Origin of the sequence: Eubacterium sp. AB3007, from assembly GCF_000688015.1 — a bacterium.
Classification (GTDB): domain Bacteria; phylum Bacillota; class Clostridia; order Peptostreptococcales; family Anaerovoracaceae; genus Aminicella.
Genome location: NZ_JIAD01000001.1, coordinates 863,896 through 921,566, shown reverse-complemented (window position 1 = coordinate 921,566; position 57,671 = coordinate 863,896). Strand labels below are relative to the sequence as shown.

The window sequence follows — 57,671 nt, the reverse complement described above, 5'->3', positions numbered from 1 at the left end:
TATCTCGGATCTGATCTCCGATTTCGCTCTGATCAACGTAGACTTTGCGGATGTCAGATCGGTCATGACTGACAGAGGCATCGCGCATATGGGTGTCGGACACGGAACCGGTGACGACAGAGCCAAGGAAGCGGTTCTGGCTGCTGTAGACAGCCCGCTTCTTGAGACTGAGATCAACGGCGCCAAGGCCATCCTGCTTTATATTGCAGGCGGTTACAATCTGGGCATGATGGAGGTCAACGAGATCGCCAGCCTGGTGGAAGAGAAGGCAGACGATGAAGCGATCCTGATCTTTGGTGCTGCGGTCAGCGAGGATATGGAGGATGAGATTTCCATCACCGTCATCGCGACAGGTTTTGAGGATGAGGAGAAAGACGACAAGGTCGGCTTTCAGCAGGTAGAGCAGATGCAAGGCAAGAAGAAAGTCGTCACTCCTGAGGGCCTGGAAGGCACAGAGGTGACCATCGGCGACCTGTTCGGGGATAGAGATGAGGATCCGAAGGATTCCAAGTTCGACATTCCCAGCTTTCTCAACGAAGAATAATTAACAAGTTGGTTTCGTAAAAGCCGGCCACACGCCGGCTTTTTCATACTTATGTTATGGATTACCATATTTCATCACCGGAAAACAGGATCTACAAGGACTGTGTCAGACTTGCAAGAAGGAAATACCGGGAACGGGAAGGCCGCTACCTGATCGAGGGGCGCAACATTGTCCAGGAGGCCATTGCCTCCCAGGCAGAAGTAGAGACTGTTCTCCTGCGGGAGGATGTCAGCCCGGAGCAGGAGTACGCGTGTCGTGTCTGTACCATGGATGGTAAGTTATTCGACCGTATTTCTCAGACCGAGACCAGTCAGGGTGTGATCGCCATAGTCAGGAAGAACCGCGATGCAGAGGATGGATTTCAGAAGGCCATCCCTGATGGCGGGAATTTGCTTGTCCTGGATAAGGTGCAGGATCCGGGGAATATCGGAACCATGATCCGGACAGCAGAAGGCGCAGGATATGCCGGTGTCCTGTGTGTCAAGGGGACAGGCGATCCCTACAGTCCCAAGGCAGCACGGGCCGCAGCGGGATCCCTCTTCCGCATGCGGATCTGTACGGGTGTCGAGGAGCATGCGCTGGCAGCTATGCTTTGTGCCATGGGCAAGCGAATGGTAGTCACTGCCATGGAAGGCGAGGATTACCGGGAGGCGTCGCTGCATAGAGATATCGCACTGATCATCGGCAATGAGGGGAACGGTGTGAGCCGGGAGATCATGGAGCAGGCGGATCTGCGTGTCCGTATTCCCATGGCCGGGAAACTGGAATCACTGAACGCATCTGTGGCCGCGGGCATATTGATGTACGAGGCTGCGAGATAATATATAGAATAATGAGGTATAGTGACAATGCAGGAAAATCTACAGAAAGTATTAGAAGAAGCGAGGAAACAGCTTGAGAATGCGAAGACCCTGGCAGACGCGGAAGACGTCAGAGTCAAGGTCATGGGTAAGAAAGGATCCCTGACACAGATCCTCCGCGGTATGGGCAAGCTGTCCAAGGAAGAAAAGAAAGCGATGGGACAGTCTGCCAACGAAGCGAAGGGCATCTTTGCGCAGTTGCTGGAACAGAAGAAGGCAGAGATCAAGAAAGCGGCCAGAGAGGCGCGATTCCTGGCGGAGACCATCGATGTGACAGAGCCGGCGGCCAAGGTGACCATCGGTGTGCAGCATCCGGTTACTCAGGTCATCAACGAGATCGTGGATATCTTCCGCTCTATGGGATATTCCGTTTATGAGAGCCCGGAGGTAGACACCGTATATAACACTTTTGATGGTCTGAATTCTCCGGAGTTCCACCCTGCCAGAGATATGACAGATACCTTCTATATTGACAAGGACATCGTGCTCCGCCCACACACCTCCTCCGGTGAGGTGAGAGCGGAGAAGGAACTGCCCCTGCCTTATAAGATCGTCATCCCAGGGCGTTGTTTCCGCTGCGACACGCCTGATGCCACCCATTCGCCCACCTTCCATCAGGTGGAGATGATGGTCATCGGTGAGGGCATTACCATGGCAGACCTGAAGGGCAGCCTGGATCACATGGCAAAGAAACTCTTTGGGCCGGAGACCAGAACCAAGTTCCGTCCTCATCACTTTCCCTTTACGGAGCCCAGCGCGGAGATGGATGTATCCTGCTTCAAGTGCGGCGGCAAGGGCTGCAATGTGTGCAAGGGCAGCGGATGGATCGAGATCCTGGGCTGCGGAATGACGCACCCGCACGTACATAAGGCCGGCGGTATCGACACCGAGAAATACACGGGATTCGCAGTCGGTATGGGAGTAGAGAGAATTGCAATGCTGAAATATGGAATCGATGATATCAGACTTCTCTATGAGAACGATATGAGATTCATCAATCAGTTCAAATAGGAGGTCTGCAGCTATGATAGTATCAGTAAACTGGTTAAAAGATTATGTCGATATAGATGTGCCTGTCAAGGAGTTCTGCGACAGGATGATCATGTCCGGTTCTAACCTGGAAACCTGTACTGAGATCGGCACAGGAATCGAAGGTGTCAAGGTAGGCCGCATCGAAAAGATCGAGCCACACCCGGATGCGGACAAGTTGGTGATTTGCCGGGTAAACATCGGACAGCCGGAGCTTTTGCAGCTGGTTACCGGTGCAGACAACATCTACGAAGGGGCCTATGTGCCCGTTTGCGTGGATGGGAGCAGGATCCCCGGACCGCTCCACGGACAGCCGAAGGTAGAGGGTGGCGTGGAAATCCACAGCGGGCAGCTGCGGGGCGTTGACAGTTACGGCATGCTCTGCGGTCCGCAGGAACTGGGTTTCGATGACAAAGTCGCCCCCTATATTTCCAAGGACGGTATCTGGCTGCTGCCGGGTGACTGGTCGGACAAGCTGGGCGCGGACTTTGCGGAGGCACTGGAACTTGAGGACAGTGTGGTCGATTTTGAGATCACCCCTAATCGCCCTGACTGTCTGTCCATGCTGGGCATGGCGAGAGAGGCAGCGGCCACCTTCGGGACAACTATGAAGTATCCCGACACTGAGTGTGCCAGAACCGATGAAGAGTCCGGCGATTACATCAAAGTCACCGTCAAGTCGGATCTGTGCAGAAGGTTTACCGCCAGAGTCATCAAAGACGTCAAGATCGAGCAGTCCCCCTGGTGGCTGCAGAAGAGATTGATGGCGGCAGGGATGCGTCCTATCAACAATATGGTGGACATTACCAATTTCGTTATGATGGAATACGGGCAGCCTATGCATGCTTACGACATCCGAAGCCTTGCCGGCGGCGAGATCATCGTAGATACCGCCGAGGCAGGCAGCAAGTTCACCACCTTGGATGGGGAGGAACGGACGCTGGAAGAAGATATGCTCATGATCAATGATGCCGAGAAGCCGGTAGGTGTGGCCGGTGTCATGGGTGGGCTGAACTCGGAGATCGAGAAGGATACCAATACGGTGGTGCTGGAGTGTGCCAACTTTGTGGGATCCAGCGTACGGCTCACCGCCAAGAAACTCGGTATGCGTACAGAGGCGTCCAGCCGGTACGAGAAGGGGATCGACCCCAACCTTTGTGAGGCTGCGGCAGACAGAGTCTGTAAACTCGTGGAGATGCTTGGCTGCGGCAAGGTGCTGAACGGCTCTGTGGATGTCTACCCTGAGGTGGTGAAAGCACCTACCGTGAAAGCCAGAGTCAGTCGGATCAATGCGGTTCTGGGAACAGACATCACCAGAGAGCAGATGGAATCCTATTTCCATGCCCTGGAGATGAAGGTAGAGGGCGAAGGCGATGATATGTACATCACACCGCCTACCGTACGCCAGGATCTACTGGAAGAAGTGGATTATGTGGAAGAAGTGGCCAGGATGTTCGGATACGACAACCTGCCGATGACGCTGCCGGATACCGGGTCTCAGACAGAGACACCACTTTCGTGGGAATTGCGCCAACTTACCAGAAACACCCTTTGCGGCATGGGAGCCAACGAGATCCAGACTTACTCCTACTCCAATGACAAGGTGCTGGATAAGACCGGGATCGATGAGGATTCCTGGGAACGGAATTTTGTACGGATAATCAACCCCATGGGAGAGGATACCTCCGCGTTGAGGACGATCCTGACACCGGGCATGCTGGAAGTACTTGGAAGGAACTACAATCGTAAGGTGGAGGCTGTGCGTGCCTACGAGATCGGAAACACCTTCATGAAGAACCTTATGGAAGAGCATGCGCTTCCGGACGAGTCCTACAATCTCAGCCTCGGATGCTATGGCAAGGAGGAGGACTTCTTCTCTCTGAAAGGTATGATCGTGGCACTGTTGGACAAGCTTGGGATCCACAGGCTGAAGTTTGAGGCGGAATCGGAGTACAGAGTATACCATCCGGGTAGATGCGCCCGTATCCAGACACTGGACAGAAACGGACAGCTGGTGGAGTTGGGCATCATGGGCGAGATTCATCCGGATGTGGCGGAGAACTACGGCATGGACTGCAGGGTCTATGCTGCAGAACTGTTCTTCGACCTTATCGTGGAACTTTCCGACAGAGAAGTGATCTACAAGCCTCTGCCGAAGTTCCCGGCGACCTCCAGAGATATCGCGATGATCGTGGAAGAAAGGCTGCCTGTGGGAGATGTGCTGATGGCCATTCGGCATATGGAGGCGGATATCCTCGAGAAGGTGGAGCTGTTCGACGTATTCCGGGGTGTCCAGATCGGCGAAGGCCGCAAGAGTGTGGCGATCAGTGTCACCTACAGAGCCGAGGACAGGACATTGACCGATGATGAAGTGGATGAGGTCCACGGAGATATATTGCAGATGCTACGGCAGCGGTTTGGTGCCGTGCTTCGCGAAAGATAGAGTAATGCAGGAAGAGGTGAAATCATGAGCGAAAAGGTGCAGGTTAAAATCTACGGACAGACATACAGCATCACAGGTGACAAGACCAACGAGCAGATCCAGGAGATCGCAGATTATGTGGACGAGAGGATGCGCCTCATCTCTAAGATCATGGGGAGGAACGGGACCAGCAGTACAGCGGTTCTGACAGCCGTGAACATCGGAGAGGAACTCTTTGATCTGAAGGAGGAGATCGAGCGTCTGCGTACGGCGAACGACCAGTTGGAAAGAGATTCTGCTCACTACATCAAGCTCTGGGAAGATGCCAAGAAGAGTTATAAGCAGACCAAGGAGAGCATCGACAAGATGAAGATGGACGGAGAGAAGGAAGAGCAGAAGTATGAGGAACTGAAGGCCAAGTGCTCCGAGTTCGAGAACCAGATCTTCGACCTTCAGATGGAGAACATCCAGCTGAAGAGCCAGATCGAGAAGATGCAGAAGGACTGATCCGATGAACGACAAAGCGCTGGGAATTCTGGAATACAACAAAATCAAGGCATTACTGAAAGAAGAGGCGGGGTGCGTCATGTCCAGAGAGATGGCGGACGCACTGTCGCCCTATACAGACCCCAGGGTGATCGCTGAGGAACTAAGGTCAACTACGGAAGCAGTTGACCTTATTGTGCATAAAGGGCCACTGCCGACCGGTGGTCTTTACGATGTGGAGGGACTGGTCTCACTGGCCAGGAAGGGGGGCTGTCTGACCATGCGTCAGCTGCTTCAGATCCATTACGACCTGTCCATCGCCAACCAGGTGGTGACCTTCCTTCACGGGGATGTGCCGGAGATGCCACTTCTCATGTCAATGGCAGAACTGATCGTTCCTCACGAAAGATTGGAGAAGGAGATCGATCGCTGTATCGTCTCCGAAGATGAGATGGCGGACAGCGCATCACCCAGGCTGCGGGACATACGGCGGAGCATCATGAGCCAGAACGATTCTATCCGAAATCGTCTGAATCGTATCGTCAACAGCCGGAGCAACCAGCCCTACCTGCAGGATGCGATCGTGACCATCAAGGACGGCCGATATGTGATCCCGGTCAAACAGGAGCACAGGGCCCACTTCCCGGGGATCATACATGACCAGTCCAAGGCGGGGGCCACACTGTTTATCGAACCTCAGGCCATCGTGGACATGAACAACGAACTACGGGAATTGGAACTGGCGGAGCAGCAGGAGATCACTCGCATCCTCCAGAGCCTGTCGGATCAGGTGGGAGAGTGTTACCACGACCTGAAGAACAACCAGAAGCTTTTGGGCCAGCTGGATTTTGTCATGGCCAAGGGGAAACTCTCCCTTCGCCTGAAGGCCGAGGCCCCAAAGCTGTCTGAGGACAGTGTGTTGGATCTGCGCCAGGCCAGGCACCCGCTGCTTGATCCTTCCAAGGTAGTGCCCATCGATGTGGCGGTGGGCGGCGACTACCGAACATTGGTAGTGACCGGACCGAACACCGGCGGCAAGACCGTCACCCTGAAGACTGTTGGGTTGCTGTCGATGATGGCACAGAGCGGACTGCATATACCGGCCTCCTGTGAGAGCAGGATCCCGGTGTATCACGAGATCTTTGCGGATATCGGCGACGAACAAAGCATCGAACAGAGTCTGTCCACCTTTTCCTCGCACATGAAAAACATCGTTCGCATCGTGGAGGGGGCGACGCACGGGGCGTTGGTTCTGTTGGATGAACTTGGCGCGGGCACAGACCCCACGGAGGGAGCGGCCCTGGCCATCGCCATTCTGGAGCAGTTATATCGCCAGGGAGCGCAGACGGTGGCTACCACCCATTATAATGAACTGAAGAAATATGCTTTGTCCACCGACGGTGTGCGCAATGCATCAATGGAGTTCGATGTGGAGAACCTGAGCCCAACCTACCGGCTGATCATCGGCACGCCTGGAAAGTCCAATGCGTTTGAGATCTCGCGGAAACTGGGATTGGCAGATGGCCTGATCCAGAGGGCCTCAGACCTGATCGAGCACGGTGACATCGAGTTTGAAGATGTGATCGGGGCTATCGAGGAGGATAAGAAACGTGCGGAGGCCGAGCGGGACGAGGCAGTGCGGATCGCAGAGGACATGAAAGCCAGGCAGCTCCAAATGGAAAAGGAACAGGAGAAGTTCGATAAACAGCGAGAGCGCATGATGCAGGAAGCCCGGGAGGAGGCTCGCGGGATCCTGAAGGAAGCGAGGGAGACTGCCAGAGAAGTCCAGCAGGAACTGAAGGAGCTATCCAGGATCGACAGTCTGGGCGAGCGCAACAAGAGGTTCGACAAGAGCAGGCGCAAGCTGAAAGAGAAAGAAGAGAAATATGCGGAGCGGGTGGTGAAGCAGGTGAACACAGATCCTGTTTCTGCTTCGCAGCTCAAGGTGGGGGACAGCGTCCGGGTGCTCTCTCTGGAACAGAACGGAGAACTGTTGAGCCTGCCTGACAGCAAGGGGCATGTATCTGTACAGATCGGTATCCTGAAAACCACCGTCCCACTGGAGGATCTGATGATCGTGGTGGATGGCAAGAAGACCAAGGCCAAGAAAACCGGCCGTACTTCTTATGGAAACCTGATGCGCAGCAAATCCCAGTCCGTAAAAACATCCATCAATGTTCAGGGAGAAAACCTTGACAGCGCAAGGATGGATGTGGGAAAATATATAGATGACGCTTATATCGCAGGGCTGAAGGAAGTCACTGTGATCCACGGCCGGGGGGAGGGGATCCTTGCAGCCGGCCTGAGGAAAGCGCTCAGGAAAAACAAGAACGTAGCATCGGTGCGCCCTGGTAAGTTCAATGAGGGTGGCGATGGTGTTACGGTGGTGAAACTGAAAACGGAGTAGCGTATGTACATTGTCAGCGCCTGCCTGCTGGGCAACAATTGCAAATACAGCGGGGGCAACAATCGAAACGAGGCAGTGCGTGCGTTCCTTGCGGAGCATACATGCAGCATCGTGTGTCCTGAACTGGCAGCGAGACTGCCAATGCCAAGACCGCCTGCAGAACGGCAGGGGGAGAAGGTCATCGATCGAGAGGGAAGGGATCTGACCCAGGCTTTCCGAGATGGCGCGATTCTCTCCTGGAATCGTGCGCAGAGAGAAGCAGAGAAGGCCGGAGAACCTATTGAAGGAGCGATCCTGAAGGCGAACAGTCCTTCCTGTGGCAGCGGGATGATCTATGACGGCAGCTTTTCCGGGACACTGGTTCCCGGAGATGGGGTGTTTGCCGCCCTGCTTAAGGAGAATGACATAAAAGTTATAACAGAAAAGGAGATAGACAGACATGATTGATTACAAGAAGAAGATTGCTGAGATTCTGTGTTCCCACGTCACAGATCTGACTGCCGAAGAGATCGAGGAGATCGTAGAAGTACCGCAGGACAAATCCAATGGAGACTACGCATTCCCCTGTTTCCGCCTGGCCAAGGTGCTGCGCAAGGCACCGCCTCTGATCGCCAAGGATATCGCAGAGGGGATCAAGGACGATCCTCTGTTTGAGAAGGTAGAACAGGTCAACGCCTATGTGAATATGTTCATCGATGCGGAGGAGTACCTTAAGGACACCCTGAAGGAAGCTCTGGACAGTGAGAACTTCGGTAAGTCCGACGAAGGAAACGGAAAGGTGATCACCATCGACTTCTCCTCCCCGAACATCGCCAAACCATTCCACATCGGCCACATCAGGAGTACGGTGATCGGAAACTCCATCAATCTGATCTATCGCAATCTGGGCTACGAGGTAGTACGCCTGAATCACGTTGGGGACTACGGTACCCAGTTTGGTAAGATGATCGTGGCATACCGGAAGTGGGGCGATGAGGACGAGGTCAAGGCAAACCCCATCGAGACACTGCTGGGGCTGTACACCAAATTCCATCAGGAGGCAGACAAGGATCCGGAGCTGGAGGATGAGGCGAGGAAGGCCTTTGTCAAGTTGGAAGCCGGCGAGGAGGAAGAAGTTCGCCTCTGGAAATGGTTCTCAGACGAGTCTCTGCGGGAGTTCAATCGCGTGTATGACATGCTGGAGATCGAGTTCGACGAGATCGATGGTGAGTCCTTCTATACAGACAAGATGCAGCGTTTCATCGATGAGTTGAACGCTAAGAACCTGATGCATGAGTCTCGCGGCGCCAATATCGTGGATCTGGAGGAGTGGGGTATGCCGCCGGCACTGATCACCAAGAGCGACGGGTCGACCCTGTACATCACCAGAGATATTGCGACTGCCGTCTATCGTGACGAGCACTACCATTTCTATAAGAACATCTACGTAGTGGCAACGCAGCAGAACCTGTACTTCCAGCAGCTGTGGAAGGTACTGGAGCTCCTGGGCTATGACTGCTACAAAGACTGCGTCCATGTTCCTTTCGGTATGGTCAGCATGGAGAGCGGCACTATGTCCACCCGTTCTGGAAGAGTTATTTTCCTGGAGGACGTGCTTAATAAGGCCGTTGACCAGACCAGGGAGATCATCGCAGAGAAGAATCCGAATGCAGATCCGGAGTTCATCGACAAGGTTGCCCACGAGGTTGGTATCGGCGCCGTGATCTTCCAGGAGCTGTCCAACAACAAGATCAAGGACTACGTATTCAAGTGGGATAAGGTCCTGAACTTCGACGGTGAGACCGGTCCCTATGTTCAGTACACCCATGCACGCTGCTGCAGCGTTATGAGAAAGGCCGGTGAAGAGGTCTGCGCCAAGGCGCAGAGCGGCGACATCGACTACAGCAAGATCACCGGTAAGAACGCCTTTGAGCTTGGAAGACTTCTCCACGACATGCCGGATGTGATCCACGAGGCTGCCGACAAGTACGAGCCTTCCATCATCACCCGTCATGTGGTGAACATTGCTCAGGCATACAACCGCTTCTATCACGATGAGCACATCCTGACAGAGAATGAGGATGAAAAGATCGCCAAGGTTGCACTGACCATTGCGGCCAAGAACGGCATCAAGAACGGGCTGGCGCTTCTGGGAATGCATGCGCCTGAACGCATGTAGTCTGTGCAGGAATAGACAGGAAAGGAATCAGATTTGAGATACGAGGGTGACATATTCAGACCTCCCAGCGAAGCATACAGTCTGCTGGTCCAGGTGACCATCGGGTGCACGCACAACAAGTGCACCTTCTGCAGCATGTTTAAAGACAAGAAGTTTCGGGTGCGCGACGTACAGGAAGTCTTTGAGGATCTGGAGGATGCGCGCAGGACTTACCGCTATGTGGAGAGGGTGTTTCTCTGCGACGGGGATGCGCTGTGCCTGTCGAACAACAGGATGCTCCCCATCCTGGACAAGGTCCGGGAACTCTTCCCGGAGTGCAAACGTGTGAACGTGTATGGCAATGCCAAGGACGTGTTGCACAAAACTCTCGACGAGCTCAAAGAGCTTCGGGAGCACGGACTGGAGATGGTCTATCTGGGAGCGGAGTCCGGCTCAGATAAGGTCCTGCAGGATATTTGTAAGGGGGTCAATGCGGAGCAGCTGATCGAGGCGGTCCATAAGATCGAATATGCGGGGATCAAGGCTTCTGTGACCTTTATCTCCGGGCTTGCCGGCAAAGCGGGATGGCGGGAGCACGCTATCGAGACCGGCAAGATGGTATCCCGGATGAACGCCAGTTATGTGGCGTTGCTTACCCTGATGCTGGATCCACGTGCTCCCATCACGGGACAGATCCAGCGGGGAGAACTGGAGTTGCTTTCTCCCGAAGAGGTGGTGGCAGAAACTTATCTGATGCTGGAACACATGAACCCCACCAAGCCATGCGTTTTCCGGAGCAACCATGCTTCCAATTACCTGTCTCTGAAGGGAAATCTGCCTCAGGACAAAGAAAAACTGATGGCCAAGCTGCGTCGTGCCATGGAAGACACGGATATGCTGAAGGACGAGAGGTTCCGCATGCTATAGTTGCATGCTGACTCAGAGAGGTGGAAGTCATGAGAGTGCTTCTGACAACATTGAATGCGAAATACATTCACTCCAATCTGGCACTAAAGTATGTCTACTGTCTGCTGACAGAGGCCAATCTGGACGTGGATGTACATATAGAGGAGTTCACCATCAACAACGAACAGGCCCTGATCTACAACAAGATCCTGCGTGAGGGATACGATCTGGTATGCTTTTCCTGCTATATCTGGAACATCGAGTCTATCCGCACTCTGAGCCGCAACCTGAAAAAGGCCAGGCCGGACATGAAGATCCTGATGGCAGGTCCTGAGGTGAGCTACGACAGTCTGGAGTTCATGTATCAGAACCCCTGGATCGATTATATCATCAGCGGGGAAGGGGAGAAGGATCTGGTGGATTTCGTCCGGGCATTCGCTGAAGGCAGGAAGGATCTCAGACAGGTACACAGCCTCTGGTACTGGGATGGGAAATATGTAGAGAATACACAGGAAGGCCCACCGGTCTCCTTGGACGATCTGCCATTTCCATATACGTATATGGAACTGGAGGACAACAAGATCATCTACTACGAAGCCTCCCGGGGATGTCCCTTCCACTGCAGTTACTGTCTGTCCGCCGTGTCAGACGGAGTAAGGCCGGTATCCATGGAGAAGCTGCGCCGTGACATCGGCTACTTCTTATACAAAGCTGTGCCCCAGGTCAAGTTTCTGGACAGAACCTTCAATTACGACGGTGCCAGGGCCAGAGAAATCTGGCGTTTCCTGATGGACAGGGATAATGGTGTGACCAATTTTCATTTTGAGATCTGTGCGGATCTGCTGGGAGAGGAGGATTTCCGCCTGCTCAGGGAAGCAAGGAAAGGGCTGTTTCAGTTCGAGGTAGGGGTCCAGAGCACCGATGAGGCGGCACTGGGCTTTGTGCGCCGGAAGAACGTGACCGAGAAAACACTGGCGAACATCCGCTCTCTGGCGGCGCTTGGAAACGCCCATGTACATGCGGATCTGATCGCGGGGCTTCCGGGGGAGGATTACCATACCTTTGGCAAGTCCTTTGATCAGCTATACGCCTGCAGGGCGGATCATCTGCAGCTGGGATTTCTGAAGCTTCTGAAGGGCACGCCGCTGCGGGAATCGGCTTTTGAACACGACTACGTATACATGGAGGAGGCTCCCTACGAGGTGATCGCGAGCCGCTATATGCGCTCCATCGACCTGGCCAAGCTGAAGATGGTGGCCAAGGTACTGGATCTGTTCCACAACCGGGGCGGTTTTCAGCGGACCCTTGCAGGATTCTGTGAGGAGATGTCTCTGACGCCATTCCACATGTATGAGATGTTGGCGGATCACTATTTTGGAAAAGGGTATGATATGGCTGCCCACAAGAAGGAAGATCTTTATCGGATCATCCACCAGGTGGCCGAGAGATATGAGGATCGCTATCCGGGACTTCTGGCGAAGATAGAGCGTTATCTGTCACTGGACATGATCGATACGCTGAAACCCGAGGTAGTAGATAGATTTATGAGAAAAGGCTGGACGATAAGATGAGTGAGAATCAGAAGGAAATCAAAGACCGGATCGGTGGATACCTGATCCCCCGAATCGAGAACGAGTACCTGTTCGACGAGCTGTCGGACAGCTACCTGGAGAAGGCGGGGATTGCTGATATCCTTGCGGGGGTGCCGGTACCCATCAAGAAAACAGAGTTGGAAGGGCTTTCGACGGTGAACATCGCCCGGAACATGTCCTTCGTGATCGGTTGCGATGTGAATTTCCGTTACAGAGAGAACTATATTGCATATATCCTCAGGACCTTCACAAAGGAATTCCTGAAGCCTCTGATCAATGAGGGTGTGGATCTGGCTTCCCACGATTATTTTGAGCAGGCTTGCGCGCTGTTTCGGGCGGCCCTGTTGATGGATCCGGACAACAAGGATGCCCTGTATTGCTACGGGAGAGCTTGCAGGGATGCCTACGAGAACGGGGACAGCGAGGAGTATGTGGCCCGGTTCAAGGCGGAGTCTCTGGAGGCTTTTGAGAAGCTGACGCTGAAGGCACCGGATTTCGATATGGGGTTTTATTTCCTGGGATTTGGTTACGTGAACATGGGACTTTATACCAAGGCCCGCCTCACATGGGAGGAGTTCATGAAACTGTCCACAGATGATACGCTGCGGGAGGAGATCCAGCCTCTTCTGGATAAGCTGGTGGAACCCTGCCGGATCGAAGAGGGCTACAACTGTGTGCTCAGTGGCCGGTTCGAGGAGGGCATCGCCATCCTGTCGGATTACGAGGAGGACAGTCGGTTCAACCGCTGGTGGCCCCTCTGGCACTATCTGGGCACGGCTTACAAGGGGCTGGAAATGCCGGAGGAAGCGGAGGAGAGATTCCGGAAGGTTCTGCAGTGCGCCCCCAGCAACACGGATGCCATGAAAGAACTGGTAGAGATCTACAAGGCCAGAGGCGATCAGGAGAAAGTAGAGAAATACGAAAAGAAAATCATGATCGTGGAGGAAAACGCGGAAAAAGACAGAGAGGAGAAACGCGAAGCGCAGATGCCGGGGCTTTCGTAAGCCCTGCATCGCGGAGGAGTCTGGATGCTGACAGTATTTCTGAAAGTACTCATGATATTTCTGATGGTGGGCGTCGGGTTCGCAGCCAACCGGACAGGCGTCCTTCCCAAGGAGTCCAACAAGTACCTGGTGGATCTACTTCTGGTGATCACCACGCCATGTATGGTGCTGGGCTCCATGGCAGAGAACAGGCTATCCGATGACGTGATCTGGACAACGCTCCAGGTGGTCATCGGGAGTTTTGTATTTTTTGCGGTGGTGTGGGTGCTGGCCGGCTTTGTGGTACGGCTGATGCGCTACGAACCGGCGGAGGACCGGGGCGTGATGATCTGCATCATCTGCGGGATCAACACCGGGTTTATGGGATTCCCAGTCACCAAAGCCATTTTTGGCAGCGAGTTCCTGTTCTATATGGTGATGGAGAATATCGTGCTGGGTGTTTACCTGTATTCTATCTCCATCATCCAACTGAATCAGGGCAGTTATAGCCGGGTGGATTGGAAGGTGGTGCTGGCTTCGCTGTGCAATATGTGTATGCTGGCCAGTCTGATCGGGGTCATATTGATGATCCTGGATATTCGTTTGCCGGCCTTCGCCCTCGATTTTTTCAACACGGTGGGCAATGCCACTGTGCCCGTCTCCATGATCGTGGTGGGGGTGCAGCTGGGAACGGCCAGCATACGTAAGATGCTGAAGAATTACAAGTTGATGATCGCTTCGCTGGTAAACGTGGTAGTCGTGCCTGTGCTGACCTTTCTGGCGGTGAACTGGCTGCCCATCACCTGGAAGGCGAAGGTGATCCTGATCCTTGCGGCAGCATTCCCCTGTGCGGTGGTGCTGACCGCTATGGCCATACGGGAACGAAAGAACGCAACGCTGATGGCGGAAGGCGTGGCTCTGACTACGCTGCTGTCTGTAGTGACGCTTCCAGTGTGCGTGATGTTTCTGATGTGGTACTATTTCTGATAGATGTAAGGAGGCGCATTTGACAACCAGGTTTATATTCGTTCGACATGGCGAGACAGAATGGAACAAAGACAGGAAATACCAGGGGATGAGTGATATCCCGCTGACGAAGCGTGGGCTGACCCAGGCGGGGTATGCCAGGGAGGCACTGAAGGACAGGCACATAGATGCCTGCTATTCCAGCCCGCTGAAACGGGCTTTTCGCACGGCAGAGGAGATCATGACCGAGCATGCTTCCGAGCCGGCAGCGATCTACGACCTGCATGAGCAGTGTCTTGGCGTCTGGGAAGGCATGTACGTAGATGATATCGCTACAAAGTATCCCGAGGAATTCCACAATTGGTGGTATGTGCCGTCCCGCAACAGGATCCCGGAAGGGGAGACCTTCCAGGAGACACAGGCGCGCATGGTCCGGGTGTTTCGACAACTCGAGGAGACGGAGCGCGGGCACAGCGTGCTGGTGGTGGCCCACATGGTCTGTCTGTCCACACTGTTGCTGCACATTGCAGGGTTACCCCTGGATGAGATCTGGCAGCATCCCATCAGCAACTGCGGCATATGCGAAGTGCTGGTGGAGGATAGCGTTCCCCGGATCACTGTATGGAATGAGAACAACCACCTGCCGGAGGAAGACCGACGGAAGCGGCCAGGCGGGTTTGATCCTAATAAGAAGGAGGAGTCTTAATGAGAAAACTATTGACAGGAGATGAAGCCATCGCCAGAGGCGCCTACGAAGCCGGTGTCCTGCACGCATCGGCTTATCCCGGTACCCCTAGCACGGAGATTCTGGAGAACATTGCCAGGTATCCGGAGATCTATGCGGAATGGGCACCTAACGAGAAGGTAGCCATGGAATCCGCAATCGGCGCTTCTATGGCGGGAGCCAGAAGCATGGCGTCCATGAAACATGTTGGTGTCAATGTGGCGGCAGACCCGTTGATGACTTTTGCCTACATGGGGGTAAACGGCGGCGCAGTACTGGTGACCGCAGACGAACCAGGAATGTTCTCCTCTCAGAATGAGCAGGACAACCGTAACTATGCCAAGATGGGGAAATTCCCCATGTTCGAACCTGCGGACAGCCAGGAGTGTCTGGATATGACCAAGGAAGCCTACGAGATGTCCGAAGCCTATAACGTCATCGCTATGATCCGCATGGTCACCCGGGTATGTCATTCTAAGTCTCTGGTGGAGTGCGGAGAAAGGAAGGAGGTCGGTGTCAAGGACTGGCAGCCTGACCCCATGAAGTACGTAGCTCTGCCGGCTCACTCCAGGATCCTGAGAGTACAGATCGATGAACGCACAAGGAAACTGGCAGAATACAGCGAGCGGTCTCCCTTCAACCGGGTGGAGATGGCTGGTACAGAGGTAGGTGTCATCGCTTCAGGCGTAAGCTACTACTATGCGAAGGAGGTGTTCGGCAAGGAGGCTTCCTATCTGAAACTGGGATTTACCAATCCCATGCCGGAGCGTATGATCCGTGAGTTCTGTGAGAAGATGGAAACGGTTTATGTGGTAGAAGAGGACGACCCCTATATCGAGGAGTGCTGCCAGAGACTGGGATTTCAGGTCCATGGGAAGGATACCTTCCCTTCCTACGGAGAGATGACGCCGGACGTGCTGCGCAAAAGCCTCACCGGGAAGGAATTGCCTGAGGTTGAATATAACAAAGATATGGTCAATAAACGACCTCCATCGCTTTGTGCAGGATGCCCGCACCGGGGACTGTTCTACCGACTGGGAAAGCGCAAGGACATCATGATCTCTGGAGATATAGGTTGCTACACGCTGGCGGCTGGGGCGCCATACAACGCCATGAACTCTACTGTATGTATGGGAGCCAGCATCTCCGTTGGTCACGGTGCCCAGCAGGTCTGGAATCGTGCAGGGATCAAGCGAAAGGTGGTCACCGTGCTGGGAGATTCAACATTCTTCCACACCGGTGTGGAGTCGCTGATCAATACTGTTTACAATAATAGTAATACTATCAATATAATCCTGGACAACCGTATCACCGGAATGACCGGACACCAGCAGAATCCGGGCACTGGCTACACGGTGAAGGGAGAGCCTGCCGGAATGATCCGCATCGAAGACCTGGTAAAGGCCATGGGGATCAAATACGTGAAGGTCATCGACCCCAATGATCTGGCAGCGGTGGACGCGGCTCTGGACGCGTTCATGGAACTGGAGGAACCTTCGGTGATCATCACCAGATATCCTTGCGTGCTGAAGCAGTTCTCCCAGGAGGATCTGGACGAGTTCGAAGGGCTCTTTGCTACCAGAGATGTGGTGGATCAGGACACGTGCATCGGATGCAAGGTCTGTCAGGGAACAGGATGTCCGGCGCTGATCTACGACAAGGAAGCCGGCAAGGTGCGGATCGACAGCGCCAGCTGTGTGGGCTGCGATGTATGCGCCCAGGTATGTCCGGTGGATGCCATCGGCAAGGAGGTGAGATAGATGACCAGGAATATTCTGCTGACAGGGGTCGGTGGCCAGGGTACGATCCTCGCGGCCAAGATGTTGACCATTGGCCTTCTGGAGGAAGGCTACGATGTGAAGATGAGCGAGATCCACGGTATGAGCCAGCGAGGCGGCTCGGTCACCTCCCAGGTGCGCTACAGCGATGATCAGGTGTTCTCCCCGGTCATAGAGAAGGGGACGGCGGATATCATCGTTTCCTTTGAGAAGATGGAGGCTCTGCGGAACCTGGATTACATCAAACCAGGTGGAACGGTGGTGGTGAACAGCGAGGAGATCCCTTCCATGACCGTGCTTACCGGGGAGGAGGAGTACTCTCCCGCCGTCATGGACGAGATCCGCGGCGCTGTGAAGAACGTGACAGAGATCGACGCTTCTGGTCTTGCCAGAAATCTGGGGAATGTCAAGGCAGCCAACGTCATTCTGCTTGGGGCACTTGTGAAGGCCATGGGGCTGGACTCCATCGACTGGGAACGGATCATTCGGGAGAATGTGAAAGAGAAGTTCGTGGAATTGAATCTGAAGGCGTTTGAAGCCGGGAAGGCACAGCTATGATCGCAGAAAACATGAAGGCCAAGGTGGCGGGGAACTCAGTGATCCGCCAGATGTTCGAGGAAGGCAAGGCCATGGCGAAGGTCTACGGCGCGGAGAACGTGTATGACTTCAGCCTGGGGAATCCCAACGTCCCGGCACCGACCTCGGTGAACAAAGCCATCCTCGATATTCTGGAGAACGAGGATCCCCTGAAGGTCCATGGATATATGTCCAACGCGGGATTCGAGGAGACCCGGCAGGCCATCGCCGACGATCTGAATGCACGGTTTGGGACCTCCTACCGGCTGGAGAACGTGATCCTCACCGCCGGGGCTGGGTCGGCCATGAACATCGCCCTGAAGACCCTGCTGAATCCGGGGGACGAGGTGATGGTGTTCGCCCCTTATTTCGTAGAGTACAGGAACTACATTGGGAACTATTACGCGGAGACGGTGGAGGTGCCGCCTCTGGTGGACGGCAGCTTCCTGCCGGATGTGGCGGGGATGGAAGCGCACATCACAGAGAAGACCAAGGCAGTCATCCTGAATTCGCCCAATAACCCCACCGGGGTGATCTATCCAGTTTCGGTGATCCGGGAACTGGCGGCGGCGCTGCAGCGGGGGGCAGACCGGGTCGGCCATCCCATCTATATCATTTCGGATGAACCCTACCGGGAACTGGTCTACGGTGACCAGGAAGTGGCGCATCTGCCATCTTACTATGCAGACACAGTCATCGGATACTCCTTCAGCAAGTCTCTCTCCCTGCCCGGGGAGAGGCTGGGCTATCTGCTTGTGCCGGATGCCTCTCACGAGGCCGAGGAGTTTATCACGGCGGCTACCATCGCCAACCGAATCAGCGGCGTCGTCAACGCACCCTCGCTGATCCAGCTGGCCATCGCCCGCTGTTTGGAGGAGAAGGCGGACCTGGATTTCTATGCGAAGAACGGGGCTGCGCTGTACGACGGCCTTACCGGGATGGGCTACGAATGCCTGGAACCCCAGGGAGCGTTCTACCTGTGGGTAAAGGCACCCTGCGATGAGCATGATTTTGTGGTAGCGCTGAAGGAAGAGCACATCCTGGTGACACCGGGAAGTGCCTTCGCAGGACCGGGCTATGTGCGCATCTCCTACTGCGTAGCCCACGAGACCATTCTGAACTCCATGCCAGGATTCCGAAAGGTGATGGAGGCCTGTCAGCGGTAGCATCGGCCTTGATGAAACAGAAAGAGAAAACAAACCACCGAATGCGGATATGTCATCCGTAGTCGGTGGTTTGTTTGATAGTTTGGTTGGTTTCGCTGAATCGTTAGCAGGGTGTTAGTAGGGGAGTTGTATGATAAACAAAACGTTAATTAAACACTGAGTATGATATCGCTGTTTGTGAAGGCGGATGTACTATTTAAATCTTTTACGACTGTATGTATTCTAGTGCTTTTCATCACTTACATTATTCCATTTCCAGTTTTTGCTGGTCAAGCAGAAATACCTTCGAATGGACGTATTTGTTTTTCTCAAAGCCAGTAGGGGGATTTACACACGAAACACCGGCACGGTCCGCTCGTTCTCGTGGGCCACGATGATCCCATCGCCTTCCGCCATCCGCATCAGGATGCCGGAGAACCTGCCGTCGTAGACATACAGCCCTGGCATGTTCAGATAGGGATGCCACTGGCCGTCTCCCCAGCCGAAGTCGATGTTCTCCGTCAGATACTGCTGGCAGTACTCCTGGCAGATATACCCCTGTCCATAGAGTTCCTCCGTCAGGTGATTCCAGGATGCCTGGTCGTGTTCGTGGCCGGCGGCATAGATCCCCTTGGAGGCATAGGCGTCCATGGGCTTGATCATGTAGGCGTCCTTGTTGGACTGCACCTCCTCCAGGGAGATGAACTTCGAAGAGAATTCCAGCGTCAGTGGAATGTGGGCCTCTACGAAAGCGCGCTCTTCGCAGGTGAGGAATTGCTTTGTGCGGTCCAGATGCAGCACGTAGAACAACCACTTGGAGTGGATGACCTGGGTCATGAAAGCCCCTGCCAGGAACACCGCGTTCTCCCGCACCGCCTGCAGGAAGGGGGCGACTTCCTCATAGTGATCCATGATATCCGCGGTGACCGCCCGCCGGTAGACCGCGTCGATCGCGTGACCGGAAGGGGAGTACAGGACGCCATCCCGATAGGTCAGTTCCCGGATCTCGCAGATCTCGGCTTCCACGCCGGCCTTTTGGAAACGGCGCTGGAACTCCTGGAAATCAGGGATGGTGGCGTTCTCCAGGAAATCCACCATGGCGACGTAAGGATGCTCCTTGTGCCCGGGGTAGGTCTCATAGAGACGCAGGAAGGTCTCCACCCAGGTGTCGAAGAGCTCAAAGGGCCTGAGATCGTAGCGCTGGAGCACGGCCTGATGAGCCGGGTTCATGGAGAGGGCCTTCCCCATCTCCAGGTCCCGCAGCATGGCGGCAGTGCCGTCGGTGTTGATCTCGCAGAACTTGAAATCGCCGGTGTCTTCGTTGTAGAAAAGGTCGAAACGGGCGATGGGGAGCAGGCTGTCGTAGTGCTGCGGCAGCAGGATCAGTTCCTCCAGTTCCTTGCTGAAAGGGAACAAAGCCCTGTAGTCTTCGTGCTCCCGGTATTCCCGGATCACCTTCTGGAAGATCCCGTAGGTGATCGCAGCGATGTCTTCAAACTGCTGCAGTGTCTCTCCATCGAACACCTTGGGAATGTGGACAGTCTTGTCCAGTACGCCGTTCCACATAAGAGGGGAGTTCTCCAGGTGTTCCCGAATGGCGATTCCGGCCTGGCGGTTCTCTTCCATGTGCTCGCGGATGTGGTTGCAATAGGCTTGGTGTATTTCTTTTTGTAATCTCATCATTACCTCCTGTGATGATAGTATAGTTTAGTCTGGGATGTCCATTTTCTGTATCTTGTATTGCCGGTATGGATGGAACAACACGCCCACAGAGCGGTTCATGGCTCGGAAGGCGTAAGTGGTCACAGCCCAATAGCGCTTACGGTGTTTCTTCAGGAATTCCCGCTCTGTGCCTCCGTAGGCGATGATAGCACCTTCCTTGATGGCGCGGATCAGGTCGTTGTTGTTGCGGATAGGGCGGTCAAAATCCGTGAAGGCCATGCCGATGTACTCCGCGTCGTGGGCATCGGATCCTGCAGTGCAGGGGAGATCATAGGCTTCCGCCAGTTCCTGCGCACGGAGGTTGGCCTCTGACAATTCGCAGGTATTGAACCCCTCCAGAAAGTCAAATTCCTTCATGATATCCGGATTCTCCTGCATCTTCTTGAAGAACATGGCGCTGGAGGAGCGCATACCAAAGGGGTGGGCCGGTCCCAGCACGCCACCGTAGGCGTGTATCACCCGGATCAGCATCTCCACGGACATACCGCGGAAACGAAGAAGCCGCAGATGTACGTGGTTGGGCATGATCACCAGGAAATGCCCGGCATCCTTGGTATCGTATTCGATCCCCATCAGGACGGTGAAGCCCCGGGGCATGTATTTTCGTCTGTCCAGATAGTAGCGATAGCCACTGTAGGAGTCATGGTCTGTGACTAGCATACCGTCAAAGCCCCGCTCCTGAAGCAGCTGGATCCAGCGGCGGATTCCCACCTTGGAATCGATCGATCCTTCGCTGGTGTGACAATGCATATCGATTTTCATTTTGAATCCTCTATCATAATATTACATGTTTCAATTGTATTTTATACCACTCTTAGTGTATAATTGCAATAAGGAGATTTTGTGATATGAAAGAGAAGATTCGGTTAGTATTTATCAACAGCTGTATTTCAACACACCGATCTCGTACCAGACAGCTTTGTGAGGCTTGGTTAGAGATCTTCCGGGAGAAACATCACGAGGCAGTGATCGATGAGATCGACCTGTCGCAGGTGCACATCTCCCCCTTAGACAAAGCAGCCATCCTGCATCGTAATGATCTTATTGAGCAGGAAGCCTGGGAAGACCCCATGTTCGATCTGGCCCGACGGGTGAAGGCCGCGGACGAGATCCTGGTGGGCGCACCGTACTGGGACTGTTCCTTCCCCTCCATTCTGAAGGTGTTCATTGAGAATATCGTAGTGACAGGGCTCACGTTCCAGGAGACTGCGTTCGGTTACGAGGGGCTTTGTCCGGCGAAGAGGCTGACCTATATCACCACGGCCGGTGGGCCTATCGGAGACCTTGATCTGGGGTATGATTATCTCCGTGGGATCGGAAGGATGCTTGGCATCGAGGAATTCAGGGAATACAGAGTAGAAGGGCTGGACATTCAGGGCGCTGATGTACAGGCGCTGATGACGGCTGGACTGGAAGACATCTTGAAAGGAGAACGATAATTATGGCGGGATATGCGTTTAAGCCACAGGGCGTGTGTTCGAGACTGATCAATTTTGAACTGGATGGCGAGAAGAGGATCCATAATCTGCAATACGAAGGCGGATGCAATGGAAACCTGAAGGCGCTCGGCATCCTGCTGGAGGGCATGCCGGCGAAAGAGGCGGCAGACAAGCTTAGAGGAAATGACTGCGGTGGAAGAGGAACCTCCTGTGCAGATCAGCTGGCGCAGGCCCTGGACTATGTTCTGATCAACAACCCTACACAATAGAAATGCACTCACAGGAGGAAACAGACAGAAATGTCACCAAAATTTGATTTTACCAGTATATTGGATCGCCGTGGAATGGACGCTATCGCGGTCGCTCCGGAGGAGGATCCCTATGGCATCGCTCCCAAGGGAACGATTCGGGAAGGGTACGACCTGATCCCTATGTGGGTAGCGGACATGAACTTCCCCACAGTGCCTACCATCTCGGAAGAGATCATCCACCGGGCACAGCATCCTGCTTTCGGATATTTTGTGCCCCGAAAGGAGTATTTTGACAGCATCCTTCGCTGGCAGAGCATCCGATATGGGATGAAGGGGTTGGAACCGAAGCACATCGGGTACCAGAACGGTGTGATGGGCGGCATACTCAGCGCGCTGGAGGTGCTTTGTTCTTCGGGAGATAACGTGCTGGTGCACGCACCTACCTATGTGGGCTATCTGGAGGAAGTGAGCATGGCCGGGTACCATCTGATCAGCAGCGATCTCGTCAAAGACGCAGAGGGAATCTGGCGGATGGATTACGAGGATATGGAAGCGAAGATTCGGAAATATCACATTCATACGGTGATTTTCTGTTCGCCCCATAATCCTACCGGTCGGGTATGGAGCAGGGCTGAGTTGGAGCGGGCTTTTGAGATATTCCAACGGAATGATGTGTATGTGATCTCAGACGAGATCTGGTCGGATCTGACGTTGCGTGGGAATCAGCATATTCCGCTGCAGATGCTCTCGGAGGATGCCAGGCAGCGGACGATAGCTTTCTATGCGCCTTCCAAGACCTTCAATCTGGCAGGACTGATAGGAAGTTATCACATCGTGTTCAACGACTATCTTAGGGATCGTCTTCGCAGGCAGTCAATGCTGAGTGCGTACAACAATATGAACGTCCTTTCTATGTATGCTCTGATCGGCGGTTACAAGTCCGAAGGAGCAGAGTGGGTGGACGAGCTGCAACAGGTCTTGACGAAGAATATTGACTATGCGGTTGATCACATAAGGGCGCGCTATGAGGGGGTAGAGGTTTCCCGTCCGGAGGGAACGTACATGTTGCTGCTGGACTGCGGCGACTGGTTGAAAACTCGCAGGTGGACACTGGATGACCTGTTGCTGGCCGGCGTTGAGAGGGGCGTCCTTTGGCAGGACGGCCGGCAGTTCCACCGTGAAGATGCGATCCGTATGAACCTGGCGCTCCCATTCTCCAGAGTGGAGGAGGCGTTCCGCCGGTTAGACGAGGTATTTCTGTAACTGAAAGGGAAGGGGATAGAGAATGAGAAAACTTATTGCATTGTTGCTGGCGCTGGTTGTTCTGATCCTGCCTGCTGCCTCCTGGGCACAGGAGACAAGCACGCAGACAGCGCCGAACCCGCAACCAAAGACACGTTGGCAGAAGCTTCTGGACAGGTATCGTTATAATGACAAGGTCAGAGAAATCATGTTCGTCAAGTACACAGAAGGCTCCAACGCAAAATTCTACATGTACAAGAAGGGGGCAGATCACAAGTGGAGAAGGCAGATCAAGTGCAAGGCCTATGTAGGCAGAAACGGAATCTGCAGCAAGAAGAAAAAGGGCAGGGACGACTACAAGACGCCTACCGGCAATTACAAGATGCTCTGGGGCTTTGGGATCAAAAAGAACCCGGGCACGACCATGACCTATTATAAGGTCAAGCCCTATCACTACCTGTGCGCGGATCCCAAGTACTACAACCAGTTGATCAACATCAATGAGAAGCCGCACAACTGTTCGGGTGAGCATCTGATCGATTTCGGGAAGCCTTACTACTACGGTGCCAACTTCAACTATAACAAGAAGGGCAACTACAAACGGGATTACGCCATCTTCCTGCATTGTTTCAGCGGGAATCCGTACACCGGTGGCTGTATCTCCATCTCCCGGAAGAATATGATCAAGGCACTTCAGCTCATGGAGCCGGGAGCGCGGATCTGTATCTACAAGAAGTAAAGGAGAAACAATATGGTTTTACTGACGACGGAAGGAATACCGGGCCGGGAATACGAAGTGCTCGGAATGGTGAAGGGAAACACTGTACAGTCGAAACATCTGGGTAAGGATATCGGTGCAGGTTTGAAGACCCTGGTAGGTGGTGAACTGAAGGGCTATACGGAGATGCTCTCCGAGTCCAGAGAGGTGGCTACAGCACGCATGATACAGGAGGCCGAGTCTCTCGGAGCGAACGCGATCGTTGCGGTTCGGTACTCCTCAGCCTCAGTGATGGACGGGGCAGCAGAAGTCCTCGTTTACGGGACTGCCGTAAAGGTGAAATAGAAAAGAAAAAGGGGCGAAAGCCCCTTTTTTAGTACGCCAATGCGTTCTATATTTGATTTAAAAGAGATCTGCGATCAGCGATACCGGATCGCCTTGTATACCTGGATCACCAGTGTCGGTGCCAGAGACAATCCCCATACCCACATGAGCAGGTGAGGATTCAGCGGAGCGATGTTGAAAACATGGCTCAGCGGCTTCACCAGAAGCAGCAGGTGCAGAAGCAGGGCACCCAGACCAAACGCACCGATGCTGTACAGGTTGGTGGTCAGTCCCAGCTTGAAGATCCCAGCTCTTCCCCGGCAGTTGAAACCATGCCACAGTCTTGCCAGACACAGGGTCGAGAATGCCATGGTGGAGGCAGTTACCGCACCAAAGTCCACACCGCTGTCATCCAGCATATCTGTTCGTCCCCCCTGGAGGCCGATATAGAAGGCGATGATGGTGGCGATGGCGATGAGAACGCCCGTGGTCACGATCTCGGTCATGGTGGGACGGTTCAGCACGGACTCGTCGCGGGGACGAGGCTTGTCGTGGATCAGCGTCGGATCCGAAGGTTCCATGCTGATTGCCAGGGCAGGCAGGCTGTCTGTGATCAGGTTGATGAACAATAACTGCACCGCTGTGAAGGGGTTTGGCAGGGCCAGCAGGGATGCGTAGAGCACGGTGATGATCCCTGCGGCATTTCCCGACAGCAGGAACTTGATAGCGTTCTTGATATTGGCATAGATGTTTCGGCCGTTCAGCACCGACTTGATGATGGTGGCAAAATTGTCGTCTGTCAGGATCATAGAGGCGGAGTCTTTGGCCACCTCTGTTCCGGTGATGCCCATGGCTACACCTACGTCGGCACTCTTCAGAGCGGGGCCGTCGTTGACACCGTCGCCGGTCATGGCTACGATGTTGGCACGGTCCTGCCAGGCGTTCACGATACGGATCTTGTTATCCGGGGAGACGCGAGCGTAAACGGAGATGTGGGGTAGCTTTTCGGTCAGTTCTTCCTCGCTCATGCGGTCCAATTCCGGACCAGTGACCGCCAAATCCCCCTCCTGCATGATTCCGATGCGCCTTGCGATGGCAGAAGCGGTGATCTTATGGTCGCCGGTAATCATGATGGGCTTGATCCCTGCAGCAATACAATCAGACACAGCTTGTTTGGATTCCGGTCTGGGTGGATCCATCTCCGCCATGAGGCCGATGTATTCCAGATGATACTCATCATCGGTGGTCAGGTCCTTCGGTTCCTTATATACTCTCTGCGCAAAGGCCAGTACCCGAAGCCCTTCGTTGGACAGCCGGAAGTTCTCCTCAATGATCTCATCCTTCTCTGCTTCCGTCAGATTGGCACTGCGGGAGAGGATAACGTCCAGAGCGCCCTTGGTGAACATGATATAATGGTCATCAAATTTGTGTAGGGTGCTCATCAGCTTCCGGTCAGAGTCGAAGGGGACCTCTGACAGGCGCGGGTGTGCCGTCAGAACCTCATAATAGTCGTTGAAGTTGTTTCGGTAGTAATCTACAAAGGCAGTCTCCGTGGGATCTCCAACGGTGGTACCGTCTACGATGTGGGTGTCATTGGCGAGGATCGAAGCGATCAACAGGATCTGTTCCTGCTCCTTCCATTCGCTCTTGTATTCCACCGTCATTCGGTTTTGTGTCAGGGTGCCTGTCTTGTCAGAGCAGATGATGGACACACAGCCCAGCCCCTCGACAGCAGAAAGCTGCTTGATGATGGCGTTCTGATCAGCCATGCGGGAAGTGCCGATGGCCAGCGAGATGGTAATGATGGAGGACAAGGCCTCCGGAATGGCCGCGACCGCCAGGGCAACAGCAAACAGGAGCGCGTCCACAAAGCTTTGGCCCCGATAGAGGGACAGACCCAGCACCACGATGCAGATCAGGATGATGGCGATGGAGAGCTTCTTGCTGAAGTTGTCCATGGTGACCTGCAGAGGTGTCTTGCGCTCGCCGGTGTCGTTCATCAGGCCGGCGATGCGTCCAAGCTCTGTGTGCTGTCCAACAGCGGTGATGATGACCCTGGCTCTTCCGTAGGTGACCAGAGATCCGGAGAAGACCATGTTGCTCTGATCGCCCAGGGCCACCTCCTCCTGGATCAACTCGCTGGTTTTCTCTGCGCTCTCCGATTCCCCCGTGAGAGAAGACTCATTCACCTTCAGGGAGAAGTTCTCGATGATTCGACCATCTCCCGGAATGATATCCCCAGCCTCCAGCAGGACGATGTCGCCGCAGACCAGGTCTGCCGCATCGATGATCTGTTGCTCTCCATCCCGGATCACGCGAGCGGTGGGGGAGGAGAGTTTCTTCAGGCTTTCCAGAGATTTCTCCGCCTTGATAGTTTGGGCAGTACCCAGGATGGCATTCAGGATCAGGACGGCGATGATCACCAGGGTGCTTTCCAGGTTGCCGGTAGCAGCAGAGATCAGTGCCGCAACGATCAGGATGATCACCAGCAGATCCTTGAACTGCTCCAGAAAAATCTGCAGGGTGGATTTCGACTTCTTTTCCTGAAGTTTGTTTTCGCCGTATTGGGCGCGGTTCTCGGTCACGTGGGACAGGGTCAGGCCACTTTCGGTGGTGCCAAATTCCTGCATGATCTCCTTCGGTTTATGCGTGTAAAACTTGTCCATATTTCCTCCTCTTTTGTATTTTTTGAATATAGCACTTTTTCAGAGCGATTGCAAGGGACCAGACTGAAACCTTACATAATAATTACACGGATCGCGGATATGCTGTTTATTGTCCAGCCAAAATATGTTACAATGAGTCCATGAATGAAGACAATCTCATCATTGCTCAGGCGGGAGACCGTCTGGAGCAGTGTCGAAACAGAAATTATATGACCAATACAGTTTTCCTGGACAGCCATCAGCAATCCGTGCTCAGGCAGGTATACGGGAAGGAACCGGAGGTACGCTTTCATGGGGGATACCCAGAGGCAGAGCGGGTATGTATGCTTTGTCTGCCAGACTATATGGGGGAACCGGATCCGGAGCTCTTCACCGTGATCCGCGCGCAGATCGCCGGGAAAGGCGGCCCGGTACCGGGCCATCGGGATTACCTGGGCGCACTGACCGGACTTGGGATCCGCCGGGAGATGACAGGAGATATACTGGTGCGAGAGGATGGGGCTGACATCATCGTACTGAGCGAAATCGCGGAGTTCCTGCTGGCTGAGTATGGTAAAGCAGGAAGGACAACCCTTTCGGTGAGTGCGGTGCCTATCGGAGACCTGATGATCCCTCGCCAGGAGCCTCAGATGATCAGCGATTCGGTGGCTTCGGTGCGGTTGGATAACGTGGTGGCATCTGCGTTTCGTCTTTCCCGCACAAAAGCAGTCGACCTGATCCGACAGGGGCAGGTGTTTGTCGATCACATGGAGAGTCTGAAGCCGGATCAGAAACTGGCTGAGGGGACGCTGATCAGCGTGCGGCACCAGGGTCGGGTGAGACTGGTTGAGATCGGCGGCAGGTCCAGAAAGGGCCGGGAATACATAACCATGGAAAAGTATTGAATTTGTGTTCTGCAAACAACTTTTTCTGTTGTTTTTTGATTTTTTATCTTGATTTATACAAACGAATGTGTTAATATCCTCTTGTAAGTTGATTCAGACAGAGAGGATCAGTTATGCGTCGTTTTCAGTTTGCAGCAGAATACTATTACTTTTACTCTTTCGTGGATACAGTAGGAAAGAGCATTTTGCTGCGCGGAGAAAGCGACAGATAGGTGACTGAGACCAGAGATGATTCAGAACCTCGCAGCCAGTGCTGCGGGGTTTATTGTTTTGGAGGAAGTATAAGTAATGGTAACGATTTTGAGACCGGGTACAACGGAAGAACAGAAGCGAATGCTGATCAAGTGGTTTGAGGATCAGGGCCTCAGGGTGACGGAATACGTCAATGACGACGAGACCGTGCTGGGACTGATCGGAGACACCAGCCAGATCGATATCGAGATGCTGGAGTCGCTGGATATCGTGGATCGGGTGGTAGAGATCTCTGAGCCATTTAAGAAGGCCAATCGGGAGTTCCATCCGGAAGATTCCATCGTGGACATCGATGATGTCCAGATCGGCGGAGGCCATTTTGCGGTGATCGCAGGGCCCTGTTCCGTGGAGACAGAAGAGCAGATCGTCGGCGTTGCGGAGGCCGTGAAGGAGGCCGGAGCGACCCTTCTGCGAGGAGGCGCGTTCAAGCCCAGGACATCGCCTTATGATTTCCAGGGACTGAAGGCCGAAGGACTGCGCCTTCTCCTGGAAGCCAAGAAGATCACCGGGCTGCCCATCGTCACGGAGATCATGAACCAGGAGCATCTGGATCTGTTTGCGGATGTGGATGTGATCCAGGTGGGAGCACGGAATATGCAGAATTTTGAACTTCTGAAGGAACTGGGACATTCCAACAAGCCGGTCCTGCTGAAGAGGGGGCTGGCCAATACCATCAAGGAACTGTTGATGAGCGCGGAGTATATCATGAGCGGCGGGAATGAGAACATCATCCTCTGTGAGCGAGGGATCCGCACCTTTGAGACCTATACCAGAAACACCCTGGATCTATCTGTGATCCCGGTACTCCATGAGTTGACACACCTGCCGGTGGTGGTTGACCCCAGTCATGCCACAGGACACTCCGGTCTGGTTCCCTCCATGGCACTGGCAGCCACGGCAGGGGGTGCAGACGGTCTGATGATCGAGGTGCATAACAACCCAGCCATGGCTCTGTGTGACGGACCGCAGTCATTGACACCGGCCCAGTTCTCAAACACCATGGCCAAAGTCAGAAAGATCAGGGAGGTGTTATAGATGAAAGTAGGAATCGTAGGGCTAGGGCTTATCGGTGGCTCCCTTGCCAAGGCCTATCGGAATGCGGGTGCCGTTGTTCTGGGAATTGACAGGGAAGATCTGGTAACACGCTATGCGCTGATGGCGGAGGCGATCGATGATGAGCTGGCAGACAACAACATCGACACATGTGATCTGATCCTCATCGCCATCACCCCTGTCGCTGCGGTGGAATGGTTCCGTGAGCACGCTCCGCTGATCTCCCGGAATACCGTCGTGATCGACTGCTGCGGCACCAAACGTTTTGTCTGCGGCGAATGCTTTCCTATCGCAGAGAAATATGGGATCACCTACATGGGAGGACACCCCATGGCCGGAAAGGAGCGTGGGGGAATCAAGAACAGCAGCGCGGATCTGTTTCAGAACGCGCCCTTTATCCTGGTGCCCTGGGAGGCTACAGATATGGAACTCCTCATGCGGGTAAAGGGCATGCTGATGCTGGCGGGGTTCGGCCGGGTGGGCGTGACTACCTCGGACGAGCACGACCGGGTCATTGCGTTCACCTCGCAGATGCCACACATCGTGTCCAACGGGTTCATCAAGAGTGAGACCGCCCTGGTGGACAGCCAGATGATCTCTGCGGGCAGCTATCAGGATTTCACCAGGGTAGCCTATCTGGACGAGAAGATGTGGTCGGAACTCTTTCTGGAGAATAAGGACTATCTGACAGCGGAGATCAAGGGACTGATCGAGAAGCTGCAGGAATACGAGACAGCCATTGAGGAAGATGACAAGGACAAGTTAGAGAAATTACTGGCAGAAGGGAAGATCTGTAAGGAACGCGTTCTTCAGAAGTGCGGACCTGCACAGATCAACGGAGAATAATGGCGACAACGATCGATATCATTCCATCAAAATCATTCGCGCACAGAGCGCTGATCTGTGCAGCGCTGGCAGACATGCATACAGATATTCGCTGTGATCTGCCCTCCCGTGACATCGAGGCGACCCGTGCTTGTGTAGGGGCGATCCTGGACGGAGGGAATATCATGGAGTGCGGAGAGAGCGGTTCGACGCTCAGGTTTCTGTTGCCTGTCATGGGCGCCCTTGGAAGAAAAGGGATCTTCATGACGGAGGGGAGGCTCTCAGACCGGCCGCTGACACCGCTGGTACAGGAACTGGAGACACACGGATGTTCGCTGAGTCCCCAGGGAGAGACCCCGATCACCATTGAGGGGCAGCTGACACCGGGGATCTTTACCTTGCCAGGAAACATCTCCTCCCAGTACATCACCGGACTCCTGATGGCTTTGCCCCTACTGGATGGGGACAGTACCATCGATGTCATGGGGAATCTGGAATCAGCGCCCTATGTGGCGATCACCACAGAAGTCCTTCGACAGTTTGGAATCCTATGGATCACCAAGATGACTCGTCACGGTATGAGTTTTGAGGTTCCTGGGAATCAGAGATACGAAGGACCAGATACCTTTGTGGTCGAGGGGGACTGGTCCGCTGCGGCGTTCTGGCTGGCGGCAGGCGCCCTTGGCCGCAAGCCCATCACCGTCCGGGGGCTTAACATGAACTCCATGCAGGGAGACATCAAGATCCTGGACGTGCTCAGACAGTTCTGTGTGGACGTGGTGGAAGGAGATGCGGAAGTCACCGTGTATCCCTCGCATCTGCAGGGCTGCGAGGTGGACGTGTCAGCGATCCCGGACCTGGCTCCTGTGATCGCGCTGCTGGGTACCGCTGCTACAGGGCGGACGGAGATCGTCAATGCAGCCAGGCTGCGGCTCAAGGAAAGCGACCGCCTCCACTCCATCGCGGAGAGTCTGAACGCGCTGGGGATGAGCGTGCAGGAGAAAAGTGACAGCCTGGCCATCAAGGGGAGCATCCGCAAGGGTTTCCGGGGAGGGCGTGTTTCCTCCTTCGGCGACCACAGGATCGTCATGATGGAAGCGATCGCCTCCCTCATCTGCAGGGACAAAGTCATCATCGACGGGAAGGAAGACGTAGCGAAATCGTATCCTGGGTTTTTTGAGGTCATGCACCAGGCAGGTCTTGACCACAATGTGGAGTGACTATGAGTTCAATATTTGGAAATACTATCAGAGTATCAATCTTTGGGGAATCCCATGGACCCGCCATTGGGGTCAGTATCGATGGTGTTCCCGCTGGAGAGGCCATCGATATGGAAGTACTGCAGGCCTTCCTGGACAGACGGGCCCCCGGCAGAGGCCGGTATTCCACGCCTCGTAAGGAGAGTGACCAGCCGGAGTTTCTCAGCGGTGTTCTGAACGGAAGGACGACAGGAAGCCCCATCGCAGCCATTATCCGCAACCGCAACACCAGATCCGGCGATTACAGCCAGATGCAGGATGTACCTCGTCCAGGGCATGCGGATTACACTGCCCGCATTCGGTACGGTGGCTATGAGGATGTGCGAGGCGGTGGGCACTTCTCCGGAAGGCTGACCGCTCCTCTTTGTATCGCAGGAGGGATCTTCCTGCAGATCCTCCACCGGCAGGGGATCCATATCCAGGCAGAGATCCTGGAGATCGGCGGTAATCGGGAGGATCCCTATGGAGAGATCGACCGAGCGAGAGCGGAGGAAGATTCCGTTGGTGGGATCATCCAGTGTACCGCAGAGGGAGTGCCTGCCGGCATCGGCGCCCCCATGTTTGATGGTGTGGAGAACAGGATCTCCCAATGCGTGTTTGGGATCCCCGCGGTCAAGGGCATTGAGTTTGGGAGCGGGTTTGCCGGCAGCAGGATGCGGGGAAGTGAGAACAACGATCCATATGGTTTTGTGGACGGGGAAAGCAAGGCTTTGTCCAACCACCACGGCGGGGCGCTGGGGGGGATCACCAGCGGGATGCCCATCGTCTTTCGGGTGGCCGTCAAACCGACACCATCCATCGGGAAAGAACAGCAGAGTATCCGTTACAGTCAGAAAGAGAATGTAAAGATGCGCGTGAAAGGCCGGCACGATCCTTGTATCGTGCCCAGGGCGCTTCCCTGTGTGGAGGCGGCTTGTGCGATCGCGCTTTACGATATGATCGCCGAGAATGTGAGGTAAGCAATGGCGGAAAAAAGAATAGGAGAATGCGAGGAGAGAGCGAAGGTTTTGGAGGAAGAAATCATGGAGCGCCTGTACGCGCGCATGCGTCTTGCAACAGAACTGGCGGAGGAGAGAAAGGCACAGGGGCTGCAGGTGCTGGATCCGATCCGGGAGCGCACCAGGCTGGAGGAGATCACGGGAGAGGCGCCGGCGGAGTTTGCCGGATACAGCAAGGTTCTCTACAGCACCCTGAACGAGCTGATCCGGGATAACACCAGGGCAGCCGTGATGGAGGATACGGAGCTTGTCAAGATGATCCGAAATGCCTGCGAAGGGACACCGCGAGTATTTCCCGAGCGCGCCATGGTAGCCTGTCAGGGCGTACAGGGAGCGTATCAGCAGCAGGCCTGTGACCGGCTTTTCTCCATGCCGCAGATCATGTACGCAAGGAATTTCAACGGCGTTTTCGCTGCCATCGAGCAGGGGCTATGCCAGTACGGGGTGCTGCCGCTGGAGAACAGCACGGCGGGCTCCGTCAACAGCATTTACGAACTGATGAGCAAGTACAGGTTCTATATCGTCCGAAGCGTGCGGCTGAAGATCGATCACTGTCTTCTGGCGAAGAAGGGCACAAAGCAAGGCGAGATCAGGGAGATCTTTTCCCACGAGATGGCTATTCTTCAGTGTCAGGACTACCTGAAGAATTTTGCGGGAGTGAAGGTGACGGTGTGCAGCAACACCGCAGAAGCGGCAGAACGCGTGGCTAGTTCGCAGCGCCGTGATGTGGCTGCCCTGGCTTCCTATGAGTGTACGGAACTCTACGACTTGGTGTGCCTGGAGGATTCTGTACAGGATAGCGAAAACAACTACACCAGGTTCATTTGTATTAGCAAGGATCTGGAGATCTACCCGGGGGCCAACAAGACCTCGATGATGCTGTCCGTGGCACATCGTCCGGGGGCGCTGTACAATGTGCTTTCCAGTTTCAATGCGCTGGGGATCAACATTTCCAAACTGGAGTCAAGGCCCATCGGCAGTCGGGATTTTGTGTACCGCTTCTATTTTGATATCGATGCGGAGGCGTACTCAGAAAAGTTTATTCGTCTGATGAACCAGATCCAGGAACTGTCTGCGGAGTTCCGTTATCTTGGAAGCTACAGCGAGGTATGACATGGAATTGAAGGACTACAGAGCTGAGATCGACAGGATCGACAGGGAGATCGTCTCACTGTTTCAGCAGCGCATGCGGACCTGCGAAGGGATCGCCAGATACAAGCAGGCAAACAACCTGCCCGTGATGGATACTGGCCGGGAACTGGAGAAGATCGATCAGGTCAGGGGACTTGTTGATAAGGATATGGAAAAATATATAGAATTGTTATATAATGTAATTATGAAGATGAGCCGAGCTCATCAGAAGGAAATCGTGTAGAACTAACTTAGGAGGAGAACATGGCTAAGTATGGTCTGATCGGGGAACACCTTTCCCACAGTTATTCCCCGATGATCCATAAGATGTTCGGGGATTATGAGTATGATCTGCTGGAAGTGACGGAAGAGGAACTGCCCTCCCTGTTGCATTCCGAGGAGTACCAGGGGTTTAATGTGACGATACCGTACAAGACCATCGTATCGGGGATGTGTGACGAGATCAGCAATACCGCACACAGGATCGGAGCGGTGAACACAGTGGTGAAGCGGGAGGATGGCACGCTGTACGGCTGCAACACCGATTATCTGGGATTTCGCTATCTGATGGAGAAGAACAAGATCTACCCCGGTGGTCAGAAGTGTCTGATCTTCGGAAGCGGAGGAGCGTCCAGGACGATCCAGTGTGTGCTGGAGGATCTCGGTGCCAAGGAGATCGTCGTCATCTCCCGCAACACAGAGGAGAACTACAACAACATCGGCCGTCACCACGATGCTACGATCCTGGTCAACGCGACACCGGTGGGCATGTACCCGGACAACCTGCGGAAGCTGGTGGATCTGGGGCAGTTCGACGAACTGAAGGGCGTTGTGGATGTGATCTACAATCCGGCGCGGACGCTTCTGATCCTGGACGCAGAGGCTCGGGGGATCCCCTGTGCCAGCGGCCTTGACATGCTGGTCGCGCAAGCCTGGGAGTCAAGCGAGCTCTTCCAGGGGACGGACATTGACAAGGACGAGATACTGGAGGTAGCAGAAGCCTTGCGGGCGGAGATGCAGAACATGATCCTGATCGGTATGCCGGGAGCCGGCAAGACCATGCTGGGACGTAAGATGGCCAAGGCCCAGGGAAGGGAATTCCTGGACGTGGACGACATGGTGGAAGAACGGGAAGGCATGTCGGTTGCAGAGATCTTTGCCCAGAAGGGGGAGGCCTACTTCCGGAAGATCGAGACAGAGGAACTGGAGAAGGCCTGCAAGCGGACCGGCGTGGTGATCGCCACCGGTGGTGGTGTGGTGAAGACCAAGCGTAACTACAACATTATCCGCCAGAACGGACGGGTGGTCTGGATCAAGCGGGATCTGGACAAGCTGGAGACAGACGGAAGACCGCTCTCCATCTCCACACCGGTGCAGCAGCTGTACGACGAGCGGAAGGATCTCTACGAGTCGTGGAGCGACTATTTTATCGATAATAACCAGGAGATGAAATGATGCGTGTCATGGTCATCAACGGTCCCAATCTGAATATGCTCGGGATTCGGGAACCGGAAATCTACGGGAGCAAGACCTACGAGGATCTGATCCATTACATGGAAGGGGCTGCAGAGGCGCTGGACGTGGAGATCGTGGAGTTCTACCAGTCCAACCACGAGGGGGATCTGGTCGATGCAATCCAACGGGCCTACAGCACTTGCGACGGGATTGTGATCAACCCGGGGGCCTACACTCACACCAGCATCGCGCTTTTGGATGCGGTGAAGACAGTAGGACTTCCCGTGGTGGAGGTGCACATCTCCGACCCGGACAAACGGGAGACGTTCCGCAAGCGGTCGTATATCCGCAGAGCCTGCATCGCCACGGTGAAGGGCATGGGGCTGGATGGGTATATCGAGGCACTGAAGATATTGACAAGACATCAATAATATGATATAAATAGTGATGTTTGTTTCAATTTTTGTGTTCTCTCGCAAGAGAGCTAAGAGGGAAACAGGTGAAAGTCCTGTGCGTTCCCGACGCTGTAATTGATTTGGGTCCTTCACTATGCCAATGGCTTTGTCTGCTGTGAAGGCGAGGGGCCGTATCGTCATGAGCCAGAAGACCTGCACAAAGATTATTTATATATGTAGCGGATGACTATATGTATAGATCGAGAGAGGACACACCTTGGCATAATGAAGGTACTGGCTTAGGCAGGCGAGTCCGATGTTTACGTAATGTTGCTTACAGGAAATCTGTGTGATCGAACGGTTTTATATGGGCCTCCGTTGCATATGAGATGCAAAGGAGGTTTTTAATTGAAGAAAATCGGAAGTAGACTGACAGTAATCATGTTGTCTGTCATGTTGGTGGTGACCATGATGGTGCCATCGGTCTCGTTTGCGGCAGATGGCAGTGAGACAGAAGGGATACAGGAAGCCACTGCGGCACCGGCGCAGGTGCTGGAGGATGGTACGTATAGTGCGGTGGCCACCACGGACAGCGGAATGTTCAAGTTTTCAAAATGTACCCTGTATGTGCAGGATGGTATTATGAGTGCGGTGCTGTCCCTCTCAGGGAGCGGGTTCAACCGCCTGTACCTTGGATCGGCCAAGAAAGCAGCGTCTGCAAATGCAGACGATCTTCTTTACTATGCTGATGAGGATGGGCATTTCACATTCTGGCCTGTACCGGTGCGGGCGCTGGACGAAGAGATCCAGGTCGCGGCGCATGCCTATAGAGACGGCAGAGATACCTGGTATGATCACAAGGTGACCATCAAATCTGCAGGATTGAGCAAGGTGAGTGATGGCATACAGCGTCCTTCTAAGAAACTGGAAGCAGCAAAATACATCCAGCAGCATTACGTTGCGGAAGGGATCTTTGCGGACGAGGGCGATGCTACGCTGTCGGGAGATGGCTATCTGGTATCTGCTTACAACGACAAGGGCGAGAAGGTAGAGGCCTTGAAGCTTAAGCAGCCGGAGAATGGCATCTTCAAAAGCGGATGGACGTTCTCGGATGAGACGCTGTTTGGTGGCGCAAAGTCCTCGGGCAGCAGTTTCTCTCTGGAAGAACTCAAGGAAGACACCAAGGTAGAGGCAACTCTGTCTCTGTATAAGCCGACCGAAAAGGACGAGGCGATCGATGCTGGGACTGCGGAGCCTCTGGCCTCACAGGCGTTCACCCTGTATCTGTCCGCCAGCCCGGCAGAGTCCGCGGCGAGCATCCAGGCAGTGGATGTGCGCACCGGTGAAGTCGTGACCGAGGGCGTAGAGATCAAGGTCACCTGGAAGATTTCCAGAAAAAAGACCGGAGAAGTGAAACCGGATCAGGATGGAAAATACAAGTTGACGCCCGGGACCAAGTATACGGTTAAGGCGACGACGACTGCGGCCTCTGGGTATTATACAGGAAACCAGGTAGAAGGCCGCAGCTATACAGGCAGCTTTGTGCCGAAGACAGTGAGTGAGACCTACGAGATCCCCGTTGTCCCGGAGAAGGACTGTAAGGACCTGATGACGGTCAAGATCATCGATGAGGAGACTGGGGAACCAGTTCCCCAGGCAGAGCTCAAAGTCTCTGTAGGCAAGATAAATGATATTCAGCCAGAGGATGGCAAGTACAGTGTCTGGCACGGCGTCTACACCAACTGTTCGGTGACGGCAGATGGCTATCTGGCCCAGACGGCACGTGTCATTCCGGATCAGCGCGATTACGAGGCCGTGGTGGCGATCCGCAAACCTAGGACCTACCGCGTCAAGCCCCTGTGTGAGGTTCCCTTAGGGTATCCTGAGATGAAGAACAAGACTGTTCAGGCCTTCTTCGATGGGAATGCGGACAGCCCCATGGAAGCCGAGGAGGATGGGGCATATGTGCTGAAGGAGAAAGAACGAGTACAGTTCGTCGTTCAGTCGGAGAACTATTTGGAATGTAAGTGGTTCTATACGGCAGGAAACAAAGATCCGGAGATCCTTGATGTGACCACTACCCCGGCTAGCAAACCCAGCGCGACGAACAAGACACTCCTTGAGATGAAGATCCAGGAAGCAGAGGAGGAACTGGCGCTGATGAAAGAAGGCAAAGAGCCGGGCCAGTTTGAAGAGGGAACCATCGCAGAGATCCAGAGCATCATTGATGAGTACAAGGAGATCGCCCAAGGAACCGAGGTCGATAAGGCCACACCGGGAGATGCAGAGAAAAAGCTACGCAAGGCGTTTGATACCGCGTATGATGAGAAGGAAGTTCCGGAAACCGCCAAGGTCACGGTATTCGCGCACATGGAGCCGAACCAGCCGCCAAAGAAAATGGAACTGGAGCTCACCAATGAGAGCGGTGCCGGCTACGGAAAGGATAGGGTGTCCGGAGCGAAGAACCGCGTCACCATGGTAGATGCTATGGTGGCGGCTCATCGTGAGCTCTATGAAGATTTTGACGAAGCCAACCTCTATACGGATGAGAAGGGCCACACGGCACATAAGTATTTCTCAGAGGGACTCAATGGCATGCTCAGTCCGGTAGGAAAACTGTTTGGCAAGGATGGTATGGAATACGGACTGACCTACCGCATCAACGGGACCGGCTACTCCGCCAGGAACATGGATGTCAGGAAACTGCCACTGAAGGATGGGGATCGCGTTGATCTGTACGTGTATTACAAGACCAACCCGGGCAATGCTTACGTGTTCTTTGAGGAGCCAGAGAAGACGGTTAAGGCTGGGGAACGGTTTACAATGAAACTGAAGGGAATGCTGTATTCGGCGAACAGCAGTACCTATGATGATTCGGCGCTTTCCAACACCTTTGGTCCGATGCCGGATATAACGGTAACACTGAAGAATACCGAGACAGGGGAGATCGTGAAGTGCGTCGAGGCTTCGGATGACAACGGAAAGCTCCTGTTCAAGATCGGAAAGACGGGTGTCTACGAACTGGATTCTATCGAGAGTGAATCGGTTCCCTATGTGTTCTATCCCGCCTGCAAGGTCACGGTGAAGGAGTCTGCGAATGATCCGCAGGGCAAGCCCGCGGGAGGGAAGGTCCAGAAGATCGGGATCAAGGCCGCGTATTTCCGCGGTTTCCATGACAAAGTCTACAACGGGAAAAAACAGACACAGAACATCGTTGGCGTTTACAAGGATAAGAAGATCACCTATAAGGCGTCCTATTCCAACAACCTGAACATCGGAACCGCGACCGTCAGGATCCAGGGAACCGGCGCGTACAACGGAGTGATCACCAAGACCTTCCGGATCCTGCCCGGAAAAGCCAGCATCAAGAAAATCAAGAGAAAGCGTAAAGCCGTCAAGGTCAAGGTTGGAAAGCCAAAGGGCGGTGTTTTCTGCCAGGTGGCGTACCGGAAGGGCAACGGCACATGGAAGGTGATCACGGCCAAGAAGAAAACAGTACGCATCAAGAAGCTTAAGAAAAAGAGCATGGTCGAGGTGCGTGTGCGCAGCTGCAAGAAGGTAAGCGGTAAACTTTATACTAGCGGCTGGTCGACTGTGAAGAAAGTGAAGGTAAAGTAAATGCGTAGTTCGTTCAAAGGGAAAACTCGCTGGACCCTGCGCATCCTGCTCGTGGCCGTTCTGGTCGTTCTGGGAATGGCGATGACAGCAGCCGTGTACGCTGAGGATACTGCGGATGGGGGAGAGACCCCATCCGCAGCAGGTGCGCTGCATGACGGCTTCTTCGTTGGGAACGGTGACGGAAAGTACGGGAAAGTCACCCTGTGTGTTCAGGTAAAAGACGGAAAAATCGAGACCATTCGTGTTCTGGCGAAAAACGAAACACCAAAATATTGGGAAAAGGCCAAGGCGACGTTTCTGGCGATTCTGCAGGAACAGAAGCCTGAGGTGGACAATATTTCCGGCGCGACCAAGAGCAGTCGGGCCATTCGGGAGGCGACCAGAAGTGCTCTCAACAATTCAAGAGAGAACCTTGGCAACGGCGATCCATCCGCGCCACGCAGCGATCTGTTTGCTGGAGGCAAGGGTACGGAAGAGGAACCGTTTCTGATCGACAATGTGTCTCAGCTGGTGAAGTTTAGACAATCCGTCACCGATGCAGTGGACTATCAGGGCATCCATGTCAGGCTGGAAAAGGATCTGGATCTGTCGGGGCTTGCCTGGGAACCTGTCGGAGAAGCAGGATGCTCCTTCGAAGGCTATTTTGATGGACAGGGGCATACGATCTCAGGTATGCGTCTGGGTACAAAAGGGGCTCCGCTGAATCCGACCCGGAAGCAGCCTGCTTACGGTTTTTTCGGTGTGCTGGGAGCATCGGCGGTGGTGCGGGATCTCCAACTGAAGGATGTCCAGATCAACGTATCTGGAGATCAGACTTTGTACGTGGGCAGCGTTGCAGGGCTTTGTCGCATGGCGCCAAATACCCCGGACATTGAAGAGTACAGTCTCACGGAGAAAGAACGCGTGGCCGGAGCCGGCTGTGCGATCAGCGGATGCCAGGCCAGCGGAGAGATTCGCGCCAACGCAGGCGGACAGAATGTCTGGGCCGGTGGACTGGTCGGACGGGGAGAGAACCTGCAGATCAAGGACTGCCGGGAAAGCTGCCTTGTCGAAGCCGTGACCAGCGGATACTTCCTCTATGTGGGAGGCCTGCTTGGGCAGGGCGAAGGCGGAAGCATCACCTCATCTGAGTGTGCGGGTACAGTTGCATCCCACGAGGGATCATCGGATACGGTTGTGTATAGCGGTGAAATCTCCGGGGCCTTTACAGGAGAGCAGGGAGAGGTTCGCATCATCAGACCCCCGTCGCCTGAAAAAGCCGGAGAGAACAAGCCCGCTGCGAAAAAGCCCGCGCCCAAGAAGAAGGTCGTGCCTGCGCCTCTGGGAAAGCCCTCTGTCAGAAAATCAAAGACCAAGAAGAGAAAATGTACCCTAAACTGGAAACCGGTCGCCGGAGCAAGTGGGTATATCATCGAAACCGCGAAAGACAGAGGATTCCACAAGGGGAAAAAGACAATCCGCTGCAAGAGCGGTAAGATCGTGAAAAAGAAGATCAAACTGAAGAAGGGACAGCACTTTGTAAGGATCCGTGCCTACAAAACAGTGCGTGGGAAGGCTATCCAGTACAGTGCCTTCAGTAATACCCTTCGGGTGTAGTATCGCCATCTTTTCTTCCCGTGGTCAGTTTGGGATAGACATCTTCGGCAAAATATGGTTAGATAGAGATGTAGGATATTACTGACTTGGGACGGTCATGCGAACACAGTGGTCAGACAGGAGTCACGGGATGAGGAGAATAGGCGTACGATTTTGTGGAGGCTGCAATCCCCGGTATGACCGGGGGGCAGCCTTTCGTTGCATCAAGGTACAGATCGACCGGGAACGGGGAGATCTGGTGTTGGAGCACGCCCAGGAGGGACAGGTCTACGACGGACTCCTGATCATCGGTGGCTGCCAGGCCTGCTGCGCCGGGTACGACCAGTTTGACAACCGGGGGCCGGTGCTGAAGATGTATGCCGCATCAGAGGTGCCGGATGTGATCAGACGATTGATGGAAGGGAAAACAGATGAAAAGGACGATTAAACAGTGGACAGTACTGGCGCTTGTCGTTCTGCTTGCGGGGGTGCTGGCAGCTTGCGGGAGCACCGAGGGCGAGAAGGGAGCAGAGAAAGAGTCCGGAGCCATCGACTATATGGTGCTGGTGAACAAGCTCAACCAGCTGCCGGATGGCTGGGAGGATGCGCTGGAGACGACCAGGTTCACCAACAGCGTTGGCGACGAGGTTGAGGTGGAGAAGAAATCCTACGATGCCTATCTGGCGCTGAAGGAAGAGCTTGAGAAGGAAGACATCCATGTAGATCTGGATTCAGCTCGCCGCAGCGTGGAAGCACAGCAGAAGATCATGGATGATTTCACCAAGAAATACGGGGAAGACTACGCCAAGAAGACTGTGGCTCAACCTGGCTACTCGGAGCACCACACGGGACTTGCGCTTGATTTGTATCTGATCGTCGATGGAAAGGACCTCACGGAGAACGAGGACATGATCCAGTATCCGGAGATCTGGGCGAAGATCCACGAGAAACTAGCCAGTCACGGGTTCATCCTCCGTTACCTGAAGGACAAGGAACAGATCACAGGATACGGATACGAACCCTGGCATATCCGGTATATCGATGACCCGGACAAGGCGGCAGAGATCATGAAGAAGGGAATCACCCTGGAGGAGTACCTCGGCGCGGTGAAGGCATCTGACGTGACCATCGACTACGGAAAATCCGACCTCTATTCCAAGGAGGAACTGGAGGAGGCCGCGATTCAGGTTAAGTGCGAGTTTGCAGCCTGGGAAGGTTGCGAGATGCACAGCCTGCGCTACGCTGGGGACAAAAGCAATTCCAAGGAGAACATCAAGTGGCTGAATTCGCTGAGCAAGGGGGCCAAGTACACGCAGGTATGCGAGTTCCTCTGCGACTTCCACTCCCCAAAGGAAGAGGCCGGTGCCTGGGAACCGGATCAGGAATATGAGGACTACCAGTTCTGGCTCGCCAGAGAAAAGGACGGCGGCTGGGACCTGGTCAGCTACGGGTATTGATCACCAGAGATATTGTGATCAGAGCTCTGCAAATGACTCATTTCTATGATGGTAATCTGAAAATGGAGCGGTCGACCCTTAGTGGTCGGCTGTTTTTTTCTTCATTGATGCATCATCTTCTGCCTGGGGAATAGGGAACGGAGTCTTCAACGGCGGATGCGCATACGACCGGCAACGCTGTCGTGTTTCACCGTCCATACGGCCAGCACGGTGCTCACGGGTACCACCAGACAGCATCCCATGCCGCTGACGCAGATGGTGATCACCTCCCGGGCTAGAGACTGGCTGTTCAGGACTGTCAGCAAACTGTAATCCTCCAGGTATTGGATGAACAGTGTCAGGAACTCGGCAATATATATGTAGAAGATGGTGTGGATAGAGGTGGCCAGGATCGCCTTGGACACGGTGAAGGCGGCCGCCATCAGCCGCGCTGGAGACAGAGCCTGGTTATTGGTGTGGATCTCCCAGGTGGCAGCAGTGATGGCCACAGAGGTGTCGATCACCGTGCCGATCAGAGCGATGATCATGACAGAGATCTGCAGGGAGAGCATGTCCACGCCGATGTTGCGGGTATACCCGTTGGAGTCCGTCAGCTCATACTGCTCGGCCGGGAAAGCTTCTGCGTTGGCGCCACTTGCCAGGAACCACACCAGCGGCAGGAGCAGGGCGATAACCAGGACGACAGAGCAGAAGGCGACCTTGGACTTCTGGTTGATCTCATTCTGGAAGAAGAGGGTGACCAGAGTGATGATCACGCAGGCGCCGAAGGTGATGAGCACCGGAGGCAGTCCTCGATAGATCAGAAACAGGGCACACAGGAAGATCCCTGCGTTCATGGCAGTGGACAGGATCGATCGGCTGCCTTTGTCGCCGCAGATCAGGAGGATGAGCAGGATCAGGATAGCGGATAATACAAGCAGGATCATGCGGCTGCCTCCTTTCTGCCGTGACGGTCATACCAGTAGATGGAGAGGGCGGCAGCGATTGGAATGGCCAGTACCAGACCTATGCTTCCGGTGAGGAACCGCGCCAACTCAAAGAACACGTTATAGTGCAGGATCGTCCGCAGGGCGATCCCATTGCGCATATATAGGAGGAAGGCGGGGAGGCAGGCCGCGATGTTTGTAAAGAACATCAGGTTCACCATGGTGCCCACCAGATCATCACCCACCTCCCGAAGAGAGGCGATGTAGTCCCGGTAAGAGGCATTCGGCGAGGTCTCTGCAATCTGGTCGCAGGTCATGACGATGGTCACGACCACGTCCATGACAGCCCCCAGGCAACCCACCAGGATCTCCGAGAGGAAGATCATGAGGGCGTCTGTAGGCTCGTAAGGATGGACCAGATACTCCATGAAATCATAATCGATGCTTCCGCAGGTTGCGAACACCAGGGCAGCCAGCCCGGTGGTCACCAGAACCGTGAGCAAGGTCGCGGCAAGGGAAAGCCATGTGCGGCGGCTATGCCCGTACATAAAGAAAAGCAGCATGGCCGTGAAGAACACCGTCATCGGGATGGTGGCGGCGAGCAGGTTGATCCCCTGCAGATACAGACGCAGCACCACATAGAAGGCCGCCATATTCAGCGCAAGGCTGAGTATGGTCAGTGCCCCGCGGCGTCCCCCGACTAGCAGAAAGAGGCCGAAGAGTGCGACCAGCACGCTGAGCACAAAGCTATCCCGCTTGGTGCCGGCAGCCTGGGCGGTGAGGGCGGTCGGCGCTCCTGCAGAAGCTGGCTTCAGAGAGTCCAGGAACACCTGGTCACCGGGCTTGTATTCCACCGTGTAGACATGGGAACTCTGAAAGTCATTCGAAAAGCGTACCGTCTTGCCACGGTATGCGCCGTTAAGCAGCACGCCGGTCAGGGTCTGACGGTAGTAGGTCTCTCTGTAGGTATGGGTGCCGTCGCTGCCGGTCTTTTCCTGCAGTACCTGATTGTCAGCGGTGGTGATCCGGCAGATGTCCTTCTCGTATAGAAACGCATCGTGCTGAAGGAAGCCCCAGACACCGAGGACGAGCAACACATATAACAGGATCTTTATTGTCAGTGGTTTCTTTTTCATATTGTTTTTCCTTGATACAGTATAATACAATGCCGGATAATTCACAAGAGAAGGGTGAAGGTGCAGGCAAGGATGGAAATAATCTCTGAAGCATGTTATAATATCCACCAGGAGGTTAAGAAATGAGAAAAGAAACCAAATGCATACATGCGGGATATACTCCTGGCAATGGAGAGTCCAGGATGATCCCGATCATCCAGAGCACCACATTCAAGTACGACACCAGTGAGGACATGGGTAAACTGTTCGATCTGGAGACAGAAGGGTATTTCTATACGAGACTTCAGAATCCTACCAACGACATGGTGGCAGCCAAGATCGCAGCGTTGGAGGGAGGTACGGCGGCAATGCTGACATCTTCCGGACAGGCAGCATCTTTCTTCTCCGTTTTCAATCTGGCGGGGCAGGGAGACCATGTGATCTCCTCCGCGTCCATCTACGGCGGAACTTTCAACTTGTTCAATGTGACAATGCGCAGAATGGGCGTAGATTTTACCTTTGTGGATCCGGACTGCAGTGAGGAAGAACTGGAAGCAGCCTTCCGTCCGAACACCAAGCTGGTATTTGGAGAGACCATCGCCAATCCGGCCCTGACCGTGTTCGATATCGAGCGCTTTGCAAACGCGGCGCATGCCCATGGGGTGCCTCTGATCATCGATAACACCTTTGCGACACCCATCAATTGTCGGCCCATCGAGTGGGGGGCAGACATTGTGACCCACTCCACCACCAAGTATATGGACGGACACGATGCTACCGTGGGTGGTGTCATCGTGGACAGCGGCAAGTTCGACTGGATGGCACACGCAGATAAATTCCCTGGGCTTTGTACCCCAGACGAGAGCTATCACGGCATCACCTATGCGGAGAAATTCGGCAAGGAAGGCGCATTCATCACCAAAGCGACGGCCCAGCTCATGAGAGATCTGGGGTCGATCCAGGCACCCATGAACGCCTACTTCCTGAATCTGGGTCTGGAGTCTCTGGCGGTGCGTGTCAAGCGGCACTGCGAGAACGCCCAGAAAGTGGCGGAGTTCCTCGACTCCCACGAGAAGGTGGCCTGGGTCACTTATCCGGGATTGCCTGGCGACAAGTACTATGAGAGAGCACAGAAATACCTGCCAGAGGGCGTTTGCGGTGTCATCTCTTTCGGTGTGAAGGGTGGGCGCAAGGCAGCCGAGGAGTTCATGAAACACCTGAAGCTGGCCATCATTGCCACCCATGTGGCAGATGCGCATACCTGCATCCTGCACCCGGCCAACTCCACCCACCGTCAGATGACAGACGAGGAACTGATCGCCTGCGGTGTCGGTCCTGACTTGATCCGCCTGTCCTGTGGCATTGAGAACGTAGAGGACATTCTGGAAGATCTGGAGCAGGCGCTGGCGAGCATATAGAGATTGGAAGCACCCAACAGTGCAGAGGAGGGAGCATGGGATACAAGGAAGATCTGAACACCCTGGTGGACCGGTACTACAACGAGGTACTGGGGAAATACAAGGTTACCACCATGGAAGCTGCCCGGAAGGGGAAGAAACTCTCCCTGTTTCGGAAACAGGACTACAAGCCCTGTATAGAAGGATTCCGGGAGCACCAGGCGGAGGCCCAGAAGATCCTGGAAGAAGCAGGTCCTATCCAGGTTGATAGTGATGATAAGTACGGAACAGCGCTGAAGACCATGTTGATCACCAGTCTTCAGGACTTCGACAAGCTTTGTGAGCGGAATGCGGAGTACTACGATCTGATGGAGAGGAAGCAGTATTCCGGCAGCGGGATCTCTACCAAGGACATCCAACTGTCCTTCACCGGAGTGAACGCCGCCCTGGGACCTGCGCTAGAGTCTCTGGACATCTTGGACAGGGCGCACAAGCTCTTCAACGGAGAGGATGTGCAGGTGGAGGAGGAAGACCTGCTGGAGGTATCCTCTGCGCAGAAAGAGAATGAGGAATAGGCACGCGTATGAGCATCTATGCGATCAGTGATCTGCACCTGTCCTTTGATGAGAGGATTGAGAAGCCCATGGATATCTTTGGGGATGGATGGGTGGATCACGCGGAAAACATTCGGGAGCACTGGCTGGCGAAGATCAGGCCGACGGACACGGTGCTGCTCCCCGGAGATCTATCCTGGGGGCTGCGCTTGGATGAGGCCATGGCGGATCTTCGCTGGATCCACGAGCTCCCTGGCACAAAGATCATCACCAAGGGGAATCACGACCTATGGTGGATGGGAATCACCAAATTGAATCAACTGTTTGATGATATGGTTTTCCTGCAAAACCACTGTTATGTGGTGGAAGAGGCAGATGTGGCGGTGTGCGGTACCCGGGGGTGGATCTGTCCAGGGACAGAAGGGTTCGATGACCACGATCAGAAGATCTATGACCGGGAACTGATTCGGCTGGAGTTTTCCCTGCAGGAGGCGAAGGCCTCCGGCGCAGGGGAGATCATCGCTGCGCTGCACTATCCCCCTACCAATGACAAACTGAAGCCTTCTGGATTCACGCAGATGTTGGAGGATTACGGCGTGAGCAAGTGCATCTACGGACATCTGCACGGGAAGCATCGTTTCCGCTGCGGCCTGCAGGGCGTGATGAACGGTATCTCCTATCGCCTGGTGTCTCAGGATTACCTGCAGGGAGATCCGATACTACTGAAGTAAGGAATTAAATTATCTATGAGGACAAGAGCAAGCTTGAGAATTACGGCAATGGGCATCGTGGTCACCACGATGCTTCTTGTGATTGTCCTCTCTGGTTTTATTATTGCTGCAGAAGCAAACCACGACTGTGCAGGGGCGGGCTGCCCGATCTGTCAGCAGATCCAGCAGTGTGAGAATACCCTGCGCCAGATCGGGGGCGGATGTGTCGTCATTCTGGCAATGGCCCTGGTATCCCTGGTGTTCTGCCTGCAGCGACCACTCTTTTCGGTGTTCCTATCCAAGGGAACACCCGTATCTCTTAAGGTTCGAATGAACATGTGAAGAACTTACCCGTTTTTTGTCAATATGAGAGGATGAAAACCATCCTCAGTTTTTGTTATACGAAAATGGAGGTTCTGACATGAAAAAATACATTTCACTCGTTCTCGTTCTTGTGCTGGCGCTCACCTGCCTGACCGCCTGTGGTGGACAGACTGCAGAGAAGACAGATAAGAACGGGAATGGTCCCCAGATCGTTACCACGATCTTTCCGATCTATAGTTGGGTAAAAGGCGTGCTGGGTGACAATCCGTCAAACGCAGAGGTGACCATGCTTCTGGACAAAGGCGTGGATCTGCACAGCTATCAGCCGACGGCAGAGGATATCAGAAAGGTAGCTGGCTGCGATATGTTCATCTACGTCGGAGGAGAATCCGATGAATGGGTAGAGGACGTTCTGAAGGAAGCGTCCAACAAGGATATGATTGTCATCAACCTGATGGACGTCATCGGGGATCAAGCCAAGGAAGAAGAAGTCAAAGAAGGAATGCAGGCAGAAGAACTCGTCGGAGGAGGGCACAAAGCCTGCCGCCCAGGAACAGAAGAAAGAGGAGGTAGATCTGGATCTCACGAGCCTCTCTGCGACCATGGTGTATTCTGAGGTTTTTAACATGCTGCAAACCCCTGGGGATTATGATGGAAAGACCATCCGCATGGCGGGGAAGGCCGCTTCCTATAAAGACGAAAGTACCGGGAAAGTATACCATGCCTGCATCGTACAGGACGCTACGGCCTGCTGTGCTCAGGGGCTGGAATACCAGCTCGCTGAGGGAGAGGACTATCCTAAGGACGATACACAGATCACTGTGGTGGGGGTGTACCGTGTTATTGATCAGGAAGGCATGGATTACGGAGTGCTGAAGAAAGCGAAGGTCACCTGATGTGGAAGTGATGTGGAGGTCGTTTGTCATGGGTCAGAATATTTGGTATACTTGACCGTAGAAGGGAGGCAGAAGAGTATGAAGAGAGTGATTTTGATCATCGCAGACAGCATGGGATGTGGAGAGGCACCAGATGCGGCGGCCTTTGGCGATGCGGGAAGCAACACCATCCTGCACGCGGCGGAGGGCACCCCGGGTTTCGCCATTCCTAACCTTCGCAAGCTGGGGCTTGGAAATATACAGAACTGTGCTGAAGGGCGGTTCGCCTTGCCTGAGACGGAAATAACCGGCGCCTTCGGGCGCATGCAGGAGATGTCCCGAGGAAAGGACACCATTACGGGGCACTGGGAGATTGCAGGCATCGAGACCCTGACACCCTTCAAGACCTACCCGGATGGTTTTCCGGCAGAGTTTATCCATCAGTTTGAGGAGGCTATCGGTACAGAGGTGTTGGGCAACTACCCGGCCTCAGGTACTGTGATCATCGAGGAGTTGGGGGAGGAGCACGAGGCCACCGGCAAGCCCATCGTCTACACTTCGGCGGACAGCGTGTTCCAGATCGCAGCGAACACCGATGTGATTCCGCTTCCAAGGCTGTATGAGATCTGTCAGATCGCCAGAGAGATGCTGGTAGGTGATTGGGCCTGTGGCCGGGTCATTGCCAGACCATATGTCAAGGTGGACGGCAAGCGTACCCGCACCAGCGATCGCCATGATTATGCGGTATCACCGCCGGAGGCGACCATGCTGGATCACATCAGCGGGGCGGGGCAGACGGTCTATGCCGTTGGCAAGATTCGTGATATCTTCAATGGCACCGGTATCACAGAGGCGGTACATACGGAGAGCAACATGGATGGTGTGGACAAGACCCTGGAGGCTATGGCTTCTGTGGAAGACGGATTGATCTTCACCAACCTGGTGGATTTTGACTCCCTGTATGGGCACCGGAGAGATCCGGAAGGGTATGGGAAGGCTATCATGGATCTGGACAACCGGCTGCCGGAGATCCTGGCGGCCATGAGAGAGGAAGACATCCTTATGATCACCGCTGACCATGGGAATGATCCGATCCACAGCGGGTTTGACCATACCCGGGAGTATGTACCCATTGTCGTATACGGTGCACTGGTGAAGGCCGGCACGGACATCGGCACCCGAAAGACCTTCGCAGACTGCGGCAGGACCATCACCGAGTATCTGGGGGTGCCGCCCACGGCCATGGGGGAGAGTTTCCTGGGGGAGGTCAGCAAGTAACCGCTTTTCGTTGAGTCGATGATTGGACGAATTCGTTTGTTGCTGGAGCGTTTAGCAGCCGGTGTCTGCAGCATGTCAGTGTTGGGGTTCAGGCGGGCAACGACCACGTCTTTTGTACATTGTTGGTTTTTATCATAAAGCTTAACGTGAAAACCCTCGCGCTTTTCTGCGGGGGCGGACTGTAAAAAAGACCGGATGTGCGTTCATTTTTTGTACACATTCGGTCCGTAACGGTGTCAGGAGTCTCGCTCCACCTACACATTTTCCTTGAGGAAGTGCCGTACATTTCGTTATATATCTGATCAGTTTGCCCGACCAGGGTGCATAAGAGCCGTCAATCCCTTAATAATGAAGGGGTTGGGATTCACCTCAGGCGGAACGTCGTTACCAACTGAATAAGATAGACAGCCCCCGCATTTTGTTGCGGGGGCTGTTTTTCATTTCGAAGACCAGAACTTGGCCATTACCGCGTTGGGTGCGGTCTCACGGCGCGTATTCCGTCGATGATCCCGACGAACACCATCAAGATCTCCAGGCGACCAAGTACCATGGCGAACATCTCCAGAAGTAACTGAAGCGCCGGAGCATCGACAGAGGTCAACCCGTTGGAAAGGCCGACAGTACCAAGGGCCGAGGCGAACTCAAAGGCGGCAGCCGGCAGGCTGCAATTCGCCACCAGAGTCATCAGCAGGGTCCCGATGCCGAGCACAAGCAGATAGATGGAGACAAAGCTCAGGATGTCCTCTTTGGTATGTTCGTTGATGGGTGTGGTGCGGTGAGCGCGGATGTAGTAGGGCGCAGACACCCAGCGGGCCGGCTCCATGCGCCGCCTCAAGTTCAGACGGGTGATTCGACATAACAGATAAGCCCGCTCCATCTTGATCCCACCCGCAGTGGAACCGGTGCATCCGCCGATCAACATCAGCATGGCGAGAAGCCCCAGGGAGATCGCAGGCCATCGGCTGTAGTCAGCGGTGGAATACCCGGTGGTAGAGAATGTTGTCACCACTGCAAAGCACGCATCCAGCAAACGACCAGGCAGCGTTCCTCCCTTGTGCCACAGTAGGTCCGCCGTCGTCAACAACGTACACAACACCGTGATCCCCAGCATGAATCGCAGTTCACTCTCTCGCAGGAGTTGGCGTACCTGTCCCTTTGACAGCCTTTGCACGATGGAGAAATTGGTAGCACCGATCATCATCAACAGGATGGTGACCAACTGGATAATTGGACTGTGATAGGCGCCGATGCTGTCCGCCTCCGTGGAGAAGCCTGCCGTAGATAGAGCCGACATGGTGTGGCAAATGGCCGAAAACAGGGGCATACCTCCCAGATGAAACAGAAGGACACCTATCACCAGCCAGCACACATAAAGGGTGGTGATGACTCGGGCAGTTCCCCGCAGACTGGGGGTGAGTTTGTCCGGATGTCCCTCTGCATTGTACAGGCTCATGGAGAGGCTGCCCCTGAGCACCATGGTGATCATCACCACAAAGCCCAGTCCGCCACAGTATTGCATGAAGCTCCTGTAGAAGAGAAAGATGTGGGGCGTGTGTTCCACATCGCAGACAGTCAGGCCGGTGGTAGTCCAGCCGCTCACCGACTCGAACAGTGCGGGGAGGGGCGGCAACTGGCTTCCTATAACGAAAGGAATCGCTCCACAGACGAAAGCTACACACCATACAAAGAGCACCGGCCCACTTCCTTTCTGTAGGAGGGAATGCCACTCCACCGGTTCCCCGGAAGACGGCTCGTGGACCGTGCCGATCAGGAACCCGATCATTGCGATTACCGTTGATGGCAGAAGGAAGGCAGGTGCCCAGCAGACCTCTTCCGGATAAAACGGCAAGACCAGAAGAGGGCAGGCGATGAGCAGCCCGATGAGCAGGAGCATGGCTCCGTATTTTCCTTTCAGCATCACTGGGTAAGCTGTTTAAGTGCCGTTTCTTTGTCTTCGTCAGAGACGATCAGGACCAGAGAATCCCCAGCCAGTATGCGTGTATCACCACGGGGGATCACACTCTGGTTGTCCCGCATGATGCACCCGATGATAACTGCCTTTGGCAGTTCGATCTCCCACAGGCGACGACCCACTGAGGCCGCTGTTTCCGGGATCACGAGCTGAGCGACCTGAATACCGTTATCACCTAGCGGCATCACGGTGTTCAGGTCATTCATCAGCGCCTGTTGTTCGATGATGTTGGAAATCGTGGTGGTGGCACAGACCACGGAGTCAACACCCATCATGTGGAAGAACTCCGTCTTGCTGGGATCGGAGATCAGTGCCACGGTTTTTCGGATCTTGAACTTTTTCTTGCACAGCTCACAGATCACAAGATTGGCATCGTCATAGGGGGATAGTGCGATGGCGATGTCTGCCTGATAAGCTCCGGCATCCTCCAGCACAAAAGGTTTGGAACCGTCGCCCTGGAAGACCGTAAGCTTTGGGATCGATGCAAGGGCAGTACACTGGTCCGGATCCTCGTTGATGGCAGTCACATGATACCCTTTGTCCAGGAGAGAGACGGCCAGATGGCGTGCCTCGTTTTCTCCGCCAATGAGTATGATCCTCGTCCTCATTCTCCTTACCCCCTTACATCAGTTGATCCACCTGTGTGGTGGAAAGTACCACCGGACAGACGGTGTTGATCTGAAGTTCCTGATAGACGCATTGCCGGTCAGGGTCATAAAGTCGTGCGATCACGTTGTCGATGTGGAAGACTTCCTTTGCGATCTGTGCGATCATCACATTGGTGTTGTCATGGTTGGTGACAGCGATCACGGAAGTCGCCTGCTGGATCTGGGCGTCTGTCAGGAACGGGATCTCGGTGCCATCTCCTTTCAGGGCTATGCCTCCAAAGTCTGGAGACAGTTTACGGAAAGATTCCTCGGACTGATCGATAATCAGCACGTTTTCTCCCTTGTCGGAGAGTTGGTTGGCCAGGCTGGCCCCCAGACGGCCACAGCCCACGATGATGGTATATTTCCCACTGGCTTTCAATTTCTGAACGAACTTGCTATTCTGTAGTCTTTCGATGAGATTCATGGTGTTCCTCCTTCTTTTGTCTTCATCGTAGCATATATCCTGTGAGGGGGATGTGAGAAATCTACAGACCATGTGAGAATTCTGTGAGAAAAAGAGCTGCATCATGCAGCTCTTCGGTTTCCTATTCATGTAACAGACGGTAGCCCACACCTATCTCCGTGACGATATATTCCGGCTTCCCAGGGTTTTTCTCGATCTTTCGTCTGAGTCCGGCCATGAGCGCGCGCAGCGCCTGGGTGTCCTGTCCATAGCCTGCGCCCCACAGTTCCTCGATGATGGCACCGGTGGTCAGTACTTTGCCGATATTCCGAAACAGGAAGTACAGGAGTTTGTATTCCATGGGGGTCATGTGCAGTTCCTTGCCGTCCAGGTAGACCAGGCGTTTGGCGGTATCCAGGGAAAGACCTCTGACGGAGTAGATCTCCGTCGTTTCTGCTGTGGTCTGGGCGTGTAGGTGCCGACAGGCGACCCGGATACGGGCCAACAATTCCGATGTGGAGAAAGGCTTTGTGAGATAGTCATCTGCGCCAAGATCCAGGGCAGCGACCTTGTCTGTCTCTCGATCACGCGCAGACACCACGATGATGGGGATCTGAGAATGTTCCCGTACTCGCCGGATGATCTCCATTCCGTCGATGTCCGGCAGGCCCAGGTCCAGGATTATGATGGAAGGGTTCTCCGTGCGCTGCAATTCCAGCGCATCCCGGCCATTTTTTGCGGTGAGATAGGCCAGCGATTCGTTGGACAAAGCATATCCGATGAAGCTTCGGATCTGTTCATCGTCTTCTACGACCAGGATCTTATCAGTGTTCTGAGCCATTTTTGTCCTCCATTGGTATAGTAAAGTAGAATTCTGCACCGGGTCCATCGGTGCTGTTACGCGCCTGGATCTTTCCGCCGTGCGCTGTCACGATTGTCTCACAGATGGCAAGCCCCAGCCCGAAATTTCGTTGTGGACCAATCTGTTGGCGACTGGCAGTGTAGAAGGGCTGGAAGATATGAGGGAGATCTTGCATGGAGATCCCCGCGCCGCGATCTCGCACTGAGACAATGATGGCTTCGTCGGAAGAGGCATGAGCGACCTTCAGGGTCACAGGTGTGCCACCGGAGTGCTTGATGGCGTTTTCCAGAAGGTTGATGATGACCTGCTCGATGAGCTTGGCATCCATGGGCGCCATCAGGATCTCCTCCGGAAGATCCACCTCGATCTCTTGGTTGGGCCAATGCTGTTCTACGTGGCCCACGGCACCGCCTACGATCTCCTCTACAGCTTCCCATTCCTTCTTCAACCGGACATTGCTGTCCTGGAGCCGGGTAAGGTTCAGGATGTTCTCGACCAGGGAATGGAGCCATTCAGCGTCTGTACGGATCTCTCCAGCCAGGTGGTAGGGCTTTCCGGTTGGATCCAGCATCCCTGCCAGAATCTCAGACGTCCCAATGATCCCGGCAAGAGGGGTGCGTATATCGTGAGAGATGGACCGAAGCAGGTTGGCTCGGTATCGCTCTCGGGAAGCCTCCTCTCTGGATTGGATCCGTTGCTCGGCTACTCGGAATCGGTCCAGGGCGAGGGCGATGCTGTCGATCATGGAGTGGAGAAGTCGGAGACGGGCAGCGTCCATCTCCCTTGCCTCCTCCTGTGGAATGCGGAGTATACCCAGAGGATCATCTCCTCCGTAAAGGGGCCAATCGTAGAACTCCTCTCCCTCAGAGGGGTTTCCTGTCATGTGTTTCAGCCGATACAGGATGGACTTGGGATCTTCCGTTTCGCGACGGAGTTGGGATTTCCCTTCGTCCTTTGACAGGTACACATAGGTCGGCTCCGGCTGGCCACGATCATCCAGGCAGAGGCAACCACAACTACAGGCAAGGCCTTCGTGGATCGCCTGTAGAGCGATCGAGACGATATCCTCTCTACTGGATGCATCCGAAAGCCGGTTGGTGAGCATGTAGAGGGAGGTGGCCTCGTTCTCCCGTTCCTGTGCCAGCCTGGCCTTCTGTCTGGATCGGGTCGTCAGGGTGCTGACCACGATGGATGTCATGGCCAGGGCCAGGAAGGTGACATAGTAGTTAGGATCATTGACGGTGAAGGTGAACCGTGGCGCCGCAAAGAAATAGTTGAAGAGGAAGGTGGCGGCAACGGATGCTGCCAGACCGAGAAAAAGGCTGCTCGATCTCCATACCGCAAGAAGGACTGATAGCAGGTAGACAAAAGCGATACTGGTGTCCGGGAATCCCAGTAAATCAAACAGATATCCTATGGCTGAGGCGATGACCAACGCCAGGATCGTGCTCAAAATGCGTCGAATAATATCCATTGTATTTGCCTCCTTATCCAGATTTATTAAAATTTAATTCTATACGCAATGTTTTCTTTTGTCAACATTTCCATGTTTGTCAGCGGAATCATTATCTGCTATACTTAAATCACAATATAGGAATCGAGGGATGCGCAATGGATATGCAACAGATCATCATCAAGAAGAGAGATGGCGGCAAGCTCAGCCAGGAAGAGCTTGCCTACTTTGTGAAGGGATATGTGGATGGCAAGATCCCGGATTACCAGGTCTCAGCTCTGCTGATGGCTATCTGCTTCCAGGGATTGGATCGACAGGAGACGGTGCAACTGACAGAATTGATGCGCTATTCCGGGGATACGGTGGATCTGTCAGAGATTCCGGGTATCAAGGTGGATAAGCACTCAACAGGAGGAGTGGGAGACAAGACCACTCTGATCGTAGGCCCCATCGCCGCGGCATGCGGAGTACCCATTGCCAAGATGAGCGGACGAGGGCTGGGTTTCACGGGCGGAACGGTGGACAAGCTTGCTTCCATTCCAGGATTTCAGACCACACTGGAGCCGGCTGCCTTTCTGCACCAGGTGAGGGACACCGGCATTGCTGTGATCGGCCAGTCCGGTCATATCACTCCGGCCGACAAGAAACTTTATGCCCTTCGGGATGTGACGGGGACTGTAGAGAATCGTAGTCTCATCGCCTCTTCCATCATGAGCAAGAAACTGGCGGCCGGCAGTGATGCCATTGTGCTGGACGTCAAGTGCGGGAAAGGGGCTTTCATGGCCAATCTCCGTTCTGCCAGAGAACTATCCAAAATGATGGTCGATATTGGAACGGATGCGGGGCGTAAGACGGTGGCGGTGATCACCGACATGAACCAGCCTCTGGGGCAAGCCGTGGGGAACCGTCTGGAAGTACGGGAGGCCATGGACGTGCTCCGAGGAGAAGGACCTGGAGATATTAGGATGCTCAGCCTGATCATCGCAGGGGCCATGATCTATCTGGGAAAGAAGGCTGGGAGCATGGAAGAGGGCGAGCTGATGGCAGAGAGATTGTTGGAGAGTGGTGCCGCCTGGGAGAAGTTCTGTGCTTTCATACAGGCACAAGGGGGGGCCCCTTCGGTTCTGAAGAACCCAGAGAGACTGACGTTGTCCCCTGTTGTGAAGGAGATCGTTGCAGAGGAGGAAGGCTTTGTGCGGGAGATCGACGCGCAGGTGATCGGCCTCGCGTCACAGCATGCGGGCGCAGGGCGGGTGACCGTAGAGGACGAGATCGATCCGGGAGCCGGCGTATTATTGAATAAGAAGGTTGGACGGAAGGTGAGCCGCGGCGAGCTCCTCGCAACCGTGTTCAGCAACAGCGAGAAGAAGGCGAAGGCGGCCGCCGCTGAAGCGAAGAGCGCATTTTCCATCGGAGAGAAGAGAAGGCGTGCTCCCATGCTTATCAGAGAGATCATTGAATAGGAGGAACCATGAACGAGAATATCAGAAAGAGAAACGAACTGTTGGCAGGGAAGGTGATCAAGGGACTTGCCTCCCGCAACATGACCGGATATTATGCAGCCGACAAGGAGGAGGCTCGGAGCATCGCGTTGGGGCTCATCGCTGAGGGGAGCACCGTCACGATGGGCGGGGGCATGAGTGTCCACGAGATCGGCCTGGTGAAGGCGCTGAAGAAGGGAGAGTACAATTTCATTGATCGGGATGAGATCGAAGATAAAAGAGCTGCCATGCTGGCTGCCTACGATGCGGATGTGTTTCTGGCCAGTGCCAACGCTATGACAGAGGACGGTATTCTCGTGAACATCGATGGTAACGCCAACCGGGTATCTGCCATCGCCCAGGGTCCCAGAAAGGTGGTGTTTATCGCAGGATTGAACAAGGTATGCAGCGATGTGGACGGTGCCATGAAACGGGCGCGCAATGTGGCTGCTCCCATCAATGCCCAGCGATTTGGACTGTCGACACCCTGTGCCAAGACAGGAGCTTGTGCGGACTGCAAGTCGCCGGATACCATCTGTTGCCAGTTCTTGATCACCAGGTATTCCAAGCATGCGGATCGAATCCATGTAATTCTGGTCAATGACAGCCTGGGGTTCTAGTAGCCAGAGGGATTATGAGGAAATTATCCTCTTTCAAAAACAGGCATTGACAACGCAGCTATTTTCCAGTACAATGGTTGTGTTGTGGGGCGTTGGCGCAGCTGGGAGCGCGTTTGACTGGCAGTCAAGAGGTCACGAGTTCGATCCTCGTACGCTCCACCATATAGGCGTTGGAATACAGTATTCCAACGCTTTTTCTTTTTTGCGTGCCGAGGGATGGATTAATTTTGAACTATGTGTTAATATTTATTCATAAGTTGATCACACATTTTATGGAGGTCAGAAATGAGAGAAAAAGGAATCAGGTATAACAAGTTACTGTGGATTGCCGTGGTTCTTTCGGTGGTGGATATCATCGTGGCAGGCATTGGGTTTCTCACAGAGGGTCCCGTGGCGGATAAAATCTTCTTCGTTACAGTAATCATAATGCTTGTCATCTGGGCTGGAATGGGGCTCTCTGTCTGGCTGTACGGCATTTATGACATGAGGCGAACCAGAAAAGAGAGCAAGAAAATTGATTAGCGAAGAGTTTTCCGTTGCTTTGTGCATTCGACATCATGTGACGGAAAACAAAAGCCCATAAAAGGGGGGGCGAAGGTGATTCACGGTCCTTTGGTGGCAAATTAGTCCCTGTAATGCCGCTGAGTCCCGGCGTGGCTGTAAGTATATTCCATATATGGGATGAAATCGAGAAACAGAGAGATATAATAAGCATGTTTTCTCCGTCAAAAGTTTAGCCGGGGATATCTGACGGAAAAGAGGGGTCCGTGGCGTGCGGCGGGTCGGGCAAGACGCTGACTGCGTCCGGCAGCGGATCCAGGTCCCTGGCGTGCGGCGGGCAGGAGGAGCTGGACTCGCTAGCCGGCCGAATTCCACCGGAGGCAGGACTCATCTTGTCATCGAAACACGGGTGTGTTATAATAAATTGATTATGCCATTCGGCAGCGTAACGATCCAAGCAGTTCGGGTCCGATATCCTGCTTGTAAAATATCAAAACCAAAGGAGTACAATTTAATGAATCTTATTAAACGTGAGCTGGTGGATTATCGCATTCTATTGCGGAATATCCCGGGTCTTGTTCTTTGTCTGTTTGTCGTGAGCGTGATCATGATGAACCTGCTGGCGAACAAGGAATTCATCTCATTCAAGTATCTGGCACTGGATTGTGGATTTCCCCTCAGTTGGGTGAGTTTTCTGTGCATGGACATGATCTGCAAGCGGTTCGGCGCCA

Annotated in this window: 55 protein-coding genes, 1 tRNA gene and 1 riboswitch (2 of these 57 only partly in view); of the genes, 46 read left to right on the top strand and 10 right to left on the bottom strand. The window is 54.2% G+C overall.

Translation table 11 applies throughout. The features are described from left to right. The 16 genes in view from ftsZ to P156_RS0104545 are tightly spaced (at most 56 nt apart) and all read left to right on the top strand, a layout consistent with a single transcriptional unit that may run on beyond the window. Nucleotides 1-544, top strand: the end of a protein-coding gene (gene ftsZ / locus P156_RS0104620) for a cell division protein FtsZ (protein WP_027869125.1). The gene continues 587 nt to the left of window position 1, outside the view; only the last 544 of its 1,131 coding nucleotides appear in the window; its start codon lies beyond the left edge, outside the window; the stop codon is at nucleotides 542-544. A 56-nt stretch (nucleotides 545-600) separates the two neighbouring features. Then, entirely contained in the window at nucleotides 601-1,365 is a 765-nt protein-coding gene (locus tag P156_RS0104615; protein WP_027869124.1) for an RNA methyltransferase, read from the top strand. Nucleotides 1,366-1,392: 27 nt separating this feature from the next. Further along, nucleotides 1,393-2,415 (top strand): phenylalanine--tRNA ligase subunit alpha, encoded by a 1,023-nt coding sequence (gene pheS / locus P156_RS0104610; protein WP_027869123.1) that lies wholly within the window; start codon nucleotides 1,393-1,395, stop codon nucleotides 2,413-2,415. Nucleotides 2,416-2,428: 13 nt separating this feature from the next. Continuing rightward, entirely contained in the window at nucleotides 2,429-4,876 is a 2,448-nt protein-coding gene (pheT, locus tag P156_RS0104605; protein WP_027869122.1) for a phenylalanine--tRNA ligase subunit beta, read from the top strand. 24 nt (nucleotides 4,877-4,900) lie between these two features. Continuing rightward, entirely contained in the window at nucleotides 4,901-5,362 is a 462-nt protein-coding gene (gene zapA / locus P156_RS12725) for a cell division protein ZapA (RefSeq protein ID WP_051600649.1), read from the top strand. 4 nt (nucleotides 5,363-5,366) lie between these two features. Then, nucleotides 5,367-7,748 carry an endonuclease MutS2 gene (locus P156_RS0104595; protein WP_027869121.1) on the top strand — a complete coding sequence of 794 codons (2,382 nt, stop codon included), beginning with the start codon at nucleotides 5,367-5,369 and terminating at the stop codon, nucleotides 7,746-7,748. A 3-nt stretch (nucleotides 7,749-7,751) separates the two neighbouring features. Then, nucleotides 7,752-8,195 carry a DUF523 domain-containing protein gene (locus P156_RS0104590; protein ID WP_027869120.1) on the top strand — a complete coding sequence of 148 codons (444 nt, stop codon included), beginning with the start codon at nucleotides 7,752-7,754 and terminating at the stop codon, nucleotides 8,193-8,195. Continuing rightward, entirely contained in the window at nucleotides 8,188-9,906 is a 1,719-nt protein-coding gene (gene argS, locus P156_RS0104585) for an arginine--tRNA ligase (protein ID WP_027869119.1), read from the top strand. The genes P156_RS0104590 and argS overlap by 8 nt, the downstream gene beginning before the upstream one ends. Before the next feature lie 33 nt (nucleotides 9,907-9,939). Next, a complete protein-coding gene (locus tag P156_RS0104580) occupies nucleotides 9,940-10,812 on the top strand; it encodes a radical SAM protein (RefSeq protein ID WP_027869118.1) in 873 nt (290 codons plus the stop codon). A gap of 29 nt (nucleotides 10,813-10,841) precedes the next feature. After that, entirely contained in the window at nucleotides 10,842-12,362 is a 1,521-nt protein-coding gene (locus P156_RS11585) for a B12-binding domain-containing radical SAM protein (protein WP_051600647.1), read from the top strand. Next, on the top strand, nucleotides 12,359-13,387 hold the full coding sequence (locus tag P156_RS0104570; RefSeq protein ID WP_027869117.1) for a lipopolysaccharide assembly protein LapB: 1,029 nt from the start codon (nucleotides 12,359-12,361) through the stop codon (nucleotides 13,385-13,387). Before P156_RS11585 ends, P156_RS0104570 begins: the two co-directional genes overlap by 4 nt. Before the next feature lie 24 nt (nucleotides 13,388-13,411). Beyond that, nucleotides 13,412-14,353: an AEC family transporter gene (locus P156_RS0104565; RefSeq protein ID WP_027869116.1), complete on the top strand. Its 942-nt coding sequence runs from the start codon at nucleotides 13,412-13,414 to the stop codon at nucleotides 14,351-14,353. A 19-nt stretch (nucleotides 14,354-14,372) separates the two neighbouring features. Continuing rightward, on the top strand, nucleotides 14,373-15,038 hold the full coding sequence (locus P156_RS11580; RefSeq protein WP_051600645.1) for a histidine phosphatase family protein: 666 nt from the start codon (nucleotides 14,373-14,375) through the stop codon (nucleotides 15,036-15,038). Beyond that, a complete protein-coding gene (iorA, locus tag P156_RS0104555) occupies nucleotides 15,038-16,816 on the top strand; it encodes an indolepyruvate ferredoxin oxidoreductase subunit alpha (protein ID WP_027869115.1) in 1,779 nt (592 codons plus the stop codon). Before P156_RS11580 ends, iorA begins: the two co-directional genes overlap by 1 nt. Further along, entirely contained in the window at nucleotides 16,817-17,392 is a 576-nt protein-coding gene (locus P156_RS0104550; RefSeq protein ID WP_027869114.1) for an indolepyruvate oxidoreductase subunit beta, read from the top strand. It begins immediately after the preceding gene. Then, complete coding sequence (locus P156_RS0104545; RefSeq protein WP_027869113.1) at nucleotides 17,389-18,576, top strand: pyridoxal phosphate-dependent aminotransferase; 1,188 nt, start codon at nucleotides 17,389-17,391, stop codon at nucleotides 18,574-18,576. The genes P156_RS0104550 and P156_RS0104545 overlap by 4 nt, the downstream gene beginning before the upstream one ends. A 327-nt stretch (nucleotides 18,577-18,903) precedes the next feature. Here P156_RS0104545 and P156_RS0104540 read toward each other — a convergent pair whose 3' ends face one another. Beyond that, nucleotides 18,904-20,235, bottom strand: coding sequence for a hypothetical protein (locus tag P156_RS0104540; protein WP_027869112.1), 1,332 nt, complete (start codon nucleotides 20,233-20,235; stop codon nucleotides 18,904-18,906). 27 nt (nucleotides 20,236-20,262) lie between these two features. After that, nucleotides 20,263-21,039 carry a PHP domain-containing protein gene (locus P156_RS11575; protein WP_034802236.1) on the bottom strand — a complete coding sequence of 259 codons (777 nt, stop codon included), beginning with the start codon at nucleotides 21,037-21,039 and terminating at the stop codon, nucleotides 20,263-20,265. An 86-nt stretch (nucleotides 21,040-21,125) separates the two neighbouring features. On the opposite strand from P156_RS11575, the gene P156_RS11570 reads away from it, so the two are divergent. The 5 genes from P156_RS11570 to P156_RS0104510 are packed head-to-tail and all read left to right on the top strand — an operon-like array spanning nucleotide 21,126 to nucleotide 24,272. Further along, nucleotides 21,126-21,716: an NAD(P)H-dependent oxidoreductase gene (locus P156_RS11570; protein WP_051600643.1), complete on the top strand. Its 591-nt coding sequence runs from the start codon at nucleotides 21,126-21,128 to the stop codon at nucleotides 21,714-21,716. 2 nt (nucleotides 21,717-21,718) lie between these two features. Further along, a complete protein-coding gene (locus P156_RS0104525; protein ID WP_027869111.1) occupies nucleotides 21,719-21,985 on the top strand; it encodes a TIGR03905 family TSCPD domain-containing protein in 267 nt (88 codons plus the stop codon). 30 nt (nucleotides 21,986-22,015) lie between these two features. Beyond that, nucleotides 22,016-23,230, top strand: coding sequence for a MalY/PatB family protein (locus P156_RS0104520; RefSeq protein ID WP_027869110.1), 1,215 nt, complete (start codon nucleotides 22,016-22,018; stop codon nucleotides 23,228-23,230). 22 nt (nucleotides 23,231-23,252) lie between these two features. Then, a complete protein-coding gene (locus P156_RS0104515; protein WP_027869109.1) occupies nucleotides 23,253-23,948 on the top strand; it encodes a L,D-transpeptidase family protein in 696 nt (231 codons plus the stop codon). A gap of 12 nt (nucleotides 23,949-23,960) precedes the next feature. After that, the gene (locus P156_RS0104510; protein ID WP_027869108.1) at nucleotides 23,961-24,272 is read left to right on the top strand and encodes a heavy metal-binding domain-containing protein; all 312 of its coding nucleotides are present in this window, start codon (nucleotides 23,961-23,963) and stop codon (nucleotides 24,270-24,272) included. A 74-nt stretch (nucleotides 24,273-24,346) separates the two neighbouring features. On the opposite strand, the gene P156_RS0104505 is transcribed toward P156_RS0104510, so the two are convergent. Then, complete coding sequence (locus P156_RS0104505) at nucleotides 24,347-26,917, bottom strand: cation-translocating P-type ATPase (RefSeq protein ID WP_027869107.1); 2,571 nt, start codon at nucleotides 26,915-26,917, stop codon at nucleotides 24,347-24,349. Between the two features lie 140 nt (nucleotides 26,918-27,057). Here P156_RS0104505 and P156_RS0104500 point away from each other — a divergent pair, with 140 nt between their 5' ends. The 13 genes from P156_RS0104500 (at nucleotide 27,058) to P156_RS12720 (ending at nucleotide 41,819) form a co-directional block, all read left to right on the top strand. Continuing rightward, a complete protein-coding gene (locus P156_RS0104500; RefSeq protein ID WP_051600641.1) occupies nucleotides 27,058-27,801 on the top strand; it encodes an RNA-binding protein in 744 nt (247 codons plus the stop codon). A 288-nt stretch (nucleotides 27,802-28,089) separates the two neighbouring features. Then, on the top strand, nucleotides 28,090-29,088 hold the full coding sequence (aroF, locus tag P156_RS0104490; RefSeq protein ID WP_027869105.1) for a 3-deoxy-7-phosphoheptulonate synthase: 999 nt from the start codon (nucleotides 28,090-28,092) through the stop codon (nucleotides 29,086-29,088). Next, a complete protein-coding gene (locus P156_RS0104485; protein ID WP_027869104.1) occupies nucleotides 29,089-29,952 on the top strand; it encodes a prephenate dehydrogenase/arogenate dehydrogenase family protein in 864 nt (287 codons plus the stop codon). It begins immediately after the preceding gene. After that, the gene (gene aroA / locus P156_RS0104480; RefSeq protein ID WP_034802233.1) at nucleotides 29,952-31,151 is read left to right on the top strand and encodes a 3-phosphoshikimate 1-carboxyvinyltransferase; all 1,200 of its coding nucleotides are present in this window, start codon (nucleotides 29,952-29,954) and stop codon (nucleotides 31,149-31,151) included. The genes P156_RS0104485 and aroA overlap by 1 nt, the downstream gene beginning before the upstream one ends. Before the next feature lie 2 nt (nucleotides 31,152-31,153). Next, the gene (locus P156_RS0104475) at nucleotides 31,154-32,149 is read left to right on the top strand and encodes a chorismate synthase (protein ID WP_027869102.1); all 996 of its coding nucleotides are present in this window, start codon (nucleotides 31,154-31,156) and stop codon (nucleotides 32,147-32,149) included. A gap of 3 nt (nucleotides 32,150-32,152) precedes the next feature. Further along, nucleotides 32,153-33,301 (top strand): prephenate dehydratase domain-containing protein, encoded by a 1,149-nt coding sequence (locus P156_RS0104470; RefSeq protein ID WP_051600639.1) that lies wholly within the window; start codon nucleotides 32,153-32,155, stop codon nucleotides 33,299-33,301. A gap of 1 nt (nucleotide 33,302) precedes the next feature. Next, on the top strand, nucleotides 33,303-33,563 hold the full coding sequence (locus P156_RS0104465) for a chorismate mutase (protein ID WP_034802229.1): 261 nt from the start codon (nucleotides 33,303-33,305) through the stop codon (nucleotides 33,561-33,563). Between the two features lie 20 nt (nucleotides 33,564-33,583). Further along, entirely contained in the window at nucleotides 33,584-34,774 is a 1,191-nt protein-coding gene (locus P156_RS11565) for a shikimate kinase (protein WP_034802226.1), read from the top strand. Continuing rightward, nucleotides 34,774-35,205, top strand: a complete 432-nt coding sequence (gene aroQ, locus P156_RS0104455) for a type II 3-dehydroquinate dehydratase (RefSeq protein WP_027869099.1) — start codon at nucleotides 34,774-34,776, stop codon at nucleotides 35,203-35,205. Before P156_RS11565 ends, aroQ begins: the two co-directional genes overlap by 1 nt. A 17-nt stretch (nucleotides 35,206-35,222) precedes the next feature. Next, a riboswitch (cobalamin riboswitch) is annotated at nucleotides 35,223-35,405 on the top strand. Between the two features lie 172 nt (nucleotides 35,406-35,577). Further along, entirely contained in the window at nucleotides 35,578-38,787 is a 3,210-nt protein-coding gene (locus P156_RS0104450; RefSeq protein WP_027869098.1) for a hypothetical protein, read from the top strand. Then, on the top strand, nucleotides 38,788-40,383 hold the full coding sequence (locus P156_RS0104445; RefSeq protein WP_027869097.1) for an FMN-binding protein: 1,596 nt from the start codon (nucleotides 38,788-38,790) through the stop codon (nucleotides 40,381-40,383). It begins immediately after the preceding gene. 130 nt (nucleotides 40,384-40,513) lie between these two features. Beyond that, entirely contained in the window at nucleotides 40,514-40,810 is a 297-nt protein-coding gene (locus P156_RS0104440) for a hypothetical protein (protein ID WP_027869096.1), read from the top strand. Further along, entirely contained in the window at nucleotides 40,794-41,819 is a 1,026-nt protein-coding gene (locus P156_RS12720; protein ID WP_051600637.1) for a D-alanyl-D-alanine carboxypeptidase family protein, read from the top strand. Before P156_RS0104440 ends, P156_RS12720 begins: the two co-directional genes overlap by 17 nt. Nucleotides 41,820-41,965: 146 nt before the next feature. On the opposite strand, the gene P156_RS0104430 is transcribed toward P156_RS12720, so the two are convergent. Further along, entirely contained in the window at nucleotides 41,966-42,745 is a 780-nt protein-coding gene (locus P156_RS0104430) for a YibE/F family protein (RefSeq protein ID WP_027869095.1), read from the bottom strand. After that, the gene (locus P156_RS0104425; protein ID WP_027869094.1) at nucleotides 42,742-43,881 is read right to left on the bottom strand and encodes a YibE/F family protein; all 1,140 of its coding nucleotides are present in this window, start codon (nucleotides 43,879-43,881) and stop codon (nucleotides 42,742-42,744) included. The genes P156_RS0104430 and P156_RS0104425 overlap by 4 nt, the downstream gene beginning before the upstream one ends. A 122-nt stretch (nucleotides 43,882-44,003) precedes the next feature. Here P156_RS0104425 and P156_RS0104420 point away from each other — a divergent pair, with 122 nt between their 5' ends. The 7 genes from P156_RS0104420 to P156_RS0104390 all read left to right on the top strand — a co-directional run bounded on the left by P156_RS0104420 (nucleotide 44,004) and on the right by P156_RS0104390 (nucleotide 48,998). Continuing rightward, nucleotides 44,004-45,278: an O-acetylhomoserine aminocarboxypropyltransferase/cysteine synthase family protein gene (locus P156_RS0104420; protein ID WP_027869093.1), complete on the top strand. Its 1,275-nt coding sequence runs from the start codon at nucleotides 44,004-44,006 to the stop codon at nucleotides 45,276-45,278. A 35-nt stretch (nucleotides 45,279-45,313) separates the two neighbouring features. Continuing rightward, nucleotides 45,314-45,832, top strand: coding sequence for a hypothetical protein (locus tag P156_RS0104415; RefSeq protein WP_027869092.1), 519 nt, complete (start codon nucleotides 45,314-45,316; stop codon nucleotides 45,830-45,832). 8 nt (nucleotides 45,833-45,840) lie between these two features. Continuing rightward, a complete protein-coding gene (locus P156_RS0104410) occupies nucleotides 45,841-46,542 on the top strand; it encodes a metallophosphoesterase (protein WP_027869091.1) in 702 nt (233 codons plus the stop codon). 15 nt (nucleotides 46,543-46,557) lie between these two features. Continuing rightward, the gene (locus tag P156_RS12715; RefSeq protein ID WP_185752140.1) at nucleotides 46,558-46,863 is read left to right on the top strand and encodes a hypothetical protein; all 306 of its coding nucleotides are present in this window, start codon (nucleotides 46,558-46,560) and stop codon (nucleotides 46,861-46,863) included. A 79-nt stretch (nucleotides 46,864-46,942) separates the two neighbouring features. Continuing rightward, the gene (locus P156_RS11550) at nucleotides 46,943-47,461 is read left to right on the top strand and encodes a metal ABC transporter substrate-binding protein (protein ID WP_051600633.1); all 519 of its coding nucleotides are present in this window, start codon (nucleotides 46,943-46,945) and stop codon (nucleotides 47,459-47,461) included. A 10-nt stretch (nucleotides 47,462-47,471) separates the two neighbouring features. Beyond that, nucleotides 47,472-47,741 carry a hypothetical protein gene (locus P156_RS11545; RefSeq protein WP_185752139.1) on the top strand — a complete coding sequence of 90 codons (270 nt, stop codon included), beginning with the start codon at nucleotides 47,472-47,474 and terminating at the stop codon, nucleotides 47,739-47,741. Nucleotides 47,742-47,819: 78 nt separating this feature from the next. Next, nucleotides 47,820-48,998, top strand: coding sequence for a phosphopentomutase (locus P156_RS0104390; protein ID WP_034802219.1), 1,179 nt, complete (start codon nucleotides 47,820-47,822; stop codon nucleotides 48,996-48,998). 463 nt (nucleotides 48,999-49,461) lie between these two features. On the opposite strand, the gene P156_RS11540 is transcribed toward P156_RS0104390, so the two are convergent. The 5 genes from P156_RS11540 to P156_RS0104365 form a co-directional block, all read right to left on the bottom strand. Then, nucleotides 49,462-50,916 carry a TrkH family potassium uptake protein gene (locus tag P156_RS11540; protein ID WP_034802216.1) on the bottom strand — a complete coding sequence of 485 codons (1,455 nt, stop codon included), beginning with the start codon at nucleotides 50,914-50,916 and terminating at the stop codon, nucleotides 49,462-49,464. Beyond that, nucleotides 50,916-51,578: an NAD-binding protein gene (locus P156_RS0104380; RefSeq protein WP_027869089.1), complete on the bottom strand. Its 663-nt coding sequence runs from the start codon at nucleotides 51,576-51,578 to the stop codon at nucleotides 50,916-50,918. Before P156_RS0104380 ends, P156_RS11540 begins: the two co-directional genes overlap by 1 nt. 13 nt (nucleotides 51,579-51,591) lie before the next feature. Further along, on the bottom strand, nucleotides 51,592-52,044 hold the full coding sequence (locus P156_RS11535; protein ID WP_051600628.1) for a TrkA family potassium uptake protein: 453 nt from the start codon (nucleotides 52,042-52,044) through the stop codon (nucleotides 51,592-51,594). A gap of 121 nt (nucleotides 52,045-52,165) precedes the next feature. Next, a complete protein-coding gene (locus P156_RS0104370) occupies nucleotides 52,166-52,864 on the bottom strand; it encodes a response regulator (protein WP_027869088.1) in 699 nt (232 codons plus the stop codon). Beyond that, nucleotides 52,848-54,359, bottom strand: coding sequence for an ATP-binding protein (locus tag P156_RS0104365; RefSeq protein WP_034802213.1), 1,512 nt, complete (start codon nucleotides 54,357-54,359; stop codon nucleotides 52,848-52,850). The genes P156_RS0104370 and P156_RS0104365 overlap by 17 nt, the downstream gene beginning before the upstream one ends. A gap of 143 nt (nucleotides 54,360-54,502) precedes the next feature. Here P156_RS0104365 and P156_RS0104360 point away from each other — a divergent pair, with 143 nt between their 5' ends. The 5 genes from P156_RS0104360 to P156_RS0104340 form a co-directional block, all read left to right on the top strand. Continuing rightward, nucleotides 54,503-55,801, top strand: coding sequence for a thymidine phosphorylase (locus P156_RS0104360; RefSeq protein WP_242838696.1), 1,299 nt, complete (start codon nucleotides 54,503-54,505; stop codon nucleotides 55,799-55,801). Between the two features lie 8 nt (nucleotides 55,802-55,809). Continuing rightward, a complete protein-coding gene (locus P156_RS0104355; protein ID WP_027869085.1) occupies nucleotides 55,810-56,439 on the top strand; it encodes a lactate utilization protein in 630 nt (209 codons plus the stop codon). 86 nt (nucleotides 56,440-56,525) lie between these two features. Continuing rightward, a tRNA-Ala gene (locus tag P156_RS0104350) sits at nucleotides 56,526-56,601 on the top strand. Nucleotides 56,602-56,724: 123 nt separating this feature from the next. Further along, nucleotides 56,725-56,961, top strand: coding sequence for a hypothetical protein (locus P156_RS0104345; protein ID WP_027869084.1), 237 nt, complete (start codon nucleotides 56,725-56,727; stop codon nucleotides 56,959-56,961). Between the two features lie 493 nt (nucleotides 56,962-57,454). Further along, nucleotides 57,455-57,671, top strand: partial view of a VUT family protein gene (locus tag P156_RS0104340; RefSeq protein WP_027869083.1) — the start only. It continues 536 nt past the right edge of the window; 217 of the gene's 753 nt are visible here — the first part of the coding sequence; its start codon is at nucleotides 57,455-57,457; its stop codon lies off the right edge, out of view.

Excerpts from the sequence above, each read along its gene's own strand:
- zapA (WP_051600649.1), top strand. The coding sequence starts at position 4,901 with ATGAGCGAAAAGGTGCAGGTTAAAATCTACGGACAGACATACAGCATC.
- P156_RS0104570 (WP_027869117.1), top strand. The coding sequence starts at position 12,359 with ATGAGTGAGAATCAGAAGGAAATCAAAGACCGGATCGGTGGATACCTG.
- P156_RS11535 (WP_051600628.1), bottom strand. The coding sequence starts at position 52,044 with ATGAATCTCATCGAAAGACTACAGAATAGCAAGTTCGTTCAGAAATTG.
- P156_RS11570 (WP_051600643.1), top strand. The coding sequence starts at position 21,126 with ATGAAAGAGAAGATTCGGTTAGTATTTATCAACAGCTGTATTTCAACA.
- P156_RS0104440 (WP_027869096.1), top strand. The coding sequence starts at position 40,514 with ATGAGGAGAATAGGCGTACGATTTTGTGGAGGCTGCAATCCCCGGTAT.
- P156_RS12720 (WP_051600637.1), top strand. The coding sequence starts at position 40,794 with ATGAAAAGGACGATTAAACAGTGGACAGTACTGGCGCTTGTCGTTCTG.
- P156_RS0104470 (WP_051600639.1), top strand. The coding sequence starts at position 32,153 with ATGGCGGAAAAAAGAATAGGAGAATGCGAGGAGAGAGCGAAGGTTTTG.
- aroF (WP_027869105.1), top strand. The coding sequence starts at position 28,090 with ATGGTAACGATTTTGAGACCGGGTACAACGGAAGAACAGAAGCGAATG.
- P156_RS0104615 (WP_027869124.1), top strand. The coding sequence starts at position 601 with ATGGATTACCATATTTCATCACCGGAAAACAGGATCTACAAGGACTGT.
- argS (WP_027869119.1), top strand. The coding sequence starts at position 8,188 with ATGATTGATTACAAGAAGAAGATTGCTGAGATTCTGTGTTCCCACGTC.
- P156_RS0104505 (WP_027869107.1), bottom strand. The coding sequence starts at position 26,917 with ATGGACAAGTTTTACACGCATAAACCGAAGGAGATCATGCAGGAATTT.
- P156_RS11550 (WP_051600633.1), top strand. The coding sequence starts at position 46,943 with ATGAAAAAATACATTTCACTCGTTCTCGTTCTTGTGCTGGCGCTCACC.
- P156_RS0104370 (WP_027869088.1), bottom strand. The coding sequence starts at position 52,864 with ATGGCTCAGAACACTGATAAGATCCTGGTCGTAGAAGACGATGAACAG.
- P156_RS0104525 (WP_027869111.1), top strand. The coding sequence starts at position 21,719 with ATGGCGGGATATGCGTTTAAGCCACAGGGCGTGTGTTCGAGACTGATC.
- P156_RS0104410 (WP_027869091.1), top strand. The coding sequence starts at position 45,841 with ATGAGCATCTATGCGATCAGTGATCTGCACCTGTCCTTTGATGAGAGG.
- P156_RS0104590 (WP_027869120.1), top strand. The coding sequence starts at position 7,752 with ATGTACATTGTCAGCGCCTGCCTGCTGGGCAACAATTGCAAATACAGC.
- P156_RS0104475 (WP_027869102.1), top strand. The coding sequence starts at position 31,154 with ATGAGTTCAATATTTGGAAATACTATCAGAGTATCAATCTTTGGGGAA.
- P156_RS0104345 (WP_027869084.1), top strand. The coding sequence starts at position 56,725 with ATGAGAGAAAAAGGAATCAGGTATAACAAGTTACTGTGGATTGCCGTG.
- P156_RS0104500 (WP_051600641.1), top strand. The coding sequence starts at position 27,058 with ATGAATGAAGACAATCTCATCATTGCTCAGGCGGGAGACCGTCTGGAG.
- P156_RS0104355 (WP_027869085.1), top strand. The coding sequence starts at position 55,810 with ATGAACGAGAATATCAGAAAGAGAAACGAACTGTTGGCAGGGAAGGTG.
- P156_RS0104545 (WP_027869113.1), top strand. The coding sequence starts at position 17,389 with ATGATCGCAGAAAACATGAAGGCCAAGGTGGCGGGGAACTCAGTGATC.
- P156_RS11540 (WP_034802216.1), bottom strand. The coding sequence starts at position 50,916 with ATGCTGAAAGGAAAATACGGAGCCATGCTCCTGCTCATCGGGCTGCTC.
- P156_RS0104380 (WP_027869089.1), bottom strand. The coding sequence starts at position 51,578 with ATGAGGACGAGGATCATACTCATTGGCGGAGAAAACGAGGCACGCCAT.
- aroQ (WP_027869099.1), top strand. The coding sequence starts at position 34,774 with ATGCGTGTCATGGTCATCAACGGTCCCAATCTGAATATGCTCGGGATT.
- P156_RS11565 (WP_034802226.1), top strand. The coding sequence starts at position 33,584 with ATGGCTAAGTATGGTCTGATCGGGGAACACCTTTCCCACAGTTATTCC.
- P156_RS0104425 (WP_027869094.1), bottom strand. The coding sequence starts at position 43,881 with ATGAAAAAGAAACCACTGACAATAAAGATCCTGTTATATGTGTTGCTC.
- P156_RS0104540 (WP_027869112.1), bottom strand. The coding sequence starts at position 20,235 with ATGAGATTACAAAAAGAAATACACCAAGCCTATTGCAACCACATCCGC.
- P156_RS0104595 (WP_027869121.1), top strand. The coding sequence starts at position 5,367 with ATGAACGACAAAGCGCTGGGAATTCTGGAATACAACAAAATCAAGGCA.
- P156_RS0104485 (WP_027869104.1), top strand. The coding sequence starts at position 29,089 with ATGAAAGTAGGAATCGTAGGGCTAGGGCTTATCGGTGGCTCCCTTGCC.
- P156_RS0104360 (WP_242838696.1), top strand. The coding sequence starts at position 54,503 with ATGCAACAGATCATCATCAAGAAGAGAGATGGCGGCAAGCTCAGCCAG.
- P156_RS0104420 (WP_027869093.1), top strand. The coding sequence starts at position 44,004 with ATGAGAAAAGAAACCAAATGCATACATGCGGGATATACTCCTGGCAAT.
- P156_RS12715 (WP_185752140.1), top strand. The coding sequence starts at position 46,558 with ATGAGGACAAGAGCAAGCTTGAGAATTACGGCAATGGGCATCGTGGTC.
- P156_RS0104465 (WP_034802229.1), top strand. The coding sequence starts at position 33,303 with ATGGAATTGAAGGACTACAGAGCTGAGATCGACAGGATCGACAGGGAG.
- iorA (WP_027869115.1), top strand. The coding sequence starts at position 15,038 with ATGAGAAAACTATTGACAGGAGATGAAGCCATCGCCAGAGGCGCCTAC.
- P156_RS0104445 (WP_027869097.1), top strand. The coding sequence starts at position 38,788 with ATGCGTAGTTCGTTCAAAGGGAAAACTCGCTGGACCCTGCGCATCCTG.
- P156_RS0104515 (WP_027869109.1), top strand. The coding sequence starts at position 23,253 with ATGAGAAAACTTATTGCATTGTTGCTGGCGCTGGTTGTTCTGATCCTG.
- P156_RS0104415 (WP_027869092.1), top strand. The coding sequence starts at position 45,314 with ATGGGATACAAGGAAGATCTGAACACCCTGGTGGACCGGTACTACAAC.
- P156_RS11545 (WP_185752139.1), top strand. The coding sequence starts at position 47,472 with ATGCTGCAAACCCCTGGGGATTATGATGGAAAGACCATCCGCATGGCG.
- P156_RS0104510 (WP_027869108.1), top strand. The coding sequence starts at position 23,961 with ATGGTTTTACTGACGACGGAAGGAATACCGGGCCGGGAATACGAAGTG.
- pheS (WP_027869123.1), top strand. The coding sequence starts at position 1,393 with ATGCAGGAAAATCTACAGAAAGTATTAGAAGAAGCGAGGAAACAGCTT.
- P156_RS11585 (WP_051600647.1), top strand. The coding sequence starts at position 10,842 with ATGAGAGTGCTTCTGACAACATTGAATGCGAAATACATTCACTCCAAT.
- P156_RS0104365 (WP_034802213.1), bottom strand. The coding sequence starts at position 54,359 with ATGGATATTATTCGACGCATTTTGAGCACGATCCTGGCGTTGGTCATC.
- P156_RS0104520 (WP_027869110.1), top strand. The coding sequence starts at position 22,016 with ATGTCACCAAAATTTGATTTTACCAGTATATTGGATCGCCGTGGAATG.
- P156_RS0104390 (WP_034802219.1), top strand. The coding sequence starts at position 47,820 with ATGAAGAGAGTGATTTTGATCATCGCAGACAGCATGGGATGTGGAGAG.
- aroA (WP_034802233.1), top strand. The coding sequence starts at position 29,952 with ATGGCGACAACGATCGATATCATTCCATCAAAATCATTCGCGCACAGA.
- P156_RS0104430 (WP_027869095.1), bottom strand. The coding sequence starts at position 42,745 with ATGATCCTGCTTGTATTATCCGCTATCCTGATCCTGCTCATCCTCCTG.
- P156_RS0104565 (WP_027869116.1), top strand. The coding sequence starts at position 13,412 with ATGCTGACAGTATTTCTGAAAGTACTCATGATATTTCTGATGGTGGGC.
- pheT (WP_027869122.1), top strand. The coding sequence starts at position 2,429 with ATGATAGTATCAGTAAACTGGTTAAAAGATTATGTCGATATAGATGTG.
- P156_RS11575 (WP_034802236.1), bottom strand. The coding sequence starts at position 21,039 with ATGAAAATCGATATGCATTGTCACACCAGCGAAGGATCGATCGATTCC.
- P156_RS0104550 (WP_027869114.1), top strand. The coding sequence starts at position 16,817 with ATGACCAGGAATATTCTGCTGACAGGGGTCGGTGGCCAGGGTACGATC.